General features: G+C 57.8%; 47 protein-coding genes (1 of these 47 running past the window's edge). 37 read left to right on the top strand and 10 right to left on the bottom strand.

Annotated elements, in window-relative coordinates; all coding sequences use genetic code 11:
* From AO268_RS15145 to AO268_RS15130, 4 genes are all read left to right on the top strand, one after another.
* Positions 1-1,085, top strand: partial view of an NEL-type E3 ubiquitin ligase domain-containing protein gene (locus tag AO268_RS15145; RefSeq protein WP_099169143.1) — the 3' portion only. The gene continues 3,757 nt to the left of window position 1, outside the view; only the last 1,085 of its 4,842 coding nucleotides appear in the window; the start codon falls outside the window, past its left edge; it ends in the stop codon at positions 1,083-1,085.
* Positions 1,086-1,175: 90 nt separating this feature from the next.
* Positions 1,176-2,693: a polyphosphate:AMP phosphotransferase gene (gene pap, locus AO268_RS15140; protein WP_099169142.1), complete on the top strand. Its 1,518-nt coding sequence runs from the start codon at positions 1,176-1,178 to the stop codon at positions 2,691-2,693.
* 101 nt (positions 2,694-2,794) lie between these two features.
* Entirely contained in the window at positions 2,795-3,979 is a 1,185-nt protein-coding gene (locus AO268_RS15135) for a thiolase family protein (RefSeq protein ID WP_099169141.1), read from the top strand.
* Positions 3,980-4,186: 207 nt separating this feature from the next.
* Entirely contained in the window at positions 4,187-5,146 is a 960-nt protein-coding gene (locus tag AO268_RS15130) for a DMT family transporter (RefSeq protein WP_099169140.1), read from the top strand.
* A gap of 1 nt (position 5,147) precedes the next feature.
* On the opposite strand, the gene AO268_RS15125 is transcribed toward AO268_RS15130, so the two are convergent.
* A complete protein-coding gene (locus AO268_RS15125; protein WP_099169139.1) occupies positions 5,148-6,536 on the bottom strand; it encodes a class II fumarate hydratase in 1,389 nt (462 codons plus the stop codon).
* Positions 6,537-6,729: 193 nt separating this feature from the next.
* Between AO268_RS15125 and AO268_RS15120 the strand changes: the two genes are divergently transcribed.
* The 7 genes from AO268_RS15120 to AO268_RS15090 all read left to right on the top strand — a co-directional run bounded on the left by AO268_RS15120 (position 6,730) and on the right by AO268_RS15090 (position 14,475).
* Complete coding sequence (locus AO268_RS15120) at positions 6,730-7,251, top strand: DUF2059 domain-containing protein (protein ID WP_029298732.1); 522 nt, start codon at positions 6,730-6,732, stop codon at positions 7,249-7,251.
* Between the two features lie 12 nt (positions 7,252-7,263).
* Entirely contained in the window at positions 7,264-7,563 is a 300-nt protein-coding gene (locus AO268_RS15115; RefSeq protein ID WP_099169138.1) for a BolA family protein, read from the top strand.
* A gap of 118 nt (positions 7,564-7,681) precedes the next feature.
* On the top strand, positions 7,682-8,623 hold the full coding sequence (gene trhO / locus AO268_RS15110; RefSeq protein ID WP_099169137.1) for an oxygen-dependent tRNA uridine(34) hydroxylase TrhO: 942 nt from the start codon (positions 7,682-7,684) through the stop codon (positions 8,621-8,623).
* Between the two features lie 36 nt (positions 8,624-8,659).
* A complete protein-coding gene (locus tag AO268_RS15105) occupies positions 8,660-9,262 on the top strand; it encodes a DsbA family protein (protein ID WP_169864742.1) in 603 nt (200 codons plus the stop codon).
* Complete coding sequence (locus AO268_RS15100; RefSeq protein ID WP_099169135.1) at positions 9,255-11,075, top strand: ABC transporter ATP-binding protein; 1,821 nt, start codon at positions 9,255-9,257, stop codon at positions 11,073-11,075. The genes AO268_RS15105 and AO268_RS15100 overlap by 8 nt, the downstream gene beginning before the upstream one ends.
* Positions 11,076-11,174: 99 nt before the next feature.
* Positions 11,175-13,637, top strand: a complete 2,463-nt coding sequence (locus AO268_RS15095) for an EAL domain-containing protein (RefSeq protein WP_099169134.1) — start codon at positions 11,175-11,177, stop codon at positions 13,635-13,637.
* A gap of 79 nt (positions 13,638-13,716) precedes the next feature.
* Positions 13,717-14,475 (top strand): TenA family transcriptional regulator, encoded by a 759-nt coding sequence (locus AO268_RS15090; protein WP_232243941.1) that lies wholly within the window; start codon positions 13,717-13,719, stop codon positions 14,473-14,475.
* Between the two features lie 22 nt (positions 14,476-14,497).
* Here AO268_RS15090 and AO268_RS15085 read toward each other — a convergent pair whose 3' ends face one another.
* The 5 genes from AO268_RS15085 to AO268_RS15065 all read right to left on the bottom strand — a co-directional run bounded on the left by AO268_RS15085 (position 14,498) and on the right by AO268_RS15065 (position 19,324).
* The gene (locus AO268_RS15085) at positions 14,498-15,424 is read right to left on the bottom strand and encodes a GGDEF domain-containing protein (RefSeq protein ID WP_099169132.1); all 927 of its coding nucleotides are present in this window, start codon (positions 15,422-15,424) and stop codon (positions 14,498-14,500) included.
* A gap of 338 nt (positions 15,425-15,762) precedes the next feature.
* The gene (locus tag AO268_RS15080; RefSeq protein ID WP_099169131.1) at positions 15,763-16,503 is read right to left on the bottom strand and encodes a YciK family oxidoreductase; all 741 of its coding nucleotides are present in this window, start codon (positions 16,501-16,503) and stop codon (positions 15,763-15,765) included.
* A 51-nt stretch (positions 16,504-16,554) separates the two neighbouring features.
* Positions 16,555-17,226: an N-acetylmuramic acid 6-phosphate phosphatase MupP gene (gene mupP, locus AO268_RS15075; RefSeq protein ID WP_099169130.1), complete on the bottom strand. Its 672-nt coding sequence runs from the start codon at positions 17,224-17,226 to the stop codon at positions 16,555-16,557.
* Between the two features lie 4 nt (positions 17,227-17,230).
* The gene (ubiG, locus tag AO268_RS15070; protein ID WP_003189760.1) at positions 17,231-17,929 is read right to left on the bottom strand and encodes a bifunctional 2-polyprenyl-6-hydroxyphenol methylase/3-demethylubiquinol 3-O-methyltransferase UbiG; all 699 of its coding nucleotides are present in this window, start codon (positions 17,927-17,929) and stop codon (positions 17,231-17,233) included.
* 63 nt (positions 17,930-17,992) lie between these two features.
* Entirely contained in the window at positions 17,993-19,324 is a 1,332-nt protein-coding gene (locus AO268_RS15065; RefSeq protein WP_099169129.1) for a TRZ/ATZ family hydrolase, read from the bottom strand.
* Between the two features lie 109 nt (positions 19,325-19,433).
* Between AO268_RS15065 and mtnA the strand changes: the two genes are divergently transcribed.
* The 26 genes from mtnA (at position 19,434) to AO268_RS14935 (ending at position 54,027) form a co-directional block, all read left to right on the top strand.
* Entirely contained in the window at positions 19,434-20,510 is a 1,077-nt protein-coding gene (gene mtnA, locus AO268_RS15060) for an S-methyl-5-thioribose-1-phosphate isomerase (RefSeq protein WP_099169128.1), read from the top strand.
* A 152-nt stretch (positions 20,511-20,662) separates the two neighbouring features.
* Complete coding sequence (locus tag AO268_RS15055; protein WP_099169127.1) at positions 20,663-25,519, top strand: membrane-targeted effector domain-containing toxin; 4,857 nt, start codon at positions 20,663-20,665, stop codon at positions 25,517-25,519.
* A gap of 335 nt (positions 25,520-25,854) precedes the next feature.
* Entirely contained in the window at positions 25,855-28,509 is a 2,655-nt protein-coding gene (gene gyrA, locus AO268_RS15050) for a DNA gyrase subunit A (RefSeq protein ID WP_099169126.1), read from the top strand.
* 226 nt (positions 28,510-28,735) lie between these two features.
* Entirely contained in the window at positions 28,736-29,821 is a 1,086-nt protein-coding gene (gene serC, locus AO268_RS15045; RefSeq protein ID WP_099169153.1) for a 3-phosphoserine/phosphohydroxythreonine transaminase, read from the top strand.
* Complete coding sequence (pheA, locus tag AO268_RS15040; protein ID WP_099169125.1) at positions 29,821-30,915, top strand: prephenate dehydratase; 1,095 nt, start codon at positions 29,821-29,823, stop codon at positions 30,913-30,915. Before serC ends, pheA begins: the two co-directional genes overlap by 1 nt.
* Positions 30,916-30,924: 9 nt before the next feature.
* Positions 30,925-32,037 (top strand): histidinol-phosphate transaminase, encoded by a 1,113-nt coding sequence (hisC, locus tag AO268_RS15035; protein ID WP_099169124.1) that lies wholly within the window; start codon positions 30,925-30,927, stop codon positions 32,035-32,037.
* A 28-nt stretch (positions 32,038-32,065) separates the two neighbouring features.
* Positions 32,066-34,276 carry a bifunctional prephenate dehydrogenase/3-phosphoshikimate 1-carboxyvinyltransferase gene (locus AO268_RS15030; RefSeq protein ID WP_257154390.1) on the top strand — a complete coding sequence of 737 codons (2,211 nt, stop codon included), beginning with the start codon at positions 32,066-32,068 and terminating at the stop codon, positions 34,274-34,276.
* On the top strand, positions 34,273-34,962 hold the full coding sequence (cmk, locus tag AO268_RS15025; protein WP_029298696.1) for a (d)CMP kinase: 690 nt from the start codon (positions 34,273-34,275) through the stop codon (positions 34,960-34,962). The genes AO268_RS15030 and cmk overlap by 4 nt, the downstream gene beginning before the upstream one ends.
* Positions 34,963-35,083: 121 nt before the next feature.
* Complete coding sequence (gene rpsA, locus AO268_RS15020) at positions 35,084-36,778, top strand: 30S ribosomal protein S1 (protein ID WP_029298694.1); 1,695 nt, start codon at positions 35,084-35,086, stop codon at positions 36,776-36,778.
* A gap of 329 nt (positions 36,779-37,107) precedes the next feature.
* Entirely contained in the window at positions 37,108-37,404 is a 297-nt protein-coding gene (ihfB, locus tag AO268_RS15015) for an integration host factor subunit beta (RefSeq protein ID WP_032888918.1), read from the top strand.
* A gap of 24 nt (positions 37,405-37,428) precedes the next feature.
* Positions 37,429-37,662, top strand: coding sequence for a lipopolysaccharide assembly protein LapA domain-containing protein (locus AO268_RS15010; protein ID WP_099169122.1), 234 nt, complete (start codon positions 37,429-37,431; stop codon positions 37,660-37,662).
* 368 nt (positions 37,663-38,030) lie between these two features.
* Positions 38,031-39,383: a Wzz/FepE/Etk N-terminal domain-containing protein gene (locus AO268_RS15005; protein WP_099169121.1), complete on the top strand. Its 1,353-nt coding sequence runs from the start codon at positions 38,031-38,033 to the stop codon at positions 39,381-39,383.
* A 480-nt stretch (positions 39,384-39,863) separates the two neighbouring features.
* Positions 39,864-40,757, top strand: a complete 894-nt coding sequence (gene rfbA, locus AO268_RS15000) for a glucose-1-phosphate thymidylyltransferase RfbA (protein ID WP_099169120.1) — start codon at positions 39,864-39,866, stop codon at positions 40,755-40,757.
* Positions 40,754-41,320, top strand: coding sequence for a dTDP-4-dehydrorhamnose 3,5-epimerase (rfbC, locus tag AO268_RS14995; RefSeq protein ID WP_099169119.1), 567 nt, complete (start codon positions 40,754-40,756; stop codon positions 41,318-41,320). Before rfbA ends, rfbC begins: the two co-directional genes overlap by 4 nt.
* Positions 41,317-41,721, top strand: a complete 405-nt coding sequence (locus AO268_RS14990; RefSeq protein ID WP_099169118.1) for a sugar 3,4-ketoisomerase — start codon at positions 41,317-41,319, stop codon at positions 41,719-41,721. Before rfbC ends, AO268_RS14990 begins: the two co-directional genes overlap by 4 nt.
* A 97-nt stretch (positions 41,722-41,818) precedes the next feature.
* On the top strand, positions 41,819-42,940 hold the full coding sequence (locus AO268_RS14985; RefSeq protein ID WP_099169117.1) for a DegT/DnrJ/EryC1/StrS family aminotransferase: 1,122 nt from the start codon (positions 41,819-41,821) through the stop codon (positions 42,938-42,940).
* A complete protein-coding gene (locus AO268_RS14980; RefSeq protein WP_099169116.1) occupies positions 42,940-44,217 on the top strand; it encodes an O-antigen translocase in 1,278 nt (425 codons plus the stop codon). The genes AO268_RS14985 and AO268_RS14980 overlap by 1 nt, the downstream gene beginning before the upstream one ends.
* A gap of 10 nt (positions 44,218-44,227) precedes the next feature.
* Complete coding sequence (locus tag AO268_RS14975; protein WP_099169115.1) at positions 44,228-45,163, top strand: glycosyltransferase family 2 protein; 936 nt, start codon at positions 44,228-44,230, stop codon at positions 45,161-45,163.
* Positions 45,160-46,152: an EpsG family protein gene (locus AO268_RS14970; protein ID WP_169901163.1), complete on the top strand. Its 993-nt coding sequence runs from the start codon at positions 45,160-45,162 to the stop codon at positions 46,150-46,152. The genes AO268_RS14975 and AO268_RS14970 overlap by 4 nt, the downstream gene beginning before the upstream one ends.
* Positions 46,153-46,188: 36 nt before the next feature.
* Positions 46,189-47,109, top strand: a complete 921-nt coding sequence (locus AO268_RS14965) for a glycosyltransferase (protein ID WP_169901164.1) — start codon at positions 46,189-46,191, stop codon at positions 47,107-47,109.
* A 63-nt stretch (positions 47,110-47,172) separates the two neighbouring features.
* Positions 47,173-48,084 carry a glycosyltransferase gene (locus tag AO268_RS14960; protein ID WP_099169112.1) on the top strand — a complete coding sequence of 304 codons (912 nt, stop codon included), beginning with the start codon at positions 47,173-47,175 and terminating at the stop codon, positions 48,082-48,084.
* Positions 48,081-49,049 (top strand): UDP-glucose 4-epimerase family protein, encoded by a 969-nt coding sequence (locus AO268_RS14955; RefSeq protein WP_099169111.1) that lies wholly within the window; start codon positions 48,081-48,083, stop codon positions 49,047-49,049. The genes AO268_RS14960 and AO268_RS14955 overlap by 4 nt, the downstream gene beginning before the upstream one ends.
* On the top strand, positions 49,046-50,056 hold the full coding sequence (locus tag AO268_RS14950) for an MraY family glycosyltransferase (protein ID WP_099169110.1): 1,011 nt from the start codon (positions 49,046-49,048) through the stop codon (positions 50,054-50,056). The genes AO268_RS14955 and AO268_RS14950 overlap by 4 nt, the downstream gene beginning before the upstream one ends.
* Positions 50,057-50,249: 193 nt before the next feature.
* Entirely contained in the window at positions 50,250-52,244 is a 1,995-nt protein-coding gene (locus AO268_RS14945; protein ID WP_099169109.1) for a polysaccharide biosynthesis protein, read from the top strand.
* Positions 52,245-52,742: 498 nt separating this feature from the next.
* Entirely contained in the window at positions 52,743-53,225 is a 483-nt protein-coding gene (locus AO268_RS14940; protein WP_099169108.1) for an acyltransferase, read from the top strand.
* A 466-nt stretch (positions 53,226-53,691) separates the two neighbouring features.
* Complete coding sequence (locus tag AO268_RS14935; protein ID WP_099169107.1) at positions 53,692-54,027, top strand: ComEA family DNA-binding protein; 336 nt, start codon at positions 53,692-53,694, stop codon at positions 54,025-54,027.
* A 17-nt stretch (positions 54,028-54,044) separates the two neighbouring features.
* Here the strand turns inward: AO268_RS14935 and AO268_RS14930 are convergent, their stop codons facing one another.
* The 4 genes from AO268_RS14930 to AO268_RS14915 form a co-directional block, all read right to left on the bottom strand.
* A complete protein-coding gene (locus AO268_RS14930; protein WP_099169105.1) occupies positions 54,045-54,635 on the bottom strand; it encodes a TetR/AcrR family transcriptional regulator in 591 nt (196 codons plus the stop codon).
* Positions 54,636-54,769: 134 nt separating this feature from the next.
* Complete coding sequence (locus AO268_RS14925; RefSeq protein WP_003172675.1) at positions 54,770-54,937, bottom strand: DUF2897 family protein; 168 nt, start codon at positions 54,935-54,937, stop codon at positions 54,770-54,772.
* 111 nt (positions 54,938-55,048) lie between these two features.
* On the bottom strand, positions 55,049-56,413 hold the full coding sequence (gene eat / locus AO268_RS14920) for an ethanolamine permease (RefSeq protein ID WP_099169103.1): 1,365 nt from the start codon (positions 56,411-56,413) through the stop codon (positions 55,049-55,051).
* A 274-nt stretch (positions 56,414-56,687) separates the two neighbouring features.
* Positions 56,688-57,551 (bottom strand): SGNH hydrolase domain-containing protein, encoded by an 864-nt coding sequence (locus tag AO268_RS14915; protein WP_099169101.1) that lies wholly within the window; start codon positions 57,549-57,551, stop codon positions 56,688-56,690.
* Positions 57,552-57,671 lie beyond the last annotated feature (120 nt).

Here is a 57,671-nt window from a genome sequence, read left to right as displayed (position 1 = left end):
GCTTGGCCTATCTGGACCAGGTGGACCTGCGCGACAACTGGATCACGCTCTTGCCCGAATGGCTGTTTCGCGCTACCCGCAGTTTCAGCCAGGCGATCAACCTGGGCGGCAACCCGTTATCCGTTTCGACGGTGACGGCCCTCAGTCGCTACCGTGAGGAGGTCGGTATCGGCATGGGCTATGTGGATGACGATCGACCCCGCGCCACCGAGTTGAAAGCCCGGGCGCTCTGGTTGCCGGACGAAGTGGCCAACCGCAATGCCATAAGGCGCGGGATCTGGGCCAACCTGCGCGATGACAGCGAATCGGCACCGCTGTTCGGGTTGCTTGCCCAATTGTCCGGGACCGCCGACAGCCGTCACGTGCGCGAGGATTTGAGCCGCCGGGTGTGGGAGGTCCTGCAATCGACCCATGACAGCGTGGAACTGCGCGAACAGGTCTTTCAACTGGCGGCCCACCCAGTGAACTGTGCAGACGGGGCGGCGGATATTTTCAGTCAGATGGAAGTGCTGATGGAGGTCGAGAAGGCGACCCAGCAGTCCAGTCACCGACAGGGCAGCCCCGGGGAGTTATTGAAACTGGGTCGGGGCCTGTTCCGCCTCAGTGAGCTGGAAAAAATTGCGCTGACCTACGCCAGGGAACATGCCAGCGAAGACCCGCTGGAAGTCAGCCTGGCCTTTCGGGTGGGCTTGGCAAAAGTCCTGGAACTGCCGGGGCAGCCCAAGCATGCGCAGTATGTGGAGTTTGCCAATGTGACCAACGAGGGGCTGGAGGTTGCGCACTCCCAGGTCCGTACGGCGGAGTTGTCCCCGTCGCTCTTGCGTTTCATGACCCAGTTGACGTTCTGGAAGACCCACCTCAAGCAACAGTTTCCCGCGACGTTCCTGGCGGCGACGGAGCCCTTTGATGTGCAGCAACAATTGCTCTTTGAAAACAGCCAGAACCTCACCGACGGTGAATACCTCGCGCAAATGGAAGCCCTGCGTGCGCCTCGCCGGCAGGCTGTCAGCGAGGTGGTGGAGCGCCTCACCCAACAGATGATGAAGCACCAGGACCTGGGGATTTGCCATGTGCCCGAGGGCTGAGCCATTGATCCACGGCAAGGGCCTGGGAATTCCTTGCCCGCCGCGCTGCCCAATCCGCTAGTCTTGGTCCATCTTGGAAGGGAGTCGCCCATGTTTGAATCTGCCGAAATCGGTCACACCGTCGACAAGGACACTTACGAGGCGCAAGTCCCGGCCTTGCGTGAAGCGTTGCTGGAAGCGCAGTTCGAGTTGCACCAGCAGGGGCGCTTCCCGGTGATCGTGTTGATCAATGGCATCGAGGGCGCCGGCAAGGGCGAAACCGTCAAGTTGCTCAATGAATGGATGGACCCGCGCCTGATCGAGGTGCGCACCTTCGACCAGCAGACCGACGAAGAACTGGCGCGCCCGCCGGCTTGGCGCTACTGGCGGCAGTTGCCGGGCAAGGGGCGCATGGGGGTGTTCTTCGGCAACTGGTACAGCCAGATGTTGCAGGCCCGGGTCCACGGCCAGATCAAGGATGCGCGCCTGGACCAGGCCATTGCCGGGGCCGAGCGCCTGGAGCAGATGCTGTGCGATGAAGGGGCGCTGATCTTCAAGTTCTGGTTTCACCTCTCCAAGAAGCAAATGAAGGCGCGGCTCAAGGCCTTGCAGGACGACCCGCTGCACAGCTGGCGCATCAGCCCGCTGGACTGGCAGCAGTCCGAGACCTACGACAAGTTCGTGCATTTTGGTGAGCGCGTGCTGCGCCGCACCAGCCGTGACTATGCACCCTGGCATGTGATCGAAGGGGTGGATGCCAACTACCGCGGGCTGACCGTGGGCAAGATCCTCCTCGAAGGCCTGCAAAATGCCCTGAAGGCGCCCAAGGCCAGGGCCAGCGGGATCCAGCCGGCGCCATTGCCGTCGTCGGTGGACCAGATAAGCCTGCTCGACAGCCTGGACATGACCCAGCGCCTGGAAAAGGACGACTACGAGGAACAGCTGATTACCGAGCAGGCCCGGTTGTCGGGCCTGCTGCGCGACAAGCGCATGCGCAAGCACGCCCTGGTCACCGTATTTGAAGGCAACGATGCGGCGGGCAAGGGCGGGGCGATCCGCCGTGTGGCGGCGGCGCTGGACCCGCGCCAGTACCGCATCGTGCCGATTGCCGCGCCCAGCGAAGACGAACGTGCCCAGCCTTACCTGTGGCGGTTCTGGCGGCAGATCCCGGCACGGGGCATGTTCACTGTGTTCGACCGCTCCTGGTATGGCCGGGTGCTGGTGGAGCGCATTGAAGGCTTTTGCACCACGGCCGACTGGATGCGCGCCTACGCCGAGATCAACGATTTTGAGGAGCAACTGCGCGATTCCGGGGTGATTGTGGTCAAGTTCTGGCTGGCCATCGACAAGCAGACCCAGCTGGAGCGCTTCCAGGCCCGCGAAGAAATTCCGTTCAAGCGCTTCAAGATCACCGAAGACGACTGGCGCAACCGTGACAAGTGGGATGCCTACCGGGCGGCGGTGGGGGACATGGTGGATCGCACCAGCACCGAGATCGCGCCCTGGACCCTGGTGGAAGCCAACGACAAGCGCTGGGCGCGGGTCAAGGTGTTGCGCACCATCAACCTGGCGCTGGAAGCGGCGTTCGCCAAGTCCGACAAGCACGATAAAAAGAAGAAGCACAAATAGCGCCATGCTTTTGCATACGCCAGGTGAATGATTGTCGCGATCACCTGGCGCTGGATCTATCCTCGATCTGTCTCCCAACAACGACAAGATTGAGGTAGCCCATGCGTGAAGTAGTGATCGTCGACAGCGTGCGAACCGGCCTGGCCAAGTCCTTTCGCGGCAAGTTCAACCAGACCCGCCCCGATGACATGGCCGCGCATTGCGTCAACGCCCTGCTGAGCCGCAGCGGCATCGACCCGGCCAGTGTCGAGGATTGCATTGTCGGCGCCGGCTCCAACGAAGGCGCCCAGGGCTACAACATCGGCCGTAACGTGGCGGTGCTGTCGCGCCTGGGCACCGGCACCGCCGGCATGACCCTCAACCGCTTCTGCTCCTCCGGGCTACAGGCGATTGCCATCGCGGCCAACCAGATCGCCTCGGGGTGCAGCGACATCATTGTCGCCGGTGGCGTCGAGTCCATCAGCCTGACCCTGAAGAGCGTGAATACCGACCACCTGATCAACCCGTTGCTCAAGGAGCAGGTGCCGGGCATCTACTTCCCCATGGGCCAGACCGCCGAGATTGTCGCCCGCCGCTATAACGTCAGCCGCGAAGAACAGGACCTGTACGCCCTGCAAAGCCAGCAGCGCACCGCCCAGGCCCAGGCCGACGGGTTGTTTGACGATGAAATCGTGGCCATGGCGGTCAAGTACAAGGTCGAGGACAAGAACAGCGGTGATGTGCAAATTCTCGATGGCGTGGTCGACCGCGACGACTGCAACCGCCCGGACACCACCCTGGCCAGCCTGAGCGGGCTCAAGCCGGTGTTTGCCGAGGACGGCTCGGTGACGGCGGGCAACTCCTCGCAATTGTCCGATGGCGCGTCGATGACCCTGGTGATGAGCCTGGAAAAAGCCCTGCAACTGGGGCTCAAGCCCAAGGCGTTTTTCCGTGGCTTTACCGTCGCCGGCTGCGAGCCGGACGAGATGGGCATCGGCCCGGTGTTCTCGGTGCCCAAACTGCTCAAGGCCCGTGGCCTGCAAGTGGCGGACATCGACCTGTGGGAACTCAACGAGGCGTTTGCGTCCCAGTGCCTGTATGCGCGCAATCGCCTGGAGATCGACAATGCCCGCTACAACGTCAATGGCGGCTCGATTTCCATCGGCCATCCGTTCGGCATGACCGGCTCGCGGCAGGTGGGGCATCTGGTGCGTGAGTTGCAACGGCGTAACCTGCGCTACGGCATCGTCACCATGTGCGTGGGCGGCGGGATGGGGGCGACCGGGTTGTTCGAGGCTGTGCGCTGATCTATAAAACACAGCAGATCAAATGTGGGAGCGGGCTTGCCCGCGATAGCGGTGTGTCAGTCACAGTTGCATTAACTGATCCACCGCTATCGCGAGCAAGCCCGCTCCCACAGTTGATTTGTGGTGTGCCTGATAAAAAATTTCGCCAAGGTTTACCCACATCCCCCTAGAATGCGGGCTCCTCTACCTCTGGCTCTTGGGGCACTCATGCACATCTCTTCCGGCCGCTGGGTCTACGGTTTATCTCTGACCCTGCTGACCGCGCTGCTCTGGGGCATTCTGCCGATCAAGCTCAAACAGGTGCTGCAGGTGATGGACCCGATCACCGTGACCTGGTTTCGCCTGATGGTGTCCGGCAGTTGCCTGTTCGTCTACCTGGCCGCCGTCAAGCGCCTGCCCAGCCCGAAAGTCCTGGGCAAGCGCGGTGGCTGGCTGGTGGTGATGGCCGTGTGCGGCCTGGTGGGCAACTACGTGCTCTACCTGGTCGGGCTGAAGATGTTGAGCCCCGGTACGGCGCAACTGGTGGTGCAGATGGGGCCGATCTTTTTGATGATCGCCAGTGTGTTCCTGTTCAAGGAGCGTTTCAGCCTGGGGCAGGGCGTTGGCTTGCTGGTATTGATCATTGGCTTTGGGCTGTTTTTCAACCAGCGCCTGGCCGAGTTGTTGACGTCCCTGGGCACCTACACCGCCGGGGTGCTGACGATTCTGCTGGCGACCACCATCTGGGTGTTCTATGCCCTGGGCCAGAAGCAATTGCTCACGGTGTGGAATTCGCTGCAGGTGATGATGGTGATCTACCTGTGCTGCGCGTTTTTGCTGCTGCCCTGGGTGCATCCCATGGAGGCGCTGCAACTGAGCCCGTTGCAGGGCTGGCTGTTGCTGGCGTGCTGTTTCAATACGCTGGTTGCCTATGGCGCCTTTGCCGAGGCCCTGGCCCACTGGGAAGCGTCGCGGGTCAGTGCGACCCTGGCGATCACGCCGTTGGTGACCTTTGTCGCCGTGGCGATCGCGGCCTGGTTATGGCCCGACTATGTGCAGGCCGAGCAGATCAACGGCCTGGGGTATGGCGGCGCGGTGCTGGTGGTGCTGGGATCGGCGTCGGTGGCGTTGGCCCCGTCCTTGATCGCCGGGCTCAAGGCCCGGCGCGCAAGGTTGGCCCACCTTTAGGTCAATGCCCGGCTTCGAGCATATTCTGCGGGCGTACCCACTGGTCGAACTCGGCATCGGTGAGGTAGCCCAGCGCCAGTGCGGCTTCGCGCAGTGTCAGCCCTTCGGCATAGGCTTTCTTGGCAATCTCTGCCGATTTGTCATAGCCGATATGCGGGTTCAGTGCTGTCACCAGCATCAGGCCCCGTTCCAGGTGCGCAGCCATTTGCTCGGCGTCGGGCTCCAGGCCCGCGATGCAATGTTCCTGGAAGTTGCGGCAGCCGTCGGCCAGCAAGCGGATCGACTCCAGCAGGTTGTGGATAATCACCGGCTTGTACACGTTCAACTGCAAATGCCCTTGGCTGGCGGCAATGCCGATGGTCACGTCGTTGCCCAAGACCTGGCAGGCCAGCATCGACAGCGCTTCGCACTGGGTCGGGTTGACCTTACCGGGCATGATCGAACTGCCCGGCTCATTGGCCGGCAGGCGCACTTCGGCCAGCCCCGCCCGTGGGCCCGAGCCCAGCAGGCGCAGGTCGTTGGCGATTTTCATCAAGGCCACGGCCAGGGTTTTCAGGGCGCCGGACAGGGTGGTCAGCGGCTCATGGCCCGACAGCGCGGCGAACTTGTTGGGGGCGGTGACAAACGGCAGCCCGGACAACGCGGCGATTTCCGCGGCAATCGCCTCGCCAAAGCCATGGGGCGAGTTCAGGCCGGTGCCGACCGCCGTACCGCCCTGGGCCAGCTCGTAGACGGCGGGCAGGGCACTGCGAATGGCGCGCTCGGCGTAGTCCAGTTGCGCGATAAACGCCGAGACCTCCTGGCCGAAGGTGATGGGCGTGGCGTCCATCATATGGGTGCGGCCGGTCTTGACCAGCTTCATATGGCGCGCCGACAACTCCGCCAGCCCGCCGGATAGCTCGCGCAGCGCCGGCAACAGTTGCTCGTGCACCGCCTGCACGGTGGCAATGCTCATGGCCGTGGGGAAGCAGTCGTTGGAACTCTGGGAGCGGTTGACATGATCGTTGGGGTGCACCGGGCTCTTGCCGCCACGGGGCTTGCCCGACAGCTCGTTGGCGCGGCCGGCGATCACTTCATTGGCGTTCATATTGCTCTGGGTGCCACTGCCGGTCTGCCAGACCACCAGCGGGAACTGGTCATCGTGCTGGCCTGCAAGGACTTCATCGGCGGCCTGTTCGATCAGCCGGGCGATATCGGCGGGCAGGTCGCCATTGCGGTCGTTGACCCGCGCCGCGGCTTTCTTGATCAGGGCCAGGGCGTGCAGGACCGCCAGCGGCATGCGTTGCTCGCCGATGGCGAAATTGACCAGTGAACGCTGGGTCTGTGCTCCCCAGTAAGCGTCATCCGGGACGTGTACTTCGCCCAGGCTGTCGGTTTCGATACGGCTCATCGCAGGGACTCTCCTTGTGGTCGGTTTGCGCAGTTTAGGCCCTGGGCGCGCGTTTGGGTTCCATAAAAGCCATTTCATCGGCCAGCCCCCCGCAAAACCAAGTCCTACAAGGCGTGGGGTTGAGTGCCGGTGTTTTTTAGGCGCAGAATGGTCGCCCTTGGGGTATTACCTCGCCAGCTAGAAAGGAAACTCGATGACTCGTCTTCGTGCCATCTGTACCGCGGTTGCTCTGGTCTGTGCCAGCGGCCAGGTGCTTGCCGATACCGCCAGCCACAATGCCAGTGCCGAAGCTTTCCTGACCCTGGCCCACGCCGACAAGCTGGGCACCCCGGTGTACATGCAAGTGCAGCAAATGTTCGCCCAGCGTTTCGAGCAGACCAAGGCGCCTGCCGCCAAGCAAACCGTGCTCGACACCTACCAGGCCAAGGCCAACGCCGCCCTGGACCAGGCCATTGGTTGGAACAAGCTCAAGCCGGACATGGTCAAGCTGTACACCAGTAACTTCAGCGAATCCGAACTCAAGGACCTGGTTGCCTTCTACAAGTCGCCACTGGGCAAGAAAGTCCTGGAGAAAATGCCGCAGCTGACCCAGCAATCGGCCCAACTGACCCAGGCCAAGCTGGAAAGCGCGGTGCCGGTGGTCAACAAGCTGCTGGAAGACATGACCAACGAACTGGCTCCGGCGAAAAAAGCCGCCGCGCCTGCCAAGAAGTAAGTGGAGCCAGGAATGACCATGCAACAGCGCATCGAGACGGCACTGGCCGCCCTGAGCCCGGACCACCTGAGTGTGCTGGACGAAAGCCATATGCACAGCCGTGGATTGCAGACGCATTTCAAGGCCGTGCTGGTCAGCCAGCAGTTCGACGGGCTCAACCGCGTCAAGCGCCACCAGAAGGTCTACGCCACCCTGGGCGAGCTGATGAGCGAGTTCCATGCGCTGGCGCTGCACACCTACACGCCTGAAGAATGGGCAAAAACCGACGCAGCCCCGGCCTCGCCGACCTGCGCTGGCGGGAGCAAACACTGAGATCCGGCTCCTAAAAAGGCCTGTGTTTTGCTAGAATCCGCAACGCGCCGCTCAGTCGGCGCGTTTTTTTTGCATCCGGTTCACCCTTTACGAGGGTAGCCACCTGGAGAGAACACCCATGACCCACCCGATCGTCGTGGCGGCACTGTATAAGTTCGTCACCCTCGAAGATTACGTCGCCCTGCGCGAGCCCCTGTTGCAGGCCATGGTCGACAACGGTATCAAGGGCACCTTGCTGATCGCCGAAGAAGGCATCAACGGCACCGTTTCCGGCAGCCGTGAAGGCATTGATGGCCTGATGGTCTGGCTGAAGAACGACCCACGCATGGTCGATATCGACCACAAAGAGTCGTACTGCGACGAGCAGCCGTTCTACCGCACCAAGGTCAAGCTGAAAAAAGAGATCGTGACCCTGGGCGTTGAAGGCGTTGACCCCAACAAACAAGTCGGCACCTATGTTGATCCACAAGACTGGAACGCGCTGATCAACGATCCAGAAGTGCTGTTGATCGACACCCGTAACGACTATGAAGTGTCGATCGGCACCTTTGAAGGCGCGATCGACCCGAAAACCACGAGTTTTCGCGAATTTCCCGACTATATCAAAGCCAACTTCGACCCGGCCAAGCACAAGAAGGTCGCCATGTTCTGCACCGGCGGCATTCGTTGTGAAAAAGCCTCGAGCTATATGCTCAGCGAAGGCTTTGACGAGGTGTATCACCTCAAGGGCGGCATCCTCAAATACCTCGAAGAGGTGCCCCAGGCCGAGACCAAATGGCAGGGCGACTGCTTTGTCTTCGATAACCGCGTGACCGTGCGCCACGACTTGAGCGAAGGTGACTACGATCAATGTCATGCCTGCCGTACACCGGTTAGCGTAGAGGACCGCGCATCCGAGCATTACGTGGCCGGCATCAGTTGCCCGCACTGCTGGGATAAGCTGTCCGAGAAGACCCGTCGCAGTGCGATCGATCGCCAGAAGCAGATCGAGCTGGCCAAGGCCCGCAATATGCCGCACCCGATTGGCTACAACTACAAGCAATCATCCACCGAGGCTTGAACCATGTCCGCGCGCCTGCTCTATGTAATGGACCCGATGTGTTCCTGGTGCTGGGGGTTTGCCCCGGTGGCCAAGGCCCTGGTTGAGCAGGCCCGGGCAGCGGGTGTGGAACTGCACCTGGTGGTGGGCGGTTTGCGCACTGGCAGCGGCGCGGCGCTGGAGCCGACCACCCGGCGCTATATCCTGGAGCACTGGCAAGCGGTGACCGAAGCCACTGGCCAGCCGTTCCGCCTGGAAGGTGCCTTGCCTGACGGTTTTGTGTATGACACGGAGCCGGCCTGCCGGGCCCTGGTTACCGCGCGCGGCCTGGCGCCGGATTGCGCCTGGGCCTTGCTCGGGCTGATCCAGCAGGCCTTTTATGTCGAAGGGCGCGATGTGACCCGCGCCAGTGTGCTGGTGGAACTGGCCGAGACCGCCGGGGTGCCGCGCATCGAGTTTGCCGAGGCCTTTGACCGCGCCGAGCAACATGCCGCCACGGCCGCCGATTTTACCTGGGTCCAGGACCTGGGCATCGCCGGGTTCCCCACGTTGCTGGCCGAGCGCAATGGTCAGCTGGCGTTGTTGACCAACGGCTACCAGCCGCTGTCCGAGCTGTCGCCGTTGCTCGGTCGCTGGCTGGAGCGAGCTGCCTGTGCATGATCAGCCTCAGCCCCCCGAGCTCCCCGCACGCATTGATCGGCTGACCTGGGCAGAAATCCGCCGCCTGGCCCTGCGCCATAAAAAAGCGTTGTGGATCGCCAATGGGGTCGCCGTGCTGGCAACCCTGTGCAGTGTGCCGATTCCCTTGCTCCTGCCCCTGCTGGTGGACGAAGTGTTGCTGGGCAATGGCGATGCCGCGTTGCAGGTGATGAACCATGCGTTGCCGGCGGTCTGGCAGCAGGCCGCCGGCTATATCGGCCTGATGCTGCTGGTCACCCTGGTGCTGCGTTGCGCGGCCCTGGTGTTCAACGTGGTGCAGGCGCGCCTGTTTGCCGGGCTGGCCAAGGACATTGTCTACCGCATCCGCGTGCGCCTGATCGAACGGCTCAAGCGCATTTCCCTGAGTGAATACGAAAGCCTGGGCGGCGGCACGGTGACTACGCACTTGGTCACCGACTTGGACACGGTGGACAAGTTTGTCGGGGAAACCTTGAGCCGGTTCCTGGTGGCTACCCTGACCCTGGTCGGCACTTCCGGGATCCTGATGTGGATGCACTGGAAGCTGGCCCTGTTGATCCTGTTGTTCAACCCGTTGGTGATCTACGCCACGGTGCAGTTGGGCAAGCGGGTCAAGCACCTGAAGAAGCTGGAAAACGACAGCACCTCGCGGTTTACCCAGGCCCTGACGGAAACCCTGGACGCTATCCAGGAGGTGCGCGCCGGCAATCGCCAGGGCTTTTTCCTCGGGCGCCTGGGGCAGCGCGCCCAGGAAGTGCGCGACTTTGCCATCAACTCCCAGTGGAAAAGCGATGCCTCCAGCCGCGCCAGTGGCCTGTTGTTCCAGTTCGGGATTGATATCTTCCGTGCGGCGGCGATGCTCACCGTGTTGTTTTCCGACCTGTCCATCGGCCAGATGCTCGCGGTGTTCAGCTACCTGTGGTTTATGATCGGCCCGGTGGAGCAGTTGCTCAACCTGCAATACGCCTACTACGCCGCCGGTGGCGCGCTGACGCGGATCAACGAACTGCTGGCCCGCGCCGACGAGCCGCAATATGCCGGGGGCGAGGACCCGTTTACCGGGCGCGAAACCGTCGGCATCGAGGTGCGGGGCCTGGACTTTGGCTATGGCGAAGACCTGGTGCTCAACCAGTTGAACCTGGCCATCGCCCCTGGCGAAAAAGTGGCGATTGTCGGCGCCAGTGGCGGCGGCAAAAGTACCCTGGTGCAACTGCTGCTGGGGCTCTACACCCCACAGGCGGGGACGATTCGCTTCGGCGGCGCGACCCAGCAGGCGATTGGCCTGGAAACCATCCGCGAGCATGTCGCGGTGGTGCTGCAGCATCCGGCACTGTTCAACGACACCGTGCGCGCCAACCTGACCATGGGCCGCGAGCGCAGCGACCAGGCCTGTTGGCAGGCCCTTGAAATTGCCCAGCTGGATGCTACGGTCAAGGGGCTGCCCCAGGGCCTGGACAGTATTGTTGGGCGTTCGGGCGTACGTTTGTCCGGTGGCCAGCGCCAACGCCTGGCGATTGCCCGGATGGTGCTGGCCGAGCCCAAGGTGGTGATCCTCGACGAAGCCACCTCGGCCCTGGATGCGGCCACCGAATACAACCTGCACCAGGCGCTGGCGCGGTTTCTCAGTGGGCGTACTACACTGATCATTGCTCACCGTTTGTCGGCGGTGAAGCAGGCTGATAGGGTATTGGTGTTTGACGGCGGGCACATTGCCGAAGACGGCGACCACCAGCAACTGATAGCCGATGGCGGTTTATACGCCAAGCTTTATGGACACTTGCAACAAGTTCGCTGAAACGCTCCCGTCTCCGATCCTGGAGCGCGCGCGCGCGTTCGGCCTTGGCTGTGCTGTCAGGAGCAGTTTTTACTCGCCTGTGCTGATGCAAGGGATCTCATGAAGCAGAAGCGAACTCTCGGAACACCCAAGTTGTTGGGCATCGTCTGGCCCTTTATTGCCGTTGTGCTGTTCCAGGCCTTGCTGGGCTGCGTCAGCCTCTACGTGCTGTCGGCCGTGCGCGGTTATGTGGCGGGCGAGAGCCTGTGGTCCAAGGGGCAGAAAGATGCCATCTACTACCTGACCCTGTACGCCGATAATCGCGACCAGGCGACTTTTCTCAAATACCAGAACGCCATTGCCGTGCCTCAGGGCGGGCACGAGTTGCGTATCGCCCTGGATCGCCCCAATCCTGACCTGGCGGCTGCGCGCCTGGGGATTCTCAAGGGCGGCAACCATCCCGATGATGTGTCGAGCCTGATCTGGCTATACCTCAACTTTCGCCATTTCAGCTACCTGGAAAAAGCCATCGAGCTGTGGACCGTGGGCGATGGCTACCTGGTACAGCTCGATGACCTGGCGCAGGAGATGCACCGGACAATCCTCGCCAACCGGGTCAGCGGTCGCGACATCCAGGCCTGGAAAGAACGCATCATCGCCATCAACGATGGCGTGACACCGGCGGCCAAGGCCTTCAGCGACGCCCTGGGCGAAGGCTCGCGGATGATTCTGCGCCTGTTGCTGATCACCAACCTGGCCACCGCCCTGGGCCTGATCGCCTTGGCCTTGTTACGCACCCGCAAGCTCTTGACCCAGCGCCATGCGTTTGCCGATGCCTTGCAACTGGAGCGGGAGCGGGCGCAGATCACCCTGGAGTCCATCGGCGACGGGGTGATCACCACCGATGTCGACGGGGCTATCGCCTATATGAACCCGGCGGCGGAATCCCTGACCCACTGGAACGCCGCCCAGGCCCAGGGCCTGCCGTTGGCCGCGTTGTTCAACCTGCTGGATGAAAACGCCCAGGTCGATGGGTTTACCCTGATCGAGCACATTCTGGGTGGCCAACTCAGCGGTGGCAGCGAGCACTCCAAGCTGATCCAGCGCCTGGATGGCAGCACCGTCTCCGTGACCCTGGTGGGCGCGCCGATCCGCAGTGCCGGCAAAGTCAGCGGTGCGGTGCTGGTGTTGCATGACATGACCCAGGAGCGCCAATACATTGCCAACCTGTCCTGGCAGGCGACTCATGATGCCTTGACCGGCCTGGCCAACCGGCGTGAATTTGAATACCGCCTGGAACAGGTGCTGCATGGCATCGGGCGCCAGCAGTCGGGGCGCCATGCCTTGATGTTCCTCGACCTGGACCAGTTCAAGCTGGTCAACGACACCTGTGGCCACGCGGCGGGCGATGAGTTGCTACGGCATATCTGCGCCTTGCTGCAATCGGACCTGCGCGAAGGCGATACCCTGGCCCGCCTGGGCGGTGATGAGTTCGGCATTCTGCTGGAGAACTGCCCGGCGCCGGCGGCGGAAAAAATCGCCGAAAGCCTACGCAATACCGTACAAAACCTGCACTTCGTCTGGAAAGGCCGACCGTTTGTCACCACGGTCAGTATCGGCCTGGTGCATATCTCGCACACCCCGACCACCCTGGAGACGTCCCTGCGCGCCGCAGACATGGCCTGCTACATGGCCAAGGAAAAAGGCCGCAACCGGGTGCAGGTCTATCACGCCGATGACACCGAGCTGTCCTTGCGCTTTGGCGAAATGGCCTGGATCCAGCGCCTGCACATGGCCCTGGAGGAGGACCGCTTTTGCCTGTACTCCCAGGAAATCGCGCCCTTGGGCCACACCGCAGCGGGGACCGGGCATATCGAAATCCTGCTGCGCCTGCACGATGAGGCGGGGCGGATCATCTTGCCCGACAGCTTTATCCCGGCCGCCGAACGCTACGGGTTGATGACCTCCCTGGACCGCTGGGTGGTGGAGAACGTGTTCAAGCTCATTGCCCGCTGCATGATCGAGCGACCGGGCAGGCCCATGGCGATGTGTGCGATCAACCTGTCGGGCATTACCATCGGCGATGACGACTTCCTGCGCTTCCTGCGGGAGCGGTTCACCGCCTATGGCATTCCTCCGGGCATGATCTGTTTTGAAATCACAGAAACCAGCGCCATCTCGAATTTGGGTAGTGCAATTCGTTTTATCAATGAACTCAAGGCGTTAGGTTGTTACTTCTCGCTGGATGACTTTTGTGCCGGAATGTCCTCATTCGCCTACCTCAAACATTTACCTGTAGACTTCCTGAAGATCGATGGAAGTTTCGTAAAGGATATGCTGGACGACCCGATTAACCGTGCCATGGTCGAAGTGATCAATCACATCGGCCATGTCATGGGTAAGCGCACGATTGCCGAGTTTGTCGAAACGCCGCACATCGAGCAGGCCTTGCTCGAGATCGGCGTGGACTATGCTCAGGGCTACCTGATTGAACGCCCGCAATTGTTTACCTTCGATAGTCTGCAGTGTCGACCTGCGCGCCCGCAGCCCCTGTTATTCAGGGCGCCCGGCACATTCCGCTGAAACATCTACTGGTCTGTACACATCACACATCAAAAGGATCCCGACAGTGATCGACACATTCAGCAGAACCGGCCCGCTTATGGAAGCCTCAAGCTACCCTACCTGGGCTCAGCAATTGATCCAGGATTGTAGCGAGAGCAAGCGCCGGGTTGTCGAACACGAACTGTACCAGCGCATGCGCGATAACAAGCTCAGTGCCAAGACCATGCGCCACTACCTGATCGGTGGCTGGCCAGTGGTGGAACAGTTTGCGTTGTACATGGCACAAAACCTGACCAAGACCAAGTTCGCCCGCCACCCTGGCGAGGATATGGCGCGACGTTGGTTGATGCGCAATATTCGCGTGGAACTCAATCATGCCGATTATTGGATGCATTGGGCACGCGCCCATGGCGTAGGCCTGGAAGAACTGCAGGCGCAGAACGTACCGCCCGAGTTGCACGCACTGAGTCATTGGTGCTGGCACACCAGTTCGGCCGATTCGTTGATCGTGGCCATTGCCGCCACCAACTATGCGATCGAGGGGGCCACTGGGGAGTGGTCTGCACTGGTATGTTCGACGGGCGTGTATGCCGCTGCTTTCCCTGAAGAGGATCGCAAGCGCGCCATGAAGTGGCTGAAGATGCATGCCCAGTACGACGACGCCCACCCGTGGGAAGCGCTGGAGATCATCTGCACCCTGGCGGGGATGAACCCGAGCAAGGCGTTGCAAGTGGAACTGCGCCAGGCTGTGTGCAAGAGTTACGACTATATGTACCTGTTCCTGGAGCGCTGCATGCAATTGGAGAAAGCCCCAGTGACCCGCGAGCGCCAGGTACTGGCGGCCAGCGAAGCCTGACCCAGGCAGGGCGGGGTAGCGTTTACCCCGCCATTGCCAGGCGGTTGCGGCCTTCGCGCTTGGCCACATACAAGGCATTGTCGGCCCGGCGCAGCAGGCTCTCGGCCGACTCGCCCGCCAGCAAGGTCGCGCAACCCAGGCTCACCGTCAATTCGATCCGCGTGGTGTCCGCCCAGTAGTCCTGGGCCTGCGCTGCCTGGCGCAGGCGTTCGCCAACCAGGGCCGCAGCATCCCGGCCGGTGTTGGACAGCAGGATCAGAAACTCTTCGCCGCCAAACCGAAACACCATGTCTACATTGCGCAACTGGCCCTTGATCGAGGCCGCGACGGCCTTGAGCACCTTGTCGCCGGTGGCGTGGCCGTGGCTGTCATTGATGCGCTTGAAGTGATCGATGTCGAGCATCAGCAAGGACAGCGGATGCAAGTGCCGCCTGGCCATCTCGATCTCCCGGCCCAGGGTCTGGTCCATGGCGATCCGGTTGCCGGTCTCGGTCAGTGGATCGCGCAGGGCACTGCGGGTCGCGGCGCGATACAGCAGGGCATTGCGCATGGGGTAGAGCAGGCTGGCCAGCAGTGACTCCAGGTGGCCCTGTTCCTCTTCGCTGAAGCGCTGGTTGCGGCGAAACGCCAGTTCCCCCAGGTGTTCGCCCTGGTGGCTGAGGTGATAGCTCACGCAATGATGGCCGCGCTGGCCATAGTCCAGGCGCAGGTCGCTGGCTTCATGGCGATATTGCAGGGCATCCAGGGGGACCAGGCGCTGCACTTCGCGAAAGAACAGGCCCAGGATCCGCTCGGCTTCGAGGCTGGTCTGCAATTGCAGGCTCAGTTGCTGGCGCAGTTGCGCGAGGCTGGTGGGGCGCCGTGCGACAAGGGCGGGCTGGCCAAAGCCCAGGCGTTGCAATTTGGCACTGTCGAAGTCAATTGCGTTGGTCTGGGTGGGTGTTTTCATAAACGAATGGCCTCTAAGCACTTAATGCTGTCTTACAGGCTCGATGGGAGCGGCCACTGGTAGGCGTCTTACTGTTCCTTCAGTTCCGTAAAACCTGGGGAACAGTTTAGTCCGCTTTGCCAGGGGTTATAACCCCTGATCCCATGCCGCACGTCTTGACGCCGTACCGCCTGCTTAAACAAAGTGGAGCGAAAAGCGTGCCATTACGTGCAATTATTTTTATTGCTTATAAAACAAGGGGATGGAATTTCTTGAGAAAAAGGCGTGCTGGAAGTTTGGCGCCGGGCCCTTGTGGGAGCGACCCGACAAGCTCGCTCCACATTAGGATGGTGTCAGGATTATTGCGCGTCGAATGCCTGCCCATTGATCCCCGAGCTGTCCGGGCCCATCAGGTACAGGTACACCGGCATGATGTCTTCAGGCAGCGGGTTGTTGGCCGGGTTTTCCCCCGGGTAGGCCTGGGCGCGCATGCTGGTGCGGGTGGCGCCGGGGTTGATGCTGTTGGCGCGCACTGCGGCGACGGTGTCGAGTTCATCGGCCAGGGTTTGCATCAGGCCTTCGGTGGCGAACTTCGACACGCCATAGGCGCCCCAGTAGGCACGGCCCTTGCGCCCGACGCTGCTGGAGGTGAACACCACCGAAGCGTCCTGGGACAGCTTGAGCAGGGGCAGCAGGGTGGCGGTCAGCATAAACATGGCGTTGACGTTGATATGCATGACCCGCATGAAATTCTCGCCCGACAGCTGTTCGATCGGGGTGCGCGGGCCAATGATCGAGGCGTTGTGCAGCACCCCGTCGAGATGGCCGAATTCTTTTTCGATCATCGCCGCCAGCTCGTCGTATTGATGGGGCAGGGCGGTTTCCAGGTTGAACGGGATCACCACCGGCTGTGGGTGGCCGGCGGCTTCGATTGCATCGTAGACCTGGGCCAGGTTGGCTTCGGTCTTGCCCAGCAACAGCACGGTGGCACCGTGGGCGGCATAGGTCTTGGCCGCCGCTGCACCAATCCCGCGACCGGCACCGGTGACCAGGATGACCCGGTCCTTGAGCAATTCTGGGCGTGCGGAGTAATCAAACATAATCGACCTCAAAAAAAATCAGTGGGGCAGCACACATTGGCGCTTCATCGGTCAGCAGCTGCAGAGTGCGCTATCGAGCACCTTGCGCAGCTCCAGCGGGTGATCGACCACGACGTCGGCGCCCCAGTTGCGGGGGTTGTCGTCGGGGTGGATATAGCCGTAGGTGACGGCGGCGGTGCGGGTGCCGGCGTCACGCCCCGACTCGATATCCCGCAGGTCATCGCCCACAAACAGCACGCTGGCTGGGTCCAGGTCGAGCATCTTGCAGGCCAGGATCAACGGCTCCGGGTCGGGCTTGCTGTTTTTTACGTGGTCCGGGCAGATCAACAGCGCCGAACGCTGGGCCAGGCCCAGTTGCTGCATGATCGGCTCGGCAAAGCGCAATGGCTTGTTGGTGACCACGCCCCAGATCAGCTTGGAGCGTTCAATGTCTTCCAGCAGTTCAGCCATGCCGTCAAACAGTTTGCTGTGGATCGCGCAGCCCTTGACGTAGCGCTCCAGGAACTCCAGGCGCAGCTCTTCAAAGCCTGGGGACTCGGGGTCCATGGCAAACGTCACGGCCACCATGGCCCGGGCGCCGCCGGAGATTTCATCGCGGATATGCTGGTCGTTGATCGGCGCCAGCCCGCGCTCGGTGCGCATGGCCTGGCAGATGGCGATAAAGTCCGGCGCGGTATCGAGCAGCGTACCGTCCATGTCGAAAAGAACCGCTTTCAACTTCACAGGCTTATTCCTCGCGCAGGGTCTGGATCATGTAGTTGACGTCCACGTCGTTGGCCAGCTTGTAGTGCTTGGTCAGTGGGTTGTAGGTCAGGCCGATGATGTCCTTGACGGTCAGCCCGGCCTGGCGGCTCCAGGCGCCCAGCTCGGAAGGGCGGATGAACTTCTTGAAGTCATGGGTGCCGCGCGGCAGCAGCTTCATGATGTATTCGGCGCCGATGATCGCGAACAGGTAGGCCTTGGGGTTGCGGTTGATGGTGGAGAAAAACACCTGGCCGCCGGGCTTGACCATACGGAAGCAGGCGCGGATCACCGACGACGGGTCGGGCACGTGCTCCAGCATCTCCAGGCAGGTCACCACGTCGAACTGCTCGGGCATTTCCTCGGCCAGGGCTTCGGCGGTGATCTGCCGGTATTCGACACTCACGCCCGACTCCAGCTGATGCAGCTGGGCCACGGCCAACGGCGCTTCACCCATGTCGATGCCCATCACCGTGGCGCCGCGCTGGGCCATGGCTTCGCTGAGGATGCCGCCGCCGCAGCCCACGTCGAGGACTTTCTTGCCGGCCAGGTTGACCCGCTCGTCGATCCAGTTGACCCGCAGCGGGTTGATGTCGTGCAGGGGCTTGAACTCGCTCTCGCGGTCCCACCAGCGGTGGGCCAGGGCTTCGAATTTGGCAATTTCGGCGTGGTCGACGTTACTCATGGGTAGTCCTCTAAATCCGATAAAACAGTGTGTCGGGCCCGGCATGCTGAGCCGGGGCCGGCGTTATTCGTGGTGTCCGCTGATGCGCCGGCCCCAGGCAACGGCCGTGGCGTTCAGTTGCGGTTCATCCATGCGCGTCAGTTGCCGGTCGTCGAGCAGTTGCTTGCCGCCGACCCAAAGGTGTTTCACACAATCGCGTCCGGTGGCATATATAAGCTGCGAGACCGGATCGTAGATCGGTTGCTGGGCCAGCCCCGAAAGGTCGAAGGCCACGATATCCGCAGCCTTGCCCACCTCCAGCGAGCCGATTTCAGCCTCCAGGCCCATGGCCCGCGCACCGTTGAGGGTGGCCATGCGCAGTGCGCGATGGGCATCCAGGGCGCTGGCCGAGCCGGCAACGGCCTTGGCCAGCAGCGCGGCGGTGCGGGTTTCGCCCAGCAGGTCGAGGTCATTGTTGCTTGCCGCGCCGTCGGTGCCTACTGCCACATTGACGCCGGCCTGCCACAGGCGTTCCACGGGGCAGAAGCCACTGGCCAGTTTCAGGTTGGATTCCGGGCAATGGATCACGCTGCTGTTGCTTTCTACCAGCAACGCCAGGTCTTCTTCGCTGATTTGGGTCATATGAACGGCCTGCAAGCGTGGGCCGAGCAAACCCAGGCGCGCAAGGCGGGCCAGGGGCCGTTCGCCATACTGCTCGACAGACTGCTGCACTTCAAAGGCGGTCTCGTGCACATGCATATGAATGGCGGCGTCCAGTTCCTCGGCGATCACCCGGACTTTTTCCAGGTTCGCATCGCTGACGGTATAGGGCGCATGGGGGCCAAAGGCGATTTTGATCCGTGGGTGATGCTTGAGGTCGCCAAACAGTTCGATGCCCTGGCGCAGGGCTTCGTCGGCAGTGGCGGCGCCGGGGGTCGGGAAGTCGAGAATCGGAATTGCGATCTGCGCGCGCAGGCCGCTGTTGTGCACGCGCTCGCTGGCGACCTTGGGGAAAAAGTACATGTCCGCGAAGCAGCTGATGCCGCCCTTGATCTGCTCGGCGATCGCCAGGTCGGTGCCGTCGCGTACGAAGGCCTCATCGACCCACTTGGCTTCGGCGGGCCAGATGTGTTTTTCCAGCCAGGTCATCAGCGGCAGGTCGTCGGCCAGGCCACGAAACAGGCTCATCGCCGCGTGGCCATGGGCATTGACCAGGCCCGGGCTGAGCAGCATGCCCGGCAACTCGCGCACTTCTTGGGCCGCCAGTTTCAGCGCCTGCGCGCGTGGCCCGATAAACGCAATGCGCCCGTCCCGGATGCCCAGGCCATGGGCCTTGAGCACCACGCCCGCAGGTTCGACCGGCACCAGCCAGGTTGGCAGTAGCAGGAGGTCGAGCGGGGCGGCGGGTGGTGTCATAGCAAGCAGCGTCCGGGGCGGTGAGATCAGGAGGGCGAAGTATACCCGAGCGTCTTGGCTGGCGGATCGCTATAATCGGCGGCTTTTGTTCACGAGTGCGGGGTAAGGGATGCGCGATCGACTGTTGGCTGCGGAGAAGGTGAAGGCCATCGATTGGCGTGATGGCGCACTGCACCTGCTCGATCAGCGTGCGTTGCCGGCCCGGGAAAGCTGGGTGAGGTACTCGACGGTCGATGAAGTGGCCGCCGCCATTCGTGCCATGGTGGTACGCGGCGCGCCGGCCATTGGGATCAGTGCCGCCTACGGCCTGGTGCTTGCCGCCCGCCAGCGGATCGCCGAGGGCGGTGACTGGCAAGCCTCCTGGGAAGAGGACTACGCGTTGCTGGCCGATTCCCGCCCCACTGCATCGAACCTGTTCTGGGCCCTCCAGCGCATGCGCGATCGCCTTGACCGCCTCAAGAAGCACGCCGACCCGCTGGCGGTGCTGGAGGCCGAAGCCATCGCGATCCATGAAAGCGACCGCGAAGCCAACCTGACCATGGCGCAATTGGGCGTCGAGTTGATCCGCAAACACCAGGGCAATGCCCAGGCCATCCTGACCCATGGCAATGCCGGGGCCCTGGCCACCGGCGGGGGGGGCACTGCGCTTGGGGTGATCCGCGCGGCGTTTCTGGAGGGCATGGTCGAGCAGGTCTATGCCAACGAAACCCGCCCGTGGCTGCACGGTTCGCGGTTGACTGCCTGGGAGTTGGCGGGCGAGGGCATCCCGGTCACGGTCAACGCCGACTCGGCGGGCGCGCATATCCTCAAGACCAAGGGCGTGACCTGGGTGATCGTCGGCGCCGACTGTATCGCGGCCAATGGCGATGTGATCAGCAAGATCGGCACTTACCAACTGGCCGTGTGCGCCATGCACCATGGCGTGCGTTTTATGGTGGTGGCGCCGAGCTCGACCCTGGACCTGATGATGGCCACTGGCGATGACGTCGCCCTGGAAGAGCGTGAGGCCGGTGAGTTGCTGGAGGTGGCCGGCCAGCGGTTTGCCGCCGATGTGAGTGCCTTCAACCCGGTGTTTGACGTGACCCCGGCCGACTTGATCGATGTAATTGTGACTGAAAAAGGCATTGTCGAGCGGCCGGACACGGCCAAGCTGGCGAAGTTGATGTGCCGTAAACGCCTGCATTGAAGACGACTGGCGGTGCGGTAGTACAAGTCTAAGGCCGTCTGGGTGAGTGGTTCTTGCAGGATGGTGGTCAATGATCACCTTCGGGGCACTTCTGCATGTCTAGCGCGACTTCTCCTCCCTCGCCTTATCCGCTTATTGACGACCGTGAGCTGATGGGCGTCCTTCCAGTGCCCAGTCGGGCCTGGCATCTGCAACAACTGCAAGCCGAAAGCGCCTTGTGCGAACGCCTGGTGCAGCATCAGCCGTCTCTGGCGCGTATCAGCCGGGAAGCGTTCCAGCGGGCGTTGGATCGCCACTTTCCAGGGATGGCAATCGACCCTGATGCGGTTTGGCTGCTTGAAGATCTACCACCCGGTGCCGCGCAGCGCTCGATGACACAGGCCTTGCAGGACGCTCTGGTGACAGGCACGGCGCCTGAGCTCTCGCAAATAAGCGGTTTTTCCAGGGGTGAGGATCTGCTGGGTATTGATCCCCAGGCCTTCGTGACGGTGCTCGATCAGCATCTGCAGGGGCTGTTCGAGCTTTTCAGCCAGGGTTTGAAGCACTTCTGGTACAGCCCGGGTCGGCAAGGCAACGAGCTGAGCATGCGCGACACCTGGCTGCGTTATCGCTACAGCGAACTGGCCGCAGAGGCGGCGTTGCGTCGGGCCGATCACCTGGCGGACCCGGCGGTGGGGCTCACGGCGGATGGCTTGGCGCTGCTGCACGGCCTGGTGGCCAGCGCGGCGCAGCCCGCGAGCGGGGTGGTCCTGCATCGCCTGGTGATCAAGGGCGCGGGGCAGGACATCAACCTGTCGGCGGCATTTGTGTTGGCATGGCGGGGCGGCTTGACCAAAAGCCGGCCAGTACTGCTCTACACCCCGCAGCGCGGCCTGGAGGAGTTTGCCAGCGACTCGGCGGTGCTGGCCGCCCTCAGCCTGCAGCAGGTTGTGGCCGGTGAGCGCGATGAAATCCTGGCCAACGTTGCCCAGCCTGAACGTGAGCAGGTGCTTGCATTGCGCAGGCAGCAGCGCGCGCAATGGGCGCTGGTGGGGATGCCGCCTGATGCCCGGGGCTCTTTGCTCGGGCAAGTCCTGGACGAACAGTTGGCCCAACAACAAGTGGATGCGCGTGCGGCCTTCTTCCCCGTGAGGCCGGGCGTCGAGGCACGCGTTGCCCAGGTGCTCGCGCTGCCGAGTGGCCTGCCGGGGGATGTACGCCGTCGGCCATTGCGTCCCGACACGTTGCCGGTCGTGCCTTCCGCCGGGCTTGCGGTTGGTGATCAGCAACAGAACCTGATACGGCAGCTCAATAAGCTCAACAGCCTGATGGGCCAATTACTGGCGGGCTCACCCGGATTCGATGGGTTTTTCCAGCAGCAGTTGAGGCAGATGTTCCCCAGTTATACCGGGGCGATCAGCCCGCAGCAGATTCATTTCACCCGTTCCCGGCTCGATGAACAGGGCGAGCGGCAGCCGTATGCGTCCCAGACCCTGGAGTCATTGCTGGATGCGCGGTGGGATGAGGAGCGCGATGACGATCAGGCGGATGGGGCATTTTACGTCGAGCCGCAGACCCTGGAGGAGGACTACAAACTCCAGACGGTCGGCACCCTCAGCCGTCTGCTGCTGGCGCTCAAGCAAGAATTTGCACAGAGGCTGGGGGCGTTCTGGAAGACATTTCAGCGCGACCTGGGGCTGCGTGATGAGTTGCTGACGCGGATGCGCAAACAGATGCTGGCGACCGAGGCGGCCCTGCGTTGGGTTGATGGCACTTTAACCGCTACTGATCGAGCCCTGATCGACAGCGTATTGCAATACCCGACGGCCAGCGCCCGTGAGCTGGCATTTCCCGTCGCTCAGCGGCCCCAGGTCTACCGTTTGGCCTTGGCTGGTGGGGAGCGGTTTGCCACGGCATTCATTCTCAGTGCTGACAGCACAAACCCGCCGGCCGGGCCATTGGTTTTGTGGACGGCCGCCCAGGGTTTTGAAGCGTTCCCTGGCCTGGCCGCCCTTAATGCTGAGCTGGAGCGGCGTCTTGACGCTGGCGCATCGGAGGGCGTCATGCTGGCTGGCAGCCTGCCGCTTGCGGTGCGCAACAAGCAGACCGGTCGGTGGGCGGGGCGGCTTGCGTCTGTTCCGAGCGCGATAGCGGGAGATTTTGTCGCAGATGGGGTCGCAGCCTTGCTGGCAAAGCAGCAACAGGATCTGCGTCAGGTGCTCGGCGCAGGTCAGCGTCTACGGCCTGGGGCGGTGGATAGTGTGATTGACCTGGCGTCTCAACTGGATACGGCGGCGGCTTTTGTTGCGCGCAATCGGTTGTTGGAAGCGCTGATGGTGCCGGCTTGGCAAAAGGCCCTGTCGGACCCGGACCGCCAGCGTTTGCAGGAAATGGCATTGGCCGCGCAGGAAAAGAACCAGGCCCTGGCTGTGTTGCTTGAACCTGTTCCTTCGTTGCGTGGTTATGCCCGGCAGAAGCTGCGAGCCAGGCTGCGAGGCTTTTTGGAGGCGCGCGGTTTGCCGGGGGCGTCGGTGGAGCAGATCGACCCGGATCAGATCATCGTCGTTCGATCAGAAGCGGTGCGGGTTACCTACGTGCCGGCCCCCGGTCTGACGCCTCCCGTTGAGCGGGGCAGCGTCGAACGCATGAGCTTGACTGAACTGACGCTCAAGAATCTCAAGCCCTGGGAGGGGAGCGTCGCCTGGACATCGAGGGTCACGCTTGAGGCGGATGTGACGTTTGCTGACGGGCGGCGGGTATTCGACGCGCGTGGCGAGGCGCTCAAGCTCTCGCGCGAGACGATTGAGCAGTGGGTGAAGGAGATCGATGCCGGGCATCATTATTGCGAGGACATTCTCAAGAAAACCTTCGCGCCGCCTGCGACTTCGCCGGGCGCCGAACGGCTGGCGCAGGCCTGGATGGCGGCCCAGGCCGCGACCCTGGAATACGCCGCCGAATCGGCGCGCTTCAACCCTGCGGCCTATCGCGGCGCATCCGCCGCCGATCCGGGGCAAAACCGTGTGCAGCAATGGGTGGCGGCGGTGCTGGCGTCGTGGGCGCCGCAGGCTCGGGCCCGGGTGGCGGGGCAGGTGGTCGTGGCGAATTTCTTGATGCTGGGCATACCTGACGTTGAACCTGAGCTTGGCGGGAGCCAGTGGGTGCAGGGTCTGGTGGTGATCTCGACCGCCGAAGAGGCCGGGCGAGTGCTTTACGCACCCAATGCGCCTGATGGGCTGGACGTGCGGGCGTTGCCCGGCGAGCGCGAGTTGATAGCGCTGCTTGGCAAGCCGCAATGGCGAGCCTATTTAATGGAGCGATTGTGCGTAAGGTCCATGCAGGTGATCGAGACCCTGGTCTCGTCGGGGTTGAAGTACCAGCGCTTTGCCGAAGGCCTGGCGTCTTTTGTGCTCGGGAGTGTGAAGCCTCAAGAGCGCCTGCCGCCCCTGGTCGTGCAACTGGTGCCTTGTGAGTCGTCACTGTTGCAGGGCTTGTACTATCTGCAGATTTTACGCTTGCTGGAGCTTGTGCAGCGGGGGTCGGTCAGCAATGCACAAGTCAGCCGTCAATCGACTTTCAATAAGGTGATGTTTGGGGCCGAGGTGGCGGGTGTACTGCTGGATATGCTGCCGTGGGCGATGCATTGGGTTGCTTCGGTCCCGCGGCTGTGGAAGCGCTTGGCCCACACGGCAGTGCGAACGTTTCGCGCACGCGGGCAGGCGATTCCGGGGCTGGTCCTGCGTGACGGGGGCGCCAGGCACTATTTGAGTCTGGCGGCCATAACCGAGGGAGGGCAGCCCATTGGTGTCAAACCCTTGGCGATGTATCGCAGGTTTTTCAGGCCGCCGCCCGCGCCTGCGTACTCTCTTTTACAGGAGGCCCGGCCACAAGCGCCGGTCTCGTTCATCCCCGAGGCCTGGAAAGCCTCGGCCGTGCCCCGGGATGAAGCCGTCGCGTTGCTGCAAGGGGTGGAGCCTAATGCCAAGGGTATTTACCGCACGGCTGCGGGGGAGTACTTGATTCGCCCGGTGGATGCCCAGGGGAATGCCGTGGTGCTGCGGATCAAAAGCGACTTCAAGCTCTATGAAGAGGGCGGGTTGATGGTGCAAGTCACCGATGCCCGGGGGCGCGGTGAGTTGGGCTTTTTGCATGCCGGCAGGCCTGGGCAGTGGCATTCCGTTGGGGCCCGGGGCGGGGGCAAGGCAGGTTCCAAGCCGTCCCTTGAGCTGCCTCAGGAGGAGTATCTGATGTCGTATGGCTACGGGGATAACCGTCATGGCATGTTGAATCTGCCGCCATCAACAATCGCCTACTATGACGCCTGGTTCGCACGGGATCGGCGGCGCTTCTTCGAGACCGTGCAGATGCCGCCACGCCCTGCGCCTCTTGCCCTGGGGCCATCGGCAACGGTGGATGACCTGATTGCGGCGTGGCCTGACGCCGTGCAGGGCTGGGTGCTGGGGGAGCACCATACCGAAGCCGCCAGTGTGGCGTTTCTCACCGATAAGATGCAGGCCCTCTATGACCGGGGCTTTCGCACACTGTATATCGAAGGCAGCCATGCCACGGGGTCGCCCATGCTCCTGGTTCCACCGGGGTCTGTGAGTGCGCGCAGTGTGGTGGCGAGAAAGGCCCAGGCCTGTCGCCTGCGGGTGCGGGGGCTGGATGATGACTACCTGACTTTGCACCGGGATCGCTACACCCATCAGCCTGCCCTGGATCTCACGCACCGTCTGGCAGAAATGAACTATTTTGCTGTGCGTCAGATTGAGACCTTTCACCCGGTCGACGGGGGCAAATGGATCGCCTGGGTTGGAGAGCGCCATATGAATACCACAGGAGGTGTGCCGGGGGTTGCCGAGCTTACGGGCGCCATGGGTGTGCGGATCAGGGACGCCCAGGCCGGCCAGCCCTCGGTGGTCAGGGCGCCTGGCAGGCGCGGTTTTTGGTCGGATGGCCCTTTGCCCGATGTGGAGATCGAACTGGATGTGACTCATTACCCTCGGCGTCAGCCGGAAGGGCCCGGTAATTGAGAGGCCGGATGGCTTTTACTGGGCACAATGGGGGCAATTCAGCGCTGGATTTGCGCTGTGGTTGGCCTCTGAGCGCCTCTCGGCCTCATTAGGCCTGTCACTGGTCAACTAACTACACACCATGCGCATCAGGGGGATAGGTGCGTGGCGGCGATTGTGATACCATTCGGCGGTTTCCAAGGTCACCCCAAGGGGTGGCCTTTAATGCGCAGATCCGTGTCATAACTCGTTGATTTGTCGTAAGTCGCTGCCAGGCATCATGTCGGCGGCGGCGAGCTTCGTTGGTCCCGTATGGATGTGACGAAGTTTCACCCGAAAAAGGAATCAGGCTTCTCATGGGCGAACTGGCCAAAGAAATCCTCCCGGTCAATATCGAAGACGAGCTGAAACAGTCCTACCTCGACTACGCAATGAGCGTAATTGTCGGGCGGGCACTGCCTGATGCGCGCGATGGCTTGAAGCCCGTGCACCGGCGTGTGCTGTTCGCGATGAGCGAGCTGGGTAACGACTGGAACAAGCCGTACAAGAAATCTGCCCGTGTTGTCGGTGACGTGATCGGTAAGTATCACCCTCACGGCGACACTGCGGTGTACGACACCATCGTTCGGATGGCCCAGCCGTTTTCCCTGCGCTACCTGCTGGTAGACGGCCAGGGCAACTTCGGTTCGGTGGACGGCGACAACGCTGCGGCCATGCGATACACCGAAGTGCGCATGACCAAGCTGGCGCACGAGCTGCTGGCCGACCTGCATAAAGAAACCGTGGACTGGGTGCCGAACTACGACGGCACCGAAATGATCCCGGCGGTCATGCCGACCCGTATTCCCAACCTGTTGGTCAACGGCTCCAGCGGTATCGCCGTGGGCATGGCCACCAACATCCCGCCGCACAACCTCGGTGAAGTCATCGACGGTTGCCTGGCGCTTATCGACAACCCCGAGCTGACCGTCGATGAGCTGATGCAATACATTCCCGGCCCGGACTTCCCGACCGCCGCGATCATCAACGGTCGCGCCGGCATCATCGAAGCCTACCGCACCGGCCGTGGCCGCATTTATATGCGTGCCCGCTCGATGATCGAAGACATCGACAAGGTCGGTGGCCGCCAGCAGATCGTCATTACCGAACTGCCTTACCAGTTGAACAAGGCGCGTCTGATCGAGAAGATCGCCGAGCTGGTCAAAGAGAAGAAGCTCGAAGGCATCACCGAGCTGCGCGACGAGTCTGACAAAGACGGTATGCGCGTGGTGATCGAGCTGCGTCGTGGCGAAGTGCCTGAGGTGATCCTCAACAACCTCTACGCCCAGACCCAGCTGCAAAGCGTGTTTGGTATCAACGTCGTGGCCCTGATCGACGGTCGCCCGCGCATCCTGAACCTCAAGGATCTGCTGGAAGCCTTCGTGCGTCACCGTCGCGAAGTGGTCACCCGCCGCACCGTGTTTGAACTGCGCAAGGCCCGCGAGCGCGGGCATATCCTGGAAGGCCAGGCGGTTGCGCTGTCGAACATCGACCCGGTCATCGCCCTGATCAAGGCTTCGCCGACGCCGTCGGAAGCCAAGGAAGCCCTGATCAAGATGCCGTGGGAATCCAGCGCTGTGGTGGCGATGGTTGAGCGTGCCGGTGCCGATTCGTGCCGCCCGGAGACCCTGGACCCGCAATACGGCTTGCGCGACGGCAAGTACTTCCTGTCGCCGGAACAGGCCCAGGCCATCCTGGAGCTGCGCCTGCACCGCCTGACCGGCCTGGAGCACGAGAAGCTGCTGGCCGAGTACCAGGAAATCCTCAACCAGATCGGCGAGCTGATCCGCATCCTCAACAGCGCCGTGCGCCTGATGGAAGTGATCCGCGAAGAACTGGAAGTGATCCGCGCCGAATACGGCGACGTGCGCCGCACCGAAATCCTCGATGCGCGCCTGGACCTGACCCTGGGTGACATGATCCCGGAAGAAGAGCGCGTGGTGACCATTTCCCACGGTGGCTATGCCAAGACCCAGCCATTGGCGGCGTACCAGGCCCAGCGTCGTGGTGGCAAAGGCAAATCGGCGACGGGCGTCAAGGATGAGGACTACATTGCTCACCTGCTGGTAGCCAACAGCCATACCACCCTGCTGCTGTTCTCCAGCAAGGGCAAGGTGTACTGGCTCAAGACCTACGAAATCCCGGAAGCGTCCCGCGCTGCCCGTGGTCGTCCACTGGTCAACCTGTTGCCGCTAGACACCGATGAATACATCACCACCATGCTGCCGGTCGAGGAATACACCGAAGGTCACTTCATCTTCATGGCTACCGCCAAAGGCACCGTGAAGAAGACCCCGCTGGAATCCTTCAGCCGCCAGCGCAGCGTGGGCCTGATCGCCCTGGAGCTGGACGAAGGCGACGTGCTGATCTCTGCGGCCATTACCGATGGCGAGCGTGAAGTCATGCTGTTCTCCGACGGTGGCAAGGTGACGCGCTTCAAGGAATCCGACGTACGTGCCATGGGCCGTACCGCCCGTGGTGTGCGCGGCATGCGCCTGCCAGAAGGGCAGAAGCTGATTTCCATGCTGATCCCGGAAGAAGGCAGCCAGATCCTCACCGCTTCGGCCCGTGGTTATGGCAAGCGCACCGCCATCGGCGAGTTCCCCGAGTACAAGCGTGGCGGCCAGGGCGTTATCGCCATGGTCAGCAACGATCGCAACGGCCGTCTGGTCGGCGCGGTCCAGGTGCTCGATGGCGAGGAAATCATGCTGATTTCCGACCAGGGCACCCTGGTGCGTACCCGGGTTGATGAAGTGTCGAGCCTGGGCCGTAATACCCAGGGCGTGACCTTGATCAAGCTGGCCAGCGACGAGACCCTGGTGGGTCTGGAGCGTGTCCAGGAGCCATCGGAAGTCGAAGGCGAGGAGCTGGAAGGTGAGGAGTTCGACGGCGAGGTGATCGCAGCCGGCGATGACAACGTCGACGAGCCAACCCTCGATGCTGCCGCAGACGAAGAAGAACCGCAGGAATAAGCGGGCAAACAAGGGGGCGGATGAAGATTCGCCCCCTTGTTATTTGTCCCTTTTGAAAATTTGCAATACTGCACATCCCCCTGTGGGAGCGGGCTTGCCCGCGATAGCGGTATTTCAGTTAACAACTGTGTTGGCTGATCCACCGCCATCGCGGGCAAGCCCGCTCCCACAGGGGTTATGCGTCGAACACGAATTATGTGACCACCAGATCAGAGCGAGATTGGATGTGAGCAAGAGAGCCTATAACTTCTGTGCTGGTCCCGCGGCACTTCCTGAAGCAGTCCTGCAGCGCGCGCAGGGTGAACTCCTCGATTGGCACGGCAAAGGCCTCTCGGTGATGGAGATGAGCCATCGCAGCGATGAGTTCGTGTCCATTGCCACCAAGGCCGAGCAGGACCTGCGTGACCTGCTGGACATCCCGTCGGACTACAAGGTGCTGTTCCTGCAAGGCGGCGCCAGCCAGCAGTTCGCCCAGATCCCGCTGAACCTGCTGCCGGAAGGCGGTACTGCCGACTATATCGACACCGGCATCTGGGGGCAGAAGGCCATTGAAGAGGCCTCGCGCTACGGCAATATCAATGTGGCCGGTACTGCCAAACCCTACGATTATTTCGCTATCCCGGGTCAGAACGAGTGGCAGCTGTCCAAGGACGCGGCCTACGTTCACTACGTACAGAACGAAACCATCGGCGGCCTGGAGTTCGACTGGGTGCCTGAAGTCGGTGATGTGCCCCTGGTGTGCGACATGTCCTCGGACATTCTCTCGCGCCCGATGGATGTGTCGCGCTACGGCATGATCTACGCCGGCGCGCAGAAGAACATCGGCCCCAGCGGCATCCTGGTCAGCATCATCCGCGAAGACCTGCTCGGGCGTGCCCGCTCGGTGTGCCCGACCATGCTCAACTACAAGGTCGCGGCCGACAACGGCTCGATGTACAACACCCCGCCGGCCTTTGCCTGGTACCTCTCGGGCCTGGTGTTCGAGTGGCTCAAGGAGCAGGGTGGCGTGGCGGCCATGGGCAAGCTCAATGAAGAGAAGAAACGCACCCTGTACGACTTTATCGACGCCAGTGGCCTGTACAACAACCCAATCAACCTGAGCCATCGCTCGTGGATGAACGTGCCGTTCCGCCTGGCCGACGACCGCCTGGACAAGCCGTTTTTGGCCGGTGCCGACGCGCGTGGCCTGCTGAACCTCAAGGGTCACCGTTCGGTAGGCGGCATGCGTGCCTCGATCTACAACGCCGTCGACATCAATGCCATCAAGGCGCTGGTGGCCTACATGGCAGAGTTCGAGAAGGAACACGGCTAATGTCTGAGCAAGAACTCAAGGCCCTGCGTGTACGCATTGACGCCCTGGACACCAAAGTCCTGGAGCTGATCAGTGAGCGGGCGCGGTGTGCCCAGGAAGTGGCGCGGGTCAAGATGGCCTCCCTGGCCGAAGGCGAAGTGCCGGTGTTCTACCGTCCAGAGCGCGAAGCCCAGGTGCTCAAGCGCGTGATGGAACGCAACCAGGGGCCGTTGGGCAATGAAGAGATGGCGCGGTTGTTCCGCGAGATCATGTCTTCGTGCCTGGCCCTGGAGCAGCCCTTGAAAGTGGCTTACCTCGGCCCCGAGGGCACTTTTACCCAGGCCGCGGCCATGAAGCATTTCGGCCACGCGGTGATCAGCAAGCCCATGGCGGCCATCGACGAGGTGTTTCGCGAAGTGGCTGCCGGTGCGGTGAACTTTGGCGTGGTGCCGGTGGAAAACTCCACCGAAGGCGCGGTCAACCACACCCTCGACAGCTTCCTTGAGCACGACATGGTGATCTGTGGCGAAGTCGAGCTGCGGATCCACCACCACTTGCTGGTGGGTGAAAACACCAAGACCGACAGCATCAGCCGCATTTACTCCCATGCCCAGTCCCTGGCCCAGTGCCGCAAGTGGCTGGACGCCCATTACCCGAATGTCGAGCGCGTGGCGGTGTCCAGCAACGCCGAGGCGGCCAAGCGGGTCAAGGGCGAGTGGAACTCGGCGGCGATTGCCGGGGATATGGCGGCGGGCCTGTACGGCCTGACGCGCCTGGCCGAAAAAATCGAGGATCGCCCGGACAACTCCACGCGCTTTTTGATGATCGGCAGCCAGGAAGTGCCGCCGACCGGCGACGACAAGACCTCGATCATTGTCTCCATGAGCAACAAGCCTGGCGCGCTGCATGAGCTGCTGGTGCCGTTCCATGACAACGGGATCGACCTGACACGCATCGAGACGCGTCCTTCGCGCAGCGGTAAATGGACCTATGTGTTCTTTATCGACTTCGTTGGCCATCACCGTGATCCGCTGGTCAAGAGTGTGCTGGAGAAAATCAGTCAGGAAGCCGTGGCCCTCAAGGTGCTGGGCTCCTACCCGAAAGCGGTTTTGTGAGGCTTTGACATGAGTGGCAACTTCCTCGCCCTGGCGCAGCCGGGCGTGCAACAACTGTCGCCTTACGTTCCAGGCAAGCCTGTGGACGAGTTGGCGCGCGAGTTGAATCTGGACCCGGCAAAGATCGTCAAGCTGGCCAGCAATGAAAACCCCCTGGGCCCAAGCCCCAAAGTGCTGACGGCGCTCCGTGAAGCGTTGGCGGACCTGACCCGTTACCCTGACGGCAATGGCTTTGCCCTCAAGTCCCTGTTGGCCGAGAGCTGCGGGGTTGAGTTGAACCAGGTCACCCTGGGCAATGGTTCCAACGACATCCTGGAACTGGTGGCGCGTGCCTACCTGGCCCCGGGCCTGAATGCGGTGTTCAGTGAGCACGCATTTGCGGTGTATCCGATTGTCACCCAGGTCGTCGGCGCCGAGGCGCGGGTGATTGCGGCCAGGGACTGGGGGCATGACCTGCCGGCCATGCTGGCGGCCATCGATGCCCAGACCCGCGTGGTGTTTATCGCCAACCCGAACAACCCGACCGGGACCTGGTTCGGTGCCGAGGCGCTGAACGAGTTCCTGCAGGATGTGCCTGGGCATGTGCTGGTGGTGCTGGACGAGGCCTACATCGAATACGCCGCAGGCAGCGACTTGCCAGATGGCCTGGACTTTCTCGCGGCCTACCCGAACCTGCTGGTGTCACGCACCTTCTCCAAGGCCTATGGCCTGGCGTCGTTGCGGGTCGGCTATGGGTTATCCACCGCCGTGGTCGCGGATGTGCTGAACCGCGTGCGCCAGCCGTTCAACGTCAACAGCCTGGCGCTGGCGGCGGCCTGCGCGGCGCTCAAGGATGCCGAGTACCTGGAAGAAGGGCGACGGATCAACGCAAGCGGCATGCAACAACTGCAGCAAGGCTTTCGTGAGCTGGGCCTGGGCTGGATCCCCTCCAAGGGCAACTTTGTTTGCGTGGACCTGGGCCAAGAGGCCGCCCCGGTATTCCAGGGCTTGCTGCGCGAGGGCGTGATTGTGCGTCCGGTGGCCAACTACGGCATGCCCAACCACCTGCGTATCACCATTGGTTTGCCGGCTGAAAACAGCCGCTTCCTTGAGGCGCTGGCCAAGGTCATGGCCCGTGGTTGATGTGATTGCAATGCAACCTGCTGTGCCTGTGATCGGTCGCCTGGTGGTGGTCGGTCTGGGATTGATTGGCGGCTCCTTTGCCAAGGGCCTGCGTGAAAGCGGCCTGTGTAGCGAAGTGGTCGGTGTGGATCTGGACCCGCAATCGCGCCGGTTGTCGGTTGAGCTGGGCGTGGTGGATCGCTGCGAGGCGGACCTGGCCGTTGCCTGCCAGGGCGCCGATGTCATTCAGTTGGCGGTGCCGATCCTGGCCATGGAAAAGCTGCTGGCGCTGTTGGCTGGCATGGACCTGGGCCAGGCGATCCTCACGGATGTCGGCAGCGCCAAGGGCAATGTAGTGCGCGCGGCGCGCCTGGCGTTTGGCGGCATGCCGCCGCGCTTCGTGCCAGGGCACCCGATTGCCGGCTCCGAGCAGAGTGGGGTGGAGGCGTCCAATTCCCAGCTGTTCCGTCGACACAAGGTGATCCTCACGCCGCTGGCAGAAACCGACCCGGCGGCCTTGGCCGTGGTGGACCGCCTGTGGCGCGAGCTGGGCGCGGATGTGGAGCATATGCAGGTCGAGCGCCATGATGAAGTGCTGGCGGCGACCAGCCATTTGCCGCATCTGCTGGCCTTTGGCCTGGTCGACTCCCTGGCCAAGCGCAACGAAAACCTGGAGATTTTCCGTTACGCCGCCGGCGGTTTTCGCGATTTCACGCGGATTGCCGGGAGCGACCCGGTAATGTGGCACGACATTTTTCTCGCCAACCGCGAGGCGGTGCTGCGCACCCTGGACACCTTCCGCAGTGACCTGGATGCCTTGCGCGACGCGGTCGATGCGGGGGATGGCCACCAGTTGCTGGGCGTCTTTACCCGGGCGCGGGTAGCGCGCGAGCATTTCAGCAAGATCCTCGCGCGCCGGGCCTATATGGAAGCCGCCGCAAGCACGGATGATGTGGTCTTTACGGCCAGCCCGGGCGGTTGCCTGAGCGGCAGGGTGCGGGTGCCGGGCGACAAGTCCATTTCCCATCGCTCGATCATGCTCGGGTCGCTGGCGGACGGTATTACCGAAGTCGAAGGGTTTCTCGAAGGTGAAGATGCCTTGGCGACCCTGCAGGCGTTCCGCGACATGGGCGTGGTGATCGAAGGCCCGCACCATGGGCGGGTGACCATCCATGGTGTCGGCCTGCATGGCTTGAAGCCGGCGCCGGGCCCGATCTATCTCGGCAATTCGGGCACGTCCATGCGCCTGTTGTCGGGTTTGCTGGCGGCGCAGCGTTTTGACAGCGTCCTGACCGGTGATGCTTCGTTGTCCAAGCGCCCGATGAATCGCGTGGCCAAGCCGTTGCGGGCGATGGGGGCGCTGATCGAGACCGGCCCCGAAGGGCGGCCGCCCCTGACCATTCGTGGCGGGCAGGCGCTCAAGGGGGTGGACTACACGTTGCCGATGGCCAGTGCCCAGGTCAAATCCAGCCTGTTGTTGGCTGGCCTATACGCCGAAGGTCGGACGGCCGTGACCGAGCCTGCGCCTACCCGTGACCATACCGAGCGGATGCTGCGCGGTTTTGGTTGCCCGGTGCAGGTCAATGGGGCGACGGCGACGGTTGAGTCGGGTCATGGGCTGGTGGCTACCCGTATCGAAGTGCCGGGTGATATCTCCTCCTCGGCATTCTTTCTGGTGGCGGCCTCGATCGCCGAGGGTTCCGAGTTGTTGCTGGAACATGTAGGGATCAATCCGACCCGTACCGGGGTGATCGATATCCTGCGCCTGATGGGGGCGGATATCATCCTGGAGAACCCTCGTGAAGTGGGTGGCGAGCCGGTTGCAGACCTGCGTGTGCGCGCGGCGCCGCTCAAGGGCATCGAGATTCCCGAGGCCCTGGTGCCCCTGGCGATCGACGAATTCCCGGTGCTGTTTGTCGCTGCCGCCTGCGCCGAAGGGCGCACGGTATTGCGTGGCGCCGAAGAATTGCGGGTCAAGGAGTCTGACCGCATCCAGGTCATGGCCGACGGTCTGCTGGCGTTGGGTGTGAAGTGTGTGCCGACGCCTGATGGGATTATTATTGACGGCGGCGGCATGGCCGGTGGTGAGGTGCATGCCCACGGTGATCATCGGATCGCCATGGCGTTCAGCGTCGCGGCCCTGCGTGCCACTGCGCCGATTCGTATCCATGACTGTGCCAACGTAGCTACATCTTTTCCGAATTTTCTTACACTGTGTGCCCAAGTCGGCATGCGTGTTGCCCAAGAGGCTCAATTGTGAATATCAAAGCACCGGTGATTACCATCGACGGGCCAAGCGGTTCTGGCAAAGGCACTGTCGCGGGCCTGTTGGCCAAGCGCCTGGGTTGGTGCCTGCTGGATTCCGGGGCGTTGTATCGCCTGCTGGCTTTTGCGGCGCGTAATCATGGCGTCGACCTGACCAATGAAGCCTCGCTGGTGCTGCTGGCGGCGCACCTTGACGTGCAGTTCGTCGGCGCGACCGAAGGTCACTCGCTGCGCATCATCCTCGAAGGCGATGACGTGACCGATGACCTGCGTAACGAGCAGGTCGGCTCCTGGGCGTCCCAGGTTGCCGCATTGCCGGCGGTGCGTGATGCCTTGCTGCAGCGCCAGCGGGCGTTCCAGGAGCCGCCGGGCCTGGTGGCCGATGGCCGCGACATGGGCACTGTGGTGTTTCCCGAGGCGCCGTTGAAGATTTTCCTGACGGCCAGTGCCGAGGAGCGGGCGCGCCGCCGTTACTTGCAGTTGAAGGGCAAGGTGGATGGTGTTAGTCTGTCGAGTCTGCTAGATGAGATTCGTGCGCGCGATGAGCGTGACACCCAGCGTGCGGTAGCCCCGCTCAAACCGGCGGCTGACGCCATACAGCTGGATTCCACGGAATTGTCCATCGAGCAGGTGCTGGAACGCATCTTGAGTGAAATCGCCCTGCGCGATATCGCCGGATGACTCAGAGGCAGTGCAGGGGACCAGTCCTAGACCTGCGCTTCTTCTCTTATATGAACGTAACCCACACCGTCTGGGGTGTGGCAGATGGGCGTATTCTTCGCCCTTATCAACAGGAATTAAAATGAGCGAAAGCTTTGCGGAACTCTTTGAAGAAAGCCTAAAAACCCTGAACCTTCAGGCTGGCTCCATCATCACCGGTGTTATCGTTGATATCGATTACCAAGCTCGCTGGGTAACCGTTCACGCTGGTCTGAAGTCTGAAGCACTCATCCCGCTTGAGCAGTTCTACAACGACGCTGGCGACCTGACTATCAATGTCGGTGACGAAGTTCACGTTGCTCTGGACTCGGTTGAAGACGGCTTCGGTGAAACCAAGCTCTCCCGTGAAAAAGCCAAGCGCGCTGAATGCTGGATTGTTCTGGAAGCAGCCTTCGCAGCTGAAGAAGTGGTCAAGGGCGTTATCAACGGTAAGGTTAAAGGCGGCTTCACTGTCGACGTTAACGGCATCCGTGCGTTCCTGCCAGGTTCTTTGGTCGACGTTCGTCCAGTGCGCGACACCACGCACCTGGAAGGCAAAGAGCTCGAGTTCAAGGTCATCAAGCTCGACCAGAAGCGCAACAACGTTGTCGTTTCCCGTCGCAGCGTCCTGGAAGCAGAGAACTCCGCCGAGCGTGAAGCTCTGCTGGAATCCCTGCAGGAAGGCCAACAAGTCAAAGGTATCGTCAAGAACCTCACCGATTACGGCGCATTCGTCGATCTGGGTGGCGTCGATGGCCTGCTGCACATTACCGACATGGCTTGGAAGCGTATCAAGCATCCTTCCGAAATCGTCAACGTTGGCGATGAGATCGATGTCAAGGTTCTGAAATACGATCGCGAGCGCAACCGTGTTTCCCTGGGCCTGAAGCAACTGGGTGAAGATCCATGGGTTGCTATCAAAGCCCGTTACCCAGAAAGCACTCGCGTTACCGCGCGTGTTACCAACCTGACCGACTACGGCTGCTTCGCAGAGCTGGAAGAAGGCGTGGAAGGCCTGGTACACGTTTCCGAAATGGACTGGACCAACAAGAACATCCACCCTTCGAAAGTCGTACAAGTCGGCGACGAAGTGGAAGTTATGGTTCTGGACATCGACGAAGAGCGTCGTCGTATCTCCCTGGGCATCAAGCAGTGCAAATCTAACCCATGGGAAGATTTCTCTGGCCAGTTCAACAAGGGCGATAAAATCTCCGGCACCATCAAGTCGATCACCGATTTCGGTATCTTCATTGGTCTGGACGGCGGCATCGACGGCCTGGTTCACCTGTCCGACATCTCCTGGAACGAAGTGGGCGAAGAAGCTGTTCGTCGTTTCAAGAAGGGCGACGAGCTGGACACCGTTATCCTGTCGGTTGACCCAGAGCGCGAGCGCATCTCCCTGGGTATCAAGCAACTGGAAAGCGATCCGTTCTCCGAGTACGTTCAAGAGAACGACAAGGGTGCAATCGTTAAAGGCATCGTGAAGGAAGTTGACGCTAAAGGCGCCATCATCACTTTGGGTGACGATATCGAAGCGACTCTGAAAGCCTCCGAAATCAGCCGTGATCGCGTTGAAGACGCGCGTAACGTTCTGAAAGAAGGCCAGGAAGTAGAAGCCAAGATCATCAGCGTTGACCGCAAGAGCCGCGTAATCCAACTCTCCATCAAGTCCAAGGACGAGATCGAAGAGAAAGAAGCAATCCAGAGCCTGCGCGACAAGCCAGCGACCTCTGACATTGCTTCGGGTCCGACCACTCTGGGCGACCTGTTGCGTGCACAAATGGAAAAACAGAACTAAGTTCTGTCAGACCATAGAAAAAGGGCGACTTCGGTCGCCCTTTTTTGTGTCTGGAATTTGGGTTTTGCCCATGGGGGTGATGGGGGTATGGGGCAGGGCTGCCCTGAGGCTGCGTGCGGGCGGCGGGTTGCTGGTTTCGGCACTGCCAGCGCTTTATGGGTAAAACGTCTCCTGTGCGCTCACGGGGCCGAGCTACTGTTCTCGCGGGTCATGTGAGGGTTGCCATGATTTGTGCAAGATAAGTCAAGCTACAGGCTGTTCAAATTCATCTGGTCATGCTAAAACCTTCGGAGCGCTTTTCCTAGCTGCTTGAAAAAGAAGGGAAAAATATGACGAAGTCGGAGTTGATCGAACGAATTGTCACCCATCAAGGGCTGCTCTCATCCAAGGATGTGGAGCTGGCCATCAAGACCATGCTTGAGCAAATGTCCCAGTGCCTGGCCACTGGTGATCGAATAGAAATCCGCGGCTTTGGCAGCTTCTCGCTGCACTACCGCGCCCCACGCGTGGGCCGTAACCCAAAAACCGGCCAGTCCGTCAGCCTCGACGGCAAATTCGTGCCCCATTTCAAGCCGGGCAAGGAATTGCGGGATCGAGTGAACGAAGATGAAGAAGACGGCGTCTGAGTTTTTTTGGGATAGGAGAAGTTTATGCGCGGTGTTAAGCGCGTCGCCCTGGTACTGATTGTGCTGATCGTCGCCTTGGCGATCCTGGCCTTCGTACTGGAAAACCAGCAAGACGTCGCCCTGGCGTTCTTGGGGTGGTCTACACCACAGCTGCCGATCTCGGTGTTTGTGACATTGGCGTTGATTGTCGGGATGTTGGTGGGGCCGCTCCTGGGGTTGCTGGCCCAGCGCAAGAGGCGCCAGAAACCCGTAGTGTAGGGCTGATCTGGTGGGGTAGACCGTTTGTCGCCTGTGTTACAGGTTTAAGCCCTCCTTTTGACGTTTGCTCCCCTGGTTGGGAGGTACAAAGCGCTTCTCTGTCCTCAGGAAATAGTGACTTTAGGACTTGTCTGAATCATTTTCCCTGCAATCTCTTCGATAATTAGGAATTACCTGATAGACATGTCAAGTCTTGCAATGTTACAGCGAGATGGCAAAATGCAACCTGTTCTCGATTCCAGTCATTTTGTGTGTCCAGAGCCTGGCAGCGACGCCGGGCGTTTTGGCCGACCCTTATAAATATAAAAAAACCACAAAATCGTCTGCATAACGAGCCCGCAGTTTCTCTTTGAAGGCAGGTTTTTGTTGTGAGTAGTAGCTTCCGCGCGCCCCCGATTCCTTCGTCCAACGAGATTGATCTCGTTGCGCTTTTTCAGGCTATCTGGAAGCAGAAAAAGTTAGTCATGGCTGCTACCGCAAGCGCCGGGCTGATTGCTGCGATCTATGCGTTCCTCACGCCTCCTCAGTATGAAGTCAGCAGTGTATTGCGTCCGGCCGCAATCAACGAGCTGGATGCTTTGAATCGCTCCGAGATTTATACACTTCCTCCTGGTGATGCGCTTATCAGAGTGGGCGCCTCATTGGAGTCCTACGATACCCGCTTAGGTTTTTTCCGTTCAAACCAGAAGCTATTCAAGGCATTTGAGCAGCCTGGCAGGACCTTGGAGCAGAGTTTTGAAGAGTTCAACCGCAACTCTATTGAACTCATTCTGCCCGACCCGAAGAAAGCCAACTCTCTGAGTGCCTATATCAAGCTTGAGATGAGTTACCCGAAAGGTGTGGATGGCGTTGCTATTCTCAACGGTTTCATTGATTACGCGATTGCCACAGAGCGTGAGCAGATTGCGGCGGATCTGGACGTTATCGTAAAAAACCGATTGAACGAACTCAAAGGCAAGATTGATGCTGCCCGCTCCAGCTATGAGGTTGATAAAGAGGCGCGGATCGCATCGCTGCGAGAAACGGATAGCTTGCGCCGTGCGCAGTTGCAGGATGAGCTCAAGGCGTTGCGAGCACAGCTGAAGACTGGGCGCACCGACCGAGTGGCACAGTTGAACGAAGCCATCGGAATCGCCAAGTCCCTGGGGATCAGAAAACCTAGCACGCCTTCGGCTCTGGGGGAGTCAGACCGTAGCGGCTCATCCAGCGTGATGCGTACTGAAATAAATAATCAGCAAATCCCTTTGTACTTCATGGGGGTCGAGGCGCTTGAGGCAGAACGCACTGCGTTGATGCAGCGCAAGTCTGATGATTTTACCGAAGGACGCATCGCTCAGATTGCCAAAGAGCTGCAATTGCTCCAGTCCAACCGTGAGATTGAAGTGCTGAATCGTCGTGAAAACGAGGACCTGTTCCTGGCTGGTGTCCAGCCGGTACGTGCTGAAGAGGCCCGTTTGCGTAACCTGAGCATTGATATGAGCCGGCTGAAGCTGGTGACTATCGATAAGCAGGCGTTGGAGCCTTTACGTCCGGTCAAGCCCCGGAAGGTGTTGATTATCCTGCTTGGCATGGTTCTGGGTGGCTTTATCGGCGCTTTTATTGTCGCGATTCGCCATCTCGTCAAAACCCGTCAGCCTCAACCGCAGTCGGTAGTGCTATCCGTACAACCCGGCTCGCCGACCATGGTAGGTAGCGATGCAGGTTTGAACAAGCCGTTATAGATGACCGCGCGATCCGCATTGTGCTCCCAGGCAATGCGGGATTTGATTTTATATGGAAACTAGCCTGCAACTTGTTGTCTATAGCGCATCGGGACAAGTGGTTCTAGGCTTCACGTCTCGCGTGATACCTGGAGTCAACCGGTGTGGCTGGCATTTGTTGGGCCGTTTTCCTTACCGGCGGGTTTTATTCATGTAAAAAAACGGCAGCGACCTGCGGCGGATGGATCATAATCACGCGAGTCGATCAGCCCAGCCTGTGTGGTCATTTTCCGGCATAGAGTGGTATCTATGTCGCGCAGGAGATAGCAGAAGGTGAGGGCTCCACCCCAAAAAGATTAAATTTTCATATTGGCGACTCTGGATTGCTAGCCGCAGGCATTGAAATTGCGGCTCAATACCGAGAAGCTACGCGCTATTTTTCACCCGCCTACCCATGTGTTGGCCTGGTGTAATGCAGATATTTAAGGAAGTTTTACAGAAATGACGGACATCAAACGCAAAGGCATCATCCTCGCTGGCGGCTCTGGGACGCGTCTGCACCCGCTGACACTGGGTGTATCCAAGCAAATGTTGCCTATTTTCGACAAGCCGATGATTTTTTATCCGCTGTCGGTGTTGATGCTGGCTGGCATGCGCGAAATTTTGATCATCTCTACCCCTGAAGATCTGCCTTGCTTTAAAAAGCTCCTGGGAGACGGCAGCCAGTACGGCATTCAGCTCAGCTATGCCGAGCAACCCAGCCCGGACGGTTTGGCCCAGGCCTTCCTGATTGGCGAGGAGTTTATTGGTGACGATCCTTGCTGCCTGATCCTTGGTGACAATATTTTCTACGGCCAGCACTTTTCCGATAACTTGCGCTCCGCGATGTCCCAGACATCCGGTGCGACAGTCTTTGGCTATCACGTATCAGATCCTGAGCGTTTTGGTGTTGTTGAGTTCGACGCCACTGGTCGGGCATTGAGCATCGAAGAAAAACCAGCGAAGCCGAAGTCTAACTACGCAGTAACAGGCTTGTACTTCTACGACAACCGAGTGGTGGATATTGCCAAGAACATCAAGCCATCACCGCGTGGCGAGCTTGAAATCACTGACGTCAACCGCGCCTATCTGGACGACAAGTCATTAACTGTCGAGATGCTGGGCCGTGGTTTTGCCTGGCTGGACACTGGTACTCACGAGTCGCTCCTGGAGGCGAGCCATTTCGTCCATACCATTGAGCACCGTCAGGGTCTGAAAGTCGCGTGCCTGGAAGAAATTGCCTTCCACAAAGGCTGGATTACTCCGAAGCAACTGGGTATCCAGGCGGAAAAATTGAAGAAGACAGGCTATGGCCAGTACTTGCAGAAACTTCTGGAAGAGGCCTCAAAGGCATGAAACTGATTCAGACTGCTATTCCTGACGTTGTAATCATTGAGCCAAAGATTTTTGGCGATGATCGTGGCTGGTTTATGGAAAGTTTTAACGAGGCGCGGTTTCATACAGCACTTAAAGAACTCGAGCTGCCCATTCCGCGAGCGTTTGTCCAGGACAATCATTCCTGCTCGGCAAAGGGTGTGCTAAGGGGGCTGCACTTTCAGCGCGCACCACATGCCCAGGGCAAGCTGGTGCGTGTGGTACGCGGTGCTGCGTTTGATGTGGCGGTGGATATTCGGCCTGAGTCCAGCACGTATTTGAAATGGGTCGGTGTGCACCTGAATACGACCAACAACCATATGCTCTGGATCCCAGAAGGGTTCGCGCATGGCTTTATCGCGCTAGAAGACGACACTCATTTTCTGTACAAAACCACTGATTACTACGCTAAGGAGTCGGAGGGCGCGCTTCATTGGAGTGACCCGGCACTGAACATTGATTGGCCTGATGTTGGGGATTACCTCGTCAGTGAAAAAGACGATAGTGCGCCTGGGTTGGATGCGTTTTTGGAGGCGCAGCAATGAGTTTGATCGAAATTTTGGATATCGAGTCGAGAGGTGATGAGCGGGGTCAACTGATCGCCTTAGAGAACAACAAGAATATTCCTTTTGATATCAAACGTGTTTATTACCTTACCCAAACCCGGGAAGACGTTGCTCGTGGTTTTCATGCTCATAAGGAATTGATGCAGGTTGCGGTCTGTATATCGGGCCGATGCCTTATGAAGTTGGATGATGGGATTAGCCAGGAGGAGGTTTGGCTGGATTCACCTGTCAAGGCGATTCTCATCAGAAAGATGATTTGGCGTGAAATGCATCATTTCAGCCCGGATTGCGTCCTGCTTGTCTTGGCGAGTGAGCTTTACGATGAGCAAGACTATATTCGTAGTTATTCTGACTTTAAGTCGCTGGCCAAATCGTATTGATATTCTGTCAGTTGTCATGGGGTGTATGACGGTTACGCACTAACGTGGTAGGTTGATTTTAGTCTGTTGTTTGGCCGGAATGATCAGGTAGTTTTAAATGATAAAATTTTTAGAGTTGAAAGATATAAACAACCTTTGCCGCGATGAGTTGATTGCTGCTTGTACTCGTGTTGTTGACTCTGGTTGGTATATCGGCGGAACGGAACTCCAGATTTTTGAACGCGAATTTGCGGCTTATTGTGGCACTCGACATTGCATTGGTGTGGCTAACGGCCTTGACGCTTTGATATTGGTTATCAGAGCGTGGAAAGAGCTGGGTTGCATGAGCGAAGGGGATGAAGTTATTGTTCCTTCCAACACTTACATTGCAAGTGTTCTGGCCATTTCTGAGAATGGGTTGGTCCCTGTACTGGTAGAGCCTGACCCTGGCACGCGGAATCTCTGTCCAGCTAAAATTGAATCTGCTATCACGAAGAAGACCAAGGCAATTCTTCCTGTTCATCTTTATGGTCGAATGGCTGATATGCCTAAGATTGTGGATATTGCTAAACGACACAGCCTATTGGTGCTGGAAGATTCTGCTCAGGCTCATGGTGCCCATATTGATGGGAAAAAGGCTGGCAGTTGGGGGGATGCATCGGGGTTCAGTTTCTATCCAGGAAAAAATCTTGGTGCGCTAGGTGATGCTGGTGCCGTGACAACCAATGATGATGAATTGGCCGCTACAATTCGAGCACTGGGTAATTATGGATCGTATGAAAAGTACAAGAATACTTATCGCGGTGTGAATAGTCGGCTTGATGAAATCCAAGCGGCTTGCCTATCGGTTAAGCTTAAGTATTTGGATGCGCAAACCGCTTATCGTCGTGAGATCGCACAGCTGTATACTACGACAATAATAAACCCCCTCATTACTTTGCCGGTCACGTTAGATTTTGATGCGTCAAGCAACCCCAGTCATGTCTGGCATGTATATACGGTATTGTGCGAGCAGCGAGATGAGCTTCAGAAGCATTTGTCGGACCATGGTATACAAACATTGATTCATTATCCAATCCCTCCTCATCAGCAACAAGCATATTTAGAACTTGCAGGAAAATCGTATCCGGCTGCGGAGCGTATACACCAATGTATATTAAGTTTGCCAATCGGCCCTACCTTGTCGATGGTGGAGGCGCAGGCTATTGTCTCGGCTTGCAATAGTTTCGGTCGATATTGATGAATCTTGTTAAAACCAGTCTTTTGAATGGCATTGCCGTTGCTATAAAAATGTTGACCTTACTGGGGTTGAACAAATTGTTGGCCGTTTACGTCGGGCCAAGCGGTTATGCAGCAATCGGCCAGTTTCAAAATGTCGTGCAGATGCTGACTACATTTGCCAGTGGTGCCATTAATAATGGGGTGACTAAATATACAGCAGAATATGCCGGAGATGAGCGCCGGCTACATTCTCTGTGGAGAACCTCGGGTACTATTGTTTTGGTTGGTGCAACGATTGCTTCGTTGTTAATAGCGTTATTTAGTAATGAGTTAGCGTTGTTGGTTCTGGGGGATGCAGAGTTCTCTGGTGTGTTTCTTTGCTTTGCTGCTACATTGATATTTTTTAGCTTCAATACCTTGTTGCTTGCAGTGTTGAATGGTCGCAAAGAGATTGTTCTCTATGTATTTGCGAATATAGGGGGGAGTCTTTTTTCATTAGTGGTTACCTCTGTAATGGCAATCTACTTTGGGCTATATGGTGCGCTTGCTGCTCTCGCGATATATCAATCGTTGAGTTTTTTGGTCACGTTTTTACTCTGTCGTAAAACTGTATGGTTTAAAGTTCGATTGTTTTTTGGTGTTATCGATCGAAAGGTTGCATTGAATTTGGTGAAGTTCACTGCTATGGCACTGACCTCTGCTATTTGCATGCCCATTAGCACGATGCTTATTCGGAATGATATTGTTTCAACGCTTGGCTGGGATGCGGCAGGATATTGGGAGGCGATGCTTAGACTCAGCGCAGCCTATCTTCTATTGGTGACCACTACTCTGAGTATTTACTATTTACCTCGTCTGTCGGAAATTACCACTAAGAAAGAGTTGATTTTCGAAATAAAGCAAGGCTACAAAATTATTCTTCCTGTTGCTATTTTTGCAGGTGTCGCCATGTATTTTTCGCGCGACGTGATAATTTTTTTATTGTTCACAATAGATTTTTCTCCGGTGCGTGAGCTATTTGCTTGGCAAATGGTAGGTGACGCGTTGAAAATTGGTAGTTGGATTCTTGCTTATTTACTTTTGGGTAAGGCGATGTATAAGACCTACATAGTTACTGAGGTTGTTTTTTCTGCGTCTTATGTATTATTTTCTTGGTGTTTTGTGCGTCAAATAGGCTTGGAAGGTGTGGTATTAGCTTATGCAGTGAATTATGCACTTTATTGGGTTGTTATGATCACATGCGTGGCAGTCTATTTTAGAAAAATGAGCAGCACTTCGTCCTCTGTAGTTAAATAAGGTGTATTAGATGTTGACTATTATTATTCCTGCCTATAATCATGAAAAATATATCATTGAGGGGCTTGAGGCCGCCTGTTCGGTTGATCTGCCGGGAACAAAAATTATCATTATTGATGATGGGTCCACTGACTCAACCAAACTAAAAATCGAGCAGTTTATTCAAGAAAAAAGTCCTAAAAATGTTGATTTTTTGGTTAAAAAAAATGGCGGTGTTGTTTCGTCTTTGAATCTTGGACTTGAAATGGCGAACACTGAATTCGTTTACTTTGTCGCCTCAGATGATATTCTTTGTTCTGAGGGGGTTGTGGCATGTGTCCAACAGCTGAAAAATCAGCCCTCTGCTATGTTTTGCATTGGTGCTGGAGTGAGCTTTACTAGCGACTTCCCTGAAGTAAAAAAACCTGTTTATAATAAGTTGCATGAAGAATTTTTTTCTATGAGCGCTTCTTCGCGGGTAAATGCACTGTACTTGAATTATCCCCAGCCCATTCTCCTACAATCAACTGTCTTTAGACGTGCTGGTTTAAATGAAGTAGGTGGATGGGATCGGCGTATTATTTTAGACGATTACTCAATGTTTATAAAAATGTTTACTAAGTTCCCTCTACTGAATCGGGATTTTTTGTATGCGTCGAAGCAAGTAGTAGTAAAGTACAGGCAGCATGATGCTAATGTCCATAAAAATATATCTCGGCAGTTTTTTATAATCAACCAAATGTTGGGCTTTTTGGCGCCTGCTGGACTTTATTCGAGGGCTCTGGGGAAAGTGCTTGCAATGCATTTTTTAGGGGCTGTTCGATTAGGTCGTACTGCCGATGGCCTCGGTCTCTTTAAGGGGGTTTCAATCGGTGCTAAGGTATATTTTGTATATTATCTTATCTCCTACATTTTCGGATTTTTTTTGCGGTTTTCAAGCAAGTTGATGCGGAGAGTTTTCGGTTGAAACTATCACTCAATGAGTCGGGGCATCGATTTTATTTTGGGGGGCGCTGGAGGAGGGCAACTCCAGGTGCTATTGTTGCGTTTTTTTTTGTTGCAACGGCCTCATTGTTGATTGCATTGCGCCCCATGGGTTTGGACTACGATTATCAGACCTACTTAGAGTACTACGACCGTATCCTTGAGGGTGATCCGCCTAGGGTTGAAATTGGCTATCAACTAATTTCACTTTTTTTTGATTGCGTTGGAATTGGTTTTGTTGGGGTGCTTTATATATATGCCTTTATTGCATTATATGCAAAATTTAAGTTTTTCCAAAGGGTAGGAAGTCATCATCGTGTGCGTGAAGGGTTATTTTTTGGATTGGTTTACTTTCTTGTTTTTTTTCCTGTCTGGGAGCTTACGCAGGTTCGCAATGCGGCAGCAGTAGCTGTGGTTACCTTGGCTCTTCTTGAAAATCGAAAAATTAGTTCGATTTTCTACTTTTTATTTTCTGTGCTTTTACATAACGTTAGTTTTTTGGTTGTCGTACTGTGGGTTGTTCAACGGTTTTTCGGATCCTTGAAGTATCCTATTGTTATAGGAATAGCTTTGGTGGTTTTTTTAGGGCTTGAGTATGCGCCCTATTATCACCAGTATGCAGCTGATGTATACCAAGAAGATTTTAATCCACTTTCTTTGAAAAACTTATTTATAGTATTCACATTTGTCTATATTCAGTTTTGCAAACAGCCTTTGGCGAAGAGTCTTGCATATTATTCATTGGCTTTATTGTCGTTTTATCTAGCAATGGGGAGAATGCCGGCTGCTGCTATCAGGGTTGCGGATATTTCACTCTTTTTTGCCTTGTTGGCTTTATCCCTTGCGCATCTGCGATTCAGTTGGCTTTATAAGTTATTGACCGTTTTTGCGTTGGGCTACGTTTTTACGAATATCAGTTATTTAGGGGAAAGTCCTCTAATCAACTTGGACGCGATTTCATGGGCTGGCTAAGGAGTCGACCTCCTATTTTAGCTATAAATGAGTTGTATGTTAGAGGTGGAAGTGGCTAAAGTTGCTGCGGTAGTAGTCGGCTATATGCCGGAAATAGACGTCCTGGACAAGCTGCTAATTTCGCTTGGTTCGCAAGTGGATATGTTGATTTTTCTCGATAATGGAGGCGCATCGAAAGTGCTGATGGGCGCCCCCAGCGAGCGGCAGTCCCTCGTTTATATGGATATGGAGGGGAATAAGGGCCTTGGGGCAGCGTTAAATAAGGGCTTCGAGTTAGCGGTTAATGCTGGTATGGACTATGTAGTTACTTTTGACCAGGACAGTCACGCTGAACCTGAGTTGATTGCGAACCTAGGCGCGGCAATGGCTCAAGCCAAATTAAAAGACTCACGTTGCATTGCCGTCAGTCCGGCTTTTTTTGATCGTCGGGACGGAAAGAGGATTAACTTTCCATTTTACCAATCTACTAATAACGTTATTAAGCCAGTGTTCCATTCTGACGATGAGCATGGTTTAGTAAAGGTTGATATTTTGATTACTTCAGGGATGTACATCAGTACACAAGCCTGGATTGAAGGTGACCAATACAACGAAGGTCTGTTTGTAGATTTTACCGACTCTGAGTGGTGTTTTCGGGTTAGAGATCAAGGGTATACGCTTTATGGTTGCCTGAACGTAGAGATGGGGCATGCTTTGTCCGATGCACCACCAGTCAAGGTTTTTGGCTTGAGTTTTCTTCGATACTCCCCGGTGCGCCGATACTTCTTCTTTCGTGCCACAGTTGCGGTGTGCCGGATGAGCCATACGCCCACCTGCTGGAAAAAGCGCCTATTATTGGCATTGGTCTTGCGTTTCTTTGCGAACCTATTGATCGACAAAAACAAAATCCAGTCTTTGAAGATGATGTTGCGTGGGGCGCTCCATGGTTGGCAGAAAAAACTGGGCCCGCTGCGATAATATTCAACTGTGATTGAGTTCCCTCGTGCCTGTACGTGGGTTAGGTATTAAAGGTAGAGAGTTATGCAACCACGGATCTTGGTTTTACTCGCAGCTTATAACGGTATGCGTTGGATCTCTGAACAGGTCGATTCGATCCTGGGGCAGGAGGCGGTCTCTGTTTCATTACTGATCAGTGTAGATCGCTCTGATGATGGCACCGAGAGTTGGGTCGACCAGTTGTGTCTTCGTGATTCGAGGGTCAAATGCCTGGCCCACGGAGAGAGATTTGGGGGCGCGGCCCGAAATTTCTTTCGTTTGATCAACGAAGCGCCAACTGATGATTTTGATTACTTTTCATTCGCTGATCAGGATGATATTTGGTTGCCAAACAAGCTAATCAGTGCGACCAAGTTCATGCTTGAGAAAGATTCTGACGGTTACTCTGGGAATGTCACAGCGTTTTGGCCTGATGGTCGTGAGTCGATCATCGTGAAGTCGCAGCCACAGGTAGCATATGATCATTTGTTCGAAGCGGCCGGGCCCGGATGTACGTATGTCTTTTCTCTGCCTCTGTTTGCTCAGCTTCAACGAGATATCAATAGTCGCTTTGGGCAGGTGCAAAATGTCACCCTGCATGACTGGTATTGTTACGCTTACAGTCGTTCATGTGGCTTTAAATGGGTGATTGATGCCCAGCCTTACATGCGTTATCGCCAGCATGGAGGTAATCAGGTCGGTGTTAATAGTGGTGCCAAAGCATTTAAAAAACGGTTGTCTCAGGTTTTTGATGGCTGGTGGCTAAATCAGGCCGCGCTGATTGCCAGCATGGTCGGAGTGGTGAACGACCCTTTTGTGCGACGCTGGATTGGACTGGGGCGCTGGGGGCTGCTCTGTCTGGCGGCCAATGCGTCTAAGTGTCGCAGACGCCCCCGAGATAAACTGGTGTTCAGTGGATTGTGTTTGGTGTTGGTGGTGTTGAGGCAGAAGAAATGAAAACCCAGTTATTGATCACCGGTAGTAGTGGCTTCGTCGGGCGTCAACTGATCCAACACTTACAGGGCCATTCAGATTACAACGTACGCGCTCTTGTCCGCCGTATGCCCGACGTTTTGGTCACAGGTGTTGATTACGCGGTACTCCCCGATTTCTCTGCAGTGACAGTAGAGGGCCCGGCGCTGCAGGGTGTTGACGTTGTTGTTCATCTAGCATCACGTGTGCATGTTATGAATGATACGGAATCTGATCCTCTCGAAGCGTTTCGCAGAGTCAATGTAGGCTACACGTTGCAATTGGCCCGTAGCGCTGTCGCCGCAGGGGTGAAGCGTTTTGTCTTCGTCAGCTCTGTAAAGGTCAATGGTGAGCAAACCGCTCTCGGCAGGCCATACAGTGAAACCGATATTCCTTCACCCGTTGATCCGTATGGTGTCTCTAAAATGGAGGCCGAGGATGCACTTAGAGAGCTTGCCGCGCAAACAGGTCTTGAAGTGGTCATTGTTCGTCCAGTGCTGGTTTACGGTCCGGGCGTCAAGGCCAATTTTGCGAATATGATGAAGTGGTTGAAAAAGGGCGTTCCATTGCCATTTGGTGCTATTACTAACCAACGAAGTCTTGTGGCGTTAGATAATCTGGTCAGTTTTATCTTGACCTGCGTGTCCCATCCTGCTGCTGCCCACCAGACGTTTTTGATCAGCGATGGTGAGGATGTATCCACCACTCAATTGTTAATTCGTTTAGGCAAATCTATGGGTTCACCTGCTAGGCTCATCCCGGTTCCTGAGTGGTTGTTGGTGCTAGGAGCGACGATATTGGGGCGTAAGGCTCTCTCCCAGCGACTGTGTGGTTCGCTGCAAGTGGATATTACAAAATGCCAGCAACTATTGGGCTGGGCGCCAATCGTCACCCTTGACGAGGGTCTCGACGCAACCGCGCAACATTACCTTGGTGAGCAAACTCAATGACGTATTGGTACATCTTTCCCTTTGTCGCGCTTGTGTCCCTGTTACTGACAGCTGCGCTGCGTCAATACGCGCTGCGTCGTAGCATTATTGATGTTCCTAATGCACGTAGCTCTCATACGGTACCAACGCCCCGAGGAGGGGGAGTAGCAATTGTACTTACGTTCGCACTCTCGCTGTTCATACTGTCACTCTTGCAACTGGTGTCGATTGCTGAGAGCGTCGCGCTCTTGGGATCAGGCCTACTGATCGCGGTGATTGGCTTTATGGACGATCACGGTCATATAGCCGCGCGTTGGAGGCTGTTGGGGCATTTTATTGCCGCCGTGTGGGTACTTTATTGGATGCAAGGGTTGCCCCCAATCACGGTTTTTGGCTTTTCTCTTAGTCTTGGATTGTTTGGTAATTTGCTTGGTGTACTTTACTTAGTTTGGATGTTGAATCTTTATAATTTCATGGACGGGATAGATGGCATCGCTAGTCTGGAGGCTATTTGTGCATGCGTTGGCTTGTCGCTTATTTATTTTTTTAGTGGTCATGAGGCATTGATATGGGCGCCTCTTTTACTGGTCATGGCAGTTGCAGGATTCTTATATTGGAACTTCCCACCTGCTCGAATTTTCATGGGGGATGCGGGGAGTGGGTTTCTCGGCATTGTCCTAGGTGGCTTTTCGATACAGGCAGCTTGGGTCGGCAGTGAGTTTTTTTTCGCTTGGTTGATCATGCTGGGAGTTTTTATAGTAGACGCTACCTTCACCTTGGGACGGCGGCTGACCCGTGGGGACAAGGTCTATGAGGCCCATCGTAGCCATGCGTACCAATTTGCCTCTCGCCAGTTTGGAAAGCACCTCCCTGTAACGGTGTCGATTGGTGTTATCAACGTTGTCTGGCTTTTCCCTCTGGCTCTCTGCGTTACGTTACTGGGGCTGGATGGTGCTCTGGGCGTAGTAATCGCTTATGTGCCGCTGCTGTTGTTGGCAGTAAAATACAAGGCAGGTATGCCTGAGTAGATGTCTGGATAAGGGCGGTATTGACTGCTTTTTTCTTCTATCCGGGCGTAACCTGTATGATCAGGGAGCGTCTTGGATGGAACGACAAGCTCTAGTTGTAATCTGAACGGCTTGTCGTTCGCAGAAGCACCAGATATACGTTGGTCGTTGAAAGTTTTAATTTAATTGTGAGTAGTAAGGTCGTCAGAAAAACATGGATAAATTACGAACATTCCTGCTGAACCTCCCACGCAGGCAAAAGCGCATCCTCCAGGTCATCGCCGACATCGTACTGGTCTGGCTCGCCCTCTGGATGGCGTTTGTTGTTCGTCTGGGGATCGATGAATTGGTCAATCCCATCGTGTTGCATTCATGGCTGTTCATCAGCGCGCCAATTGTTTCGATCCCGCTGTTTATCCGTTTTGGCATGTACCGCGCCGTAATGCGGTACTTCGGTAACGATGCGCTCATCGCTATCATCAAGGCGGTCAGCCTGTCGGCGTTGATCTTGGGGGTTGTCGTCTATTGGTACAGCAACCACGAAAATGTGGTGCCACGCTCTATCGTGTTCAACTACTGGTGGCTCAGCCTGATCATGATTGGTGGTTTGCGCCTAGCCATGCGTCAGTACTTTCTGGGTGATTGGTTTGCAGCAGCCCAGCATGTACCGTTTACCAGTCGCGATGATGGCCTGACCAAGGTTGCAATCTACGGCGCAGGTGCTGCCGGCAATCAACTGGTGGCGGCGCTTCGCATGGGGCGGGTCATGCGTCCGGTGGCGTTTATCGATGACGACAGCAGCATTTCCGATCGCGTCATCTCTGGCCTCCAGGTGTTCAAGCCCAAGCACATTCAACAGATGATCGATACCACCGGGGCCCAGGAAATTCTGTTGGCCATTCCGTCGTCCAATCGTGCCCGGCGTCGCGAGATTCTTGGCCTGTTGGAAGGATTTCCGCTGCATGTACGCAGCGTGCCGGGTTTCATGGACCTTGCCAGTGGCCGGGTGAAGGTTGATGACATTCAGGAAGTGGACATTGCCGACTTGCTCGGGCGTGATGCCGTGCCTGCCCAGGGCGACCTGCTGGAGCATTGCATCAAGGGGCAGAGTGTCCTGGTGACGGGGGCGGGTGGTTCTATTGGTTCAGAGCTTTGCCGGCAGATCCTGACATTGCGTCCTACTACCTTGTTGTTGTTCGAGCACAGTGAATTCAACCTTTATAGCATCCTGTCCGAGCTTGAGCAGCGTATCAACCGTGAGTCGCTGCCTGTGCGCTTGCTACCGATCCTTGGTTCGGTGCGCAACCAGGCCAAATTGCTTGACATGATGAAGGCCTGGCATGTTGATACGGTTTACCACGCGGCAGCCTATAAGCATGTGCCGATGGTTGAGCACAACATTGCCGAGGGTGTCTTGAACAATGTCATTGGTACCCTGAATACCGCCCAGGCGGCGCTTCAGGCGGGGGTCTCCAACTTTGTGCTGATCTCCACAGACAAAGCTGTGCGCCCGACCAATGTCATGGGCAGTACCAAGCGTTTGGCCGAGTTGACGTTGCAGGCGTTGAGTCGTGAGTTGGCACCGGTATTGTTTGGCGACAAGACCAACATTTCCCGCGTCAACAAAACCCGTTTCACCATGGTCCGCTTTGGCAATGTATTGGGCTCGTCTGGCTCGGTTATTCCGTTGTTTCACAAACAGATCAAATCGGGTGGTCCGCTGACTGTCACTCACCCCAAGATCACGCGTTACTTCATGACTATTCCTGAAGCGGCCCAGTTGGTGATCCAGGCAGGCTCGATGGGGCAGGGTGGGGATGTGTTCGTGCTCGATATGGGCGAACCGGTGAGAATCGTCGAACTGGCCGAGAAGATGATTCACCTGTCCGGCCTGAGTGTTCGCTCGGAGAAAAACCCACATGGTGATATCTCAATCGAGTTCACTGGGCTGCGCCCCGGTGAAAAACTCTACGAGGAGCTGCTGATTGGCGACAACGTCGTGGCCACCCAGCATCCGATGATCATGAGTGCCAATGAGGATCATCTGGATTGGGAGATACTTAAAGGGAAGCTGACAGAACTACTCGCAGCGGTTGATGCGGACGACTACAGCAGGGTCCGTCAGCTGCTACGCGATACGGTCAGTGGATATGCTCCGGATGGTGAGATCGTGGACTGGATCTATCAGCAGCGTCGCCTGGAGCCTTGAGGCCCACAAGCAGGTCAATATTGCCGGGAATTGGCGTTTTTCAAGGTGGTTGTCGCGTTCACCGTCGTGTTACGCGACTTGTACAACTACTGTCTGTTCCCCTTTCAGGGTTCAGAAACATCTTCTCGATGGGGCTCCTCCAGTTATGGGTCTTACGTGACCATTGTTCTGGCCTTTTTCTCTCGCCTGTCTATAAATCGTATCGCGACGAGCCAATATTTTCTGGTCGTTCTCTCGTGAGGTTGAGCCGCTGTTACTAAGCAGACTCGGCATCTGACGATGGTCGATGTTGTACCAAGTCATATAATTTTTTACCCTGATATGCGGTAAGCGGCTGGGGGATGTCACCTTCCGAACTCCAGTATTAAGGATGATAGCCCGCGTATTTTTAAGCGGGCGCCTTCGTCTTAACGTTAAGGTTTGACTCAGAGCGAAGTAGGGCATGCGTGTTTCATGAGGTAAGATTAGGCTAATCAACCATTAATGGAGTAGACAACGATGAGCAAATTTTTTGTCCATGCGATGGCCCTTTGCGAGTCAGTAAATATAGGGGATGGGACTAAGGTATGGGCTTTTTCGCATGTCCTTCCCGGTGCCGTTATTGGAAAAGACTGCAACATCTGCGATCACGTTTTTATTGAAAACGACGTGGCGGTTGGCGATCGGGTGACTGTGAAGTGCGGCGTTCAACTTTGGGATGGGGTTGAGCTTGGAGATGACGTTTTTGTAGGCCCAAATGCCACATTTACGAATGACTTCTATCCCCGCAGCAAGGTGTACCCCGAAGTATTCCTACGAACGAAAGTTCTGCGAGGCGCATCACTTGGGGCAAATTGCACGATCTTGCCAGGGATCACTATAGGTATGAATGCCATGGTGGCTGCCGGAGCTGTGGTAACGAAGGATGTTCCAGACAACTGTGTGGTCGCAGGCTGCCCAGCAAAAGTAATCGGCCCGGTGAAAGACTCTCGGCTACAGTAATTTATAGCTTGTCTAAGTGCCAGAATAGAAGCTATGGATGTTTATTCGATTAACGCATCAAGCTGAAGCCCTTGTGTAGTATGGCGTTCCTGAGGAGTCCAGACTCTGCAACTGCCCGAAAACTTTTCTTCGGGCACTTAACCGTTATTAGCCATTGGTCGCAGCCCAGGTTTTCTTCTGGGCGAAAAATAGTTCGGTTATCCCGAAATACGCCCGAAATGAGGGTGGGCGAAAAAATGGATGTCTATCGCGCAAATTATTGAAGTACATCCTACGTCTAAGACGAAAAGTTCTATCTATAGGCGAAATCGGAGGTTGTCGCAGTCACTTGTCGGTTGGGACAGCCGAAGCTATCGCGGCTTACACTTTGCAATACCTCCATTTTTGACACCTTCCCCACATCACCTAAGTTTGAAAAGCAGCTTCGCAAAGCTGCTTTTCCCACTGATGTCATGGAGCGTCTCTAATGCGTAAATCCGTTTTTTCCTCCCTGCTTTTTGCCGTTCTCACCAGCCTGTCCGTCATGGCCATGGCCGCCCCATCGGCCAAGCCCGAAGCGCCAGTACCGGTAGCGGCCCAGGTAGATAAAAGCGAACAGTCGGCCCCAAAAATCAACCTCAATGCAGCAGACGCTGAAACCCTGCGCCGTGATCTGTTCGGCATTGGCGCCGCCAAGGCCAAGGCGATCATCGCTTATCGCGAGTCCAATGGATCGTTCACGGCGGTGGATGAGTTGCTGGAGGTGAAGGGGATTGGCAAGTCGCTGCTGGAGAAGAATCGCGACAGGCTGGAGGTCAAGTAATCAGGGCAGGAGGCCGGTCATTGACCGGCCTTTTTTGCGTTGGCAGTGGCGGTATTGACCTCGGTTTTCAGGCTTTGCCGCACGACGTCGAGTATGCGTGCCGCCAGCTCCGGGTTTTCGACACTGCGCGCTAGCACCAATGCGCCTACCAGTGTCGACATCATCACCAGGCTCTGCTCGTCAGCATTGGGGCTGCCCAAGGCTGTTTCGATTTGCTTGAGGCGGGCGTCGAGGACGGTGTCGGTGGTGGGGCTTTGTTGCCCACGTTGCCCCAGTTCCGAGGACATAGTGGGCAGCGGGCAGCCTTGGTCGGGGGAGGTGTGATGCCACTTTGACAAGTAGCTGTCGATAAAGGCTTCCAGCGGTCGCTCCTGGCTGAAGAGCATCGCGCAATGCGCGTCCAGTTCGGCGGAGGCCGCTTGCAGGGCCTTTTCCACCAGTTCGTCCTTGGATTTGAAGTGGGCGTAGAACCCGCCATGGGTCAGGTTCAGGGCTTTCATCAGGGGCTGCAGGCCGGTGGCGCCGATGCCGTCGCGGCGAAATCGCACCGATGCCTCTTTAATGATGCGCTGGTGGGTTTGAGCTTTGTGATTGTGCGAGTAGCGCATAAGAGGGCCCTCTGAAACATCGCGCCATATTAACCAAGGTTCGGGGAGGTTTCTCGGGCCGATTACAAATTTGCTCAAATCTGGATCGGTTCGCCTGGCGTGCTGCCGATGACGGTCAGCACGGGGCGTTGGCTTCAGCGATCCTGCGCATCCTTGGCGTCGGCCTGAGCATTGCGCTCGGCCACGCGTTTGCGTTGTTCGTCGGTCAGTTCCACTTTGTTGGCGCTGTCACGCAGCATCATCAAGCCACCAACGATCGAACCGATGGCGACTACCATGATCAACCAGGCATACCAGGGCATAGGGCTCTCCTTGAGGCCGACTGCCATGGGGAACATTCCCCACGGCACTATCAGCTTTGAGTGACGGCGTTCGTCAGTCGTTCCATTGTAGGCCCGTTCTGCCGCGCGGGTTTAGAGCCCGGTCAACATTGCATCTGCCGGTGCATCGGCGCGGTCTTGGGCGGTCAGTTGGAAGTAGATGAAGCCTGCGGCCATGAACCCGAGGAAGATCAGGCCGATCAGGGGGTTGAACCACGCCATGGCCACCAGGCACACCAGCGCCAGGATCAACGCAATGGCTGGCACGATGGGGTAGCCCGGCGCGCGGAAGGTGCGTTCCAGCAGCGGTTCGCTCTTACGCAGCTTGAACAGGCTGAGCATGCTCATGATGTACATGACGATGGCGCCGAACACGGCCATGGTGATCATCGCGGCGGTCAGGGTCATGCCGCCAAGGTTGATCAGGCCATCGCTGTAGATGGCGGCGATGCCCACCACGCCGCCGGCGAGGATGGCCCGGTGGGGTGTCTGGAAGCGTGACAGTTTGGCCAGGGAGGAGGGCAGGTAGCCGGCTCGGGCCAGGGCGAAGAACTGGCGCGAGTAGCCAAGGATGATACCGTGGAAGCTGGCGACCAGGCCGAACAGGCCGATCCACACCAGCATATGCAGCCAGCCGGAGCTTTCGCCCACCACGGTTTTCATTGCCTGGGGCAAGGGGTCGTTGATGTTCGACAGGGTGCGCCAGTCGCCCACGCCGCCAGCAAAGAACATCACGCCCATGGCCAAAAATACCAGGGTCAGGATGCCGCTGATATAGGCCTTGGGAATCGTGCGCTTGGGGTCCTTGGCTTCTTCGGCGGCCATGGCGGCGCCTTCGATGGCGAGGAAGAACCAGATGGCGAAAGGGATCGCCGCAAAGATCCCGGCAACCGCCGGCGCGCCAAAGGTGTCGGCGCCTGCCCAGCCGTTGAGGGCGAAGTTGCTGAAACTAAACGCCGGTGCCACCACGCCCATAAACACCAGCAACTCGGCCACGGCCAGCACACACACCACTAATTCAAAGGTCGCGGCCAATTTCACCCCCAGAATATTCAAGCCCATGAACACGAAGTAAGCTCCGACCGCCGCGTGTTTCGGGTCGAGTGCCGGGAATTGCACATTCAGGTACGCGCCAATGGCCAAAGCGATGGCTGGGGGCGCGAAGACGAATTCGATCAAGGTCGCCAGCCCGGCAACCAACCCACCTTTCTCGCCGAACGCCCGGCGGCTGTAGGCAAACGGCCCGCCTGCATGGGGAATCGCGGTGGTCAGTTCGGTGAAGCTGAAGATGAAGCAGGTGTACATGGCGGCGACCATCAATGACGTCACCAAAAAGCCCAGTGTCCCGGCCACGCCCCAGCCATAGCTCCAGCCAAAGTACTCGCCGGAGATCACCAGCCCCACGGCGATGCCCCACAGGTGCAAGGTGCCCAAGGTGGGCTTGAGTTGTGTGTTCATTGTGCTGCTCCCTGAACGGTTTGGAATGTTTCAGGGCATTGCAGCGGCCATGCCAGCTCGGGAAAGGCTGTCCTAAAGCGTTGTGGCTATCACCACGAGGATGATTTGGCGTTTGAATGGGAGATTGCACGCACCAGTCTAGGGCAATATCGTTCGGAGGCGAGCGGGCTTGCTCCGTGTTGGGCTGAGAAACAGTCCTGATTAAATTCCCCAGGGGGTATCAGATGTTGCGCATTGCCTTCTTGGGCAATGCGCCCTTTTCATCGTCTTGTCCTTAATTCCAAATGCTTTGGAATATGGGGACTAGCTTTTTGTTTCCTGATTCGCTCATATGGTTGTCATCCCAGTAGAGTGGCTTGCCATTTATTGATCCGTAACAAAGCTGCGAATCGCATAATTCGGGCTCGGGGTCGAGAAGCTGGATTCCGCATGATTTGGCAGCGTCCTCCATGACGGAAACCACGAACTGGTTTCGTGATTTGTACTCACTCAGCGGGAGGGTTATATCCTGGCTTTTTCCGAAGCGCACCTCATTGCGCGCAATGGTTGTCGGGACGTTTTTTATCATTTCGGGGATCGGCTTTGTTACATATACAGGGCGGTTCTTGGCGATCTCACACATGGCAGATACATAGCGCTTTCTGAAATCCTCTTTATAGGTTGCATCCAAGACCCCAGGCTCGTTGAAGTACATTAGTGGGCCCCTCGTTCTGTCTTGGTATTCGTTGTGCCCAAAGACATAGACGGAAGATCTATTTATCACCACCAGTGGTACACCAGGCAGGGTTGTCTTGAGTTCTTCAATTTCTTTTCTGACAAAGTCACCGCATTGGTAACTGGAAGGCATCCCTTGCAATTTCATACCCGGTATTGTCATGCAACTGATATAGCCCAGGTACAGTGTTGACTTTTCTGGTCCTGCTGCCTCAACCACCGCGCTGACGACAGCATCAGAGTGGCTGTCGCCCATCACAATAACGCTGACAGGGGCGTCTTTTTTTCCGAATATACACTTGGGTGAGTCAACTCCGCTTTCTATGAAGCACGTTTTGCTTGCGGGGTTCTTGTTAGTACGCTCGATATCAGCTTGTGCCGCGATCTTGCTGACTCTTGATTCAAACCCTTGCTTTACGAACACCGTACTAGCACATGCACCAATCACTAGGGATGGTCTGAAGTAGCCATGTATTTCCCCGGCATACCACCTAGCGCAACTTTTAAACTCGCCAAATGATCAAAAAACAATCAATTCGACGAG

It is taken from the genome of Pseudomonas sp. ICMP 8385 (assembly GCF_002699915.1).
Classification (GTDB): domain Bacteria; phylum Pseudomonadota; class Gammaproteobacteria; order Pseudomonadales; family Pseudomonadaceae; genus Aquipseudomonas; species Aquipseudomonas gessardii.
Note: the sequence above shows the minus strand (reverse complement) of the source record. Positions and strands in the feature narration are given on the sequence as shown.

Excerpts from the sequence above, each read along its gene's own strand:
- pap (WP_099169142.1), top strand. The coding sequence starts at position 1,176 with ATGTTTGAATCTGCCGAAATCGGTCACACCGTCGACAAGGACACTTAC.
- AO268_RS15135 (WP_099169141.1), top strand. The coding sequence starts at position 2,795 with ATGCGTGAAGTAGTGATCGTCGACAGCGTGCGAACCGGCCTGGCCAAG.
- AO268_RS15130 (WP_099169140.1), top strand. The coding sequence starts at position 4,187 with ATGCACATCTCTTCCGGCCGCTGGGTCTACGGTTTATCTCTGACCCTG.
- AO268_RS15125 (WP_099169139.1), bottom strand. The coding sequence starts at position 6,536 with ATGAGCCGTATCGAAACCGACAGCCTGGGCGAAGTACACGTCCCGGAT.
- AO268_RS15120 (WP_029298732.1), top strand. The coding sequence starts at position 6,730 with ATGACTCGTCTTCGTGCCATCTGTACCGCGGTTGCTCTGGTCTGTGCC.
- AO268_RS15115 (WP_099169138.1), top strand. The coding sequence starts at position 7,264 with ATGACCATGCAACAGCGCATCGAGACGGCACTGGCCGCCCTGAGCCCG.
- trhO (WP_099169137.1), top strand. The coding sequence starts at position 7,682 with ATGACCCACCCGATCGTCGTGGCGGCACTGTATAAGTTCGTCACCCTC.
- AO268_RS15105 (WP_169864742.1), top strand. The coding sequence starts at position 8,660 with ATGTGTTCCTGGTGCTGGGGGTTTGCCCCGGTGGCCAAGGCCCTGGTT.
- AO268_RS15095 (WP_099169134.1), top strand. The coding sequence starts at position 11,175 with ATGAAGCAGAAGCGAACTCTCGGAACACCCAAGTTGTTGGGCATCGTC.
- AO268_RS15090 (WP_232243941.1), top strand. The coding sequence starts at position 13,717 with ATGGAAGCCTCAAGCTACCCTACCTGGGCTCAGCAATTGATCCAGGAT.
- AO268_RS15085 (WP_099169132.1), bottom strand. The coding sequence starts at position 15,424 with ATGAAAACACCCACCCAGACCAACGCAATTGACTTCGACAGTGCCAAA.
- AO268_RS15080 (WP_099169131.1), bottom strand. The coding sequence starts at position 16,503 with ATGTTTGATTACTCCGCACGCCCAGAATTGCTCAAGGACCGGGTCATC.
- ubiG (WP_003189760.1), bottom strand. The coding sequence starts at position 17,929 with ATGAGTAACGTCGACCACGCCGAAATTGCCAAATTCGAAGCCCTGGCC.
- AO268_RS15065 (WP_099169129.1), bottom strand. The coding sequence starts at position 19,324 with ATGACACCACCCGCCGCCCCGCTCGACCTCCTGCTACTGCCAACCTGG.
- mtnA (WP_099169128.1), top strand. The coding sequence starts at position 19,434 with ATGCGCGATCGACTGTTGGCTGCGGAGAAGGTGAAGGCCATCGATTGG.
- AO268_RS15055 (WP_099169127.1), top strand. The coding sequence starts at position 20,663 with ATGGGCGTCCTTCCAGTGCCCAGTCGGGCCTGGCATCTGCAACAACTG.
- gyrA (WP_099169126.1), top strand. The coding sequence starts at position 25,855 with ATGGGCGAACTGGCCAAAGAAATCCTCCCGGTCAATATCGAAGACGAG.
- pheA (WP_099169125.1), top strand. The coding sequence starts at position 29,821 with ATGTCTGAGCAAGAACTCAAGGCCCTGCGTGTACGCATTGACGCCCTG.
- hisC (WP_099169124.1), top strand. The coding sequence starts at position 30,925 with ATGAGTGGCAACTTCCTCGCCCTGGCGCAGCCGGGCGTGCAACAACTG.
- rpsA (WP_029298694.1), top strand. The coding sequence starts at position 35,084 with ATGAGCGAAAGCTTTGCGGAACTCTTTGAAGAAAGCCTAAAAACCCTG.
- ihfB (WP_032888918.1), top strand. The coding sequence starts at position 37,108 with ATGACGAAGTCGGAGTTGATCGAACGAATTGTCACCCATCAAGGGCTG.
- AO268_RS15010 (WP_099169122.1), top strand. The coding sequence starts at position 37,429 with ATGCGCGGTGTTAAGCGCGTCGCCCTGGTACTGATTGTGCTGATCGTC.
- rfbA (WP_099169120.1), top strand. The coding sequence starts at position 39,864 with ATGACGGACATCAAACGCAAAGGCATCATCCTCGCTGGCGGCTCTGGG.
- rfbC (WP_099169119.1), top strand. The coding sequence starts at position 40,754 with ATGAAACTGATTCAGACTGCTATTCCTGACGTTGTAATCATTGAGCCA.
- AO268_RS14990 (WP_099169118.1), top strand. The coding sequence starts at position 41,317 with ATGAGTTTGATCGAAATTTTGGATATCGAGTCGAGAGGTGATGAGCGG.
- AO268_RS14985 (WP_099169117.1), top strand. The coding sequence starts at position 41,819 with ATGATAAAATTTTTAGAGTTGAAAGATATAAACAACCTTTGCCGCGAT.
- AO268_RS14980 (WP_099169116.1), top strand. The coding sequence starts at position 42,940 with ATGAATCTTGTTAAAACCAGTCTTTTGAATGGCATTGCCGTTGCTATA.
- AO268_RS14975 (WP_099169115.1), top strand. The coding sequence starts at position 44,228 with ATGTTGACTATTATTATTCCTGCCTATAATCATGAAAAATATATCATT.
- AO268_RS14965 (WP_169901164.1), top strand. The coding sequence starts at position 46,189 with ATGTTAGAGGTGGAAGTGGCTAAAGTTGCTGCGGTAGTAGTCGGCTAT.
- AO268_RS14960 (WP_099169112.1), top strand. The coding sequence starts at position 47,173 with ATGCAACCACGGATCTTGGTTTTACTCGCAGCTTATAACGGTATGCGT.
- AO268_RS14955 (WP_099169111.1), top strand. The coding sequence starts at position 48,081 with ATGAAAACCCAGTTATTGATCACCGGTAGTAGTGGCTTCGTCGGGCGT.
- AO268_RS14950 (WP_099169110.1), top strand. The coding sequence starts at position 49,046 with ATGACGTATTGGTACATCTTTCCCTTTGTCGCGCTTGTGTCCCTGTTA.
- AO268_RS14945 (WP_099169109.1), top strand. The coding sequence starts at position 50,250 with ATGGATAAATTACGAACATTCCTGCTGAACCTCCCACGCAGGCAAAAG.
- AO268_RS14940 (WP_099169108.1), top strand. The coding sequence starts at position 52,743 with ATGAGCAAATTTTTTGTCCATGCGATGGCCCTTTGCGAGTCAGTAAAT.
- AO268_RS14935 (WP_099169107.1), top strand. The coding sequence starts at position 53,692 with ATGCGTAAATCCGTTTTTTCCTCCCTGCTTTTTGCCGTTCTCACCAGC.
- AO268_RS14930 (WP_099169105.1), bottom strand. The coding sequence starts at position 54,635 with ATGCGCTACTCGCACAATCACAAAGCTCAAACCCACCAGCGCATCATT.
- AO268_RS14925 (WP_003172675.1), bottom strand. The coding sequence starts at position 54,937 with ATGCCCTGGTATGCCTGGTTGATCATGGTAGTCGCCATCGGTTCGATC.
- eat (WP_099169103.1), bottom strand. The coding sequence starts at position 56,413 with ATGAACACACAACTCAAGCCCACCTTGGGCACCTTGCACCTGTGGGGC.